Annotated in this window: 62 protein-coding genes (1 of these 62 running past the window's edge); 36 read left to right on the forward strand and 26 right to left on the reverse strand. The window is 58.5% G+C overall.

Features of this window, described 5'->3' with window-relative positions; genetic code table 11:
- On the reverse strand, nt 1–709 hold the 5' portion of the coding sequence (gene cbiB, locus ACR0B3_RS19575) for an adenosylcobinamide-phosphate synthase CbiB (protein ID WP_480810512.1). Its footprint begins 212 nt before the window's first position; 709 of the gene's 921 nt are visible here — the first part of the coding sequence; the start codon lies at nt 707–709; its stop codon lies off the left edge, out of view.
- On the reverse strand, nt 706–1,671 hold the full coding sequence (cobD, locus tag ACR0B3_RS19580) for a threonine-phosphate decarboxylase CobD (protein ID WP_480810513.1): 966 nt from the start codon (nt 1,669–1,671) through the stop codon (nt 706–708). Before cobD ends, cbiB begins: the two co-directional genes overlap by 4 nt.
- 181 nt (nt 1,672–1,852) lie before the next feature.
- Here cobD and ACR0B3_RS19585 point away from each other — a divergent pair, with 181 nt between their 5' ends.
- Entirely contained in the window at nt 1,853–2,215 is a 363-nt protein-coding gene (locus ACR0B3_RS19585; protein WP_170686650.1) for a response regulator, read from the forward strand.
- Here ACR0B3_RS19585 and ACR0B3_RS19590 read toward each other — a convergent pair.
- Nucleotides 2,197–3,186, reverse strand: a complete 990-nt coding sequence (locus tag ACR0B3_RS19590; RefSeq protein WP_480810514.1) for a glutathione S-transferase family protein — start codon at nt 3,184–3,186, stop codon at nt 2,197–2,199. The genes ACR0B3_RS19585 and ACR0B3_RS19590 overlap by 19 nt on opposite strands.
- A 212-nt stretch (nt 3,187–3,398) precedes the next feature.
- On the opposite strand from ACR0B3_RS19590, the gene ACR0B3_RS19595 reads away from it, so the two are divergent.
- Entirely contained in the window at nt 3,399–3,752 is a 354-nt protein-coding gene (locus tag ACR0B3_RS19595; RefSeq protein ID WP_170686652.1) for a hypothetical protein, read from the forward strand.
- A 99-nt stretch (nt 3,753–3,851) separates the two neighbouring features.
- On the opposite strand, the gene ACR0B3_RS19600 is transcribed toward ACR0B3_RS19595, so the two are convergent.
- Together ACR0B3_RS19600 and ACR0B3_RS19605 are read right to left on the reverse strand one after the other, a co-directional pair.
- Nucleotides 3,852–4,550, reverse strand: a complete 699-nt coding sequence (locus ACR0B3_RS19600; RefSeq protein ID WP_480810515.1) for a fumarylacetoacetate hydrolase family protein — start codon at nt 4,548–4,550, stop codon at nt 3,852–3,854.
- A gap of 29 nt (nt 4,551–4,579) precedes the next feature.
- On the reverse strand, nt 4,580–5,752 hold the full coding sequence (locus ACR0B3_RS19605; RefSeq protein WP_480810552.1) for a MalY/PatB family protein: 1,173 nt from the start codon (nt 5,750–5,752) through the stop codon (nt 4,580–4,582).
- A gap of 93 nt (nt 5,753–5,845) precedes the next feature.
- On the opposite strand from ACR0B3_RS19605, the gene def (ACR0B3_RS19610) reads away from it, so the two are divergent.
- The 6 genes from def (ACR0B3_RS19610) to speB all read left to right on the forward strand — a co-directional run bounded on the left by def (ACR0B3_RS19610) (nt 5,846) and on the right by speB (nt 9,155).
- Entirely contained in the window at nt 5,846–6,364 is a 519-nt protein-coding gene (def, locus tag ACR0B3_RS19610) for a peptide deformylase (RefSeq protein WP_480810516.1), read from the forward strand.
- Nucleotides 6,361–6,855: a peptide deformylase gene (gene def, locus ACR0B3_RS19615; RefSeq protein WP_480810517.1), complete on the forward strand. Its 495-nt coding sequence runs from the start codon at nt 6,361–6,363 to the stop codon at nt 6,853–6,855. Before def (ACR0B3_RS19610) ends, def (ACR0B3_RS19615) begins: the two co-directional genes overlap by 4 nt.
- Before the next feature lie 23 nt (nt 6,856–6,878).
- Nucleotides 6,879–7,793, forward strand: coding sequence for a methionyl-tRNA formyltransferase (gene fmt / locus ACR0B3_RS19620; protein ID WP_480810518.1), 915 nt, complete (start codon nt 6,879–6,881; stop codon nt 7,791–7,793).
- Between the two features lie 3 nt (nt 7,794–7,796).
- Nucleotides 7,797–8,033 (forward strand): hypothetical protein, encoded by a 237-nt coding sequence (locus tag ACR0B3_RS19625; protein ID WP_039541692.1) that lies wholly within the window; start codon nt 7,797–7,799, stop codon nt 8,031–8,033.
- Nucleotide 8,034: 1 nt separating this feature from the next.
- Nucleotides 8,035–8,271 (forward strand): GlsB/YeaQ/YmgE family stress response membrane protein, encoded by a 237-nt coding sequence (locus ACR0B3_RS19630; RefSeq protein WP_480810519.1) that lies wholly within the window; start codon nt 8,035–8,037, stop codon nt 8,269–8,271.
- Between the two features lie 62 nt (nt 8,272–8,333).
- A complete protein-coding gene (gene speB, locus ACR0B3_RS19635; protein ID WP_480810520.1) occupies nt 8,334–9,155 on the forward strand; it encodes an agmatinase in 822 nt (273 codons plus the stop codon).
- On the opposite strand, the gene ACR0B3_RS19640 is transcribed toward speB, so the two are convergent.
- The 7 genes from ACR0B3_RS19640 to ACR0B3_RS19670 all read right to left on the reverse strand — a co-directional run bounded on the left by ACR0B3_RS19640 (nt 9,152) and on the right by ACR0B3_RS19670 (nt 13,621).
- Nucleotides 9,152–9,751: a COG3904 family protein gene (locus ACR0B3_RS19640; protein ID WP_480810521.1), complete on the reverse strand. Its 600-nt coding sequence runs from the start codon at nt 9,749–9,751 to the stop codon at nt 9,152–9,154. The genes speB and ACR0B3_RS19640 overlap by 4 nt on opposite strands.
- 24 nt (nt 9,752–9,775) lie before the next feature.
- Nucleotides 9,776–10,399, reverse strand: a complete 624-nt coding sequence (locus ACR0B3_RS19645) for a trimeric intracellular cation channel family protein (protein WP_170724443.1) — start codon at nt 10,397–10,399, stop codon at nt 9,776–9,778.
- Complete coding sequence (rnhA, locus tag ACR0B3_RS19650; protein ID WP_480810522.1) at nt 10,396–10,863, reverse strand: ribonuclease HI; 468 nt, start codon at nt 10,861–10,863, stop codon at nt 10,396–10,398. The genes ACR0B3_RS19645 and rnhA overlap by 4 nt, the downstream gene beginning before the upstream one ends.
- Entirely contained in the window at nt 10,856–11,443 is a 588-nt protein-coding gene (locus ACR0B3_RS19655; RefSeq protein ID WP_480810523.1) for a class I SAM-dependent methyltransferase, read from the reverse strand. The genes rnhA and ACR0B3_RS19655 overlap by 8 nt, the downstream gene beginning before the upstream one ends.
- Nucleotides 11,440–11,892, reverse strand: coding sequence for a DUF3429 domain-containing protein (locus ACR0B3_RS19660; protein ID WP_170686663.1), 453 nt, complete (start codon nt 11,890–11,892; stop codon nt 11,440–11,442). Before ACR0B3_RS19660 ends, ACR0B3_RS19655 begins: the two co-directional genes overlap by 4 nt.
- Nucleotides 11,889–12,839, reverse strand: coding sequence for a 4-hydroxy-3-methylbut-2-enyl diphosphate reductase (ispH, locus tag ACR0B3_RS19665; RefSeq protein WP_480810524.1), 951 nt, complete (start codon nt 12,837–12,839; stop codon nt 11,889–11,891). Before ispH ends, ACR0B3_RS19660 begins: the two co-directional genes overlap by 4 nt.
- A 206-nt stretch (nt 12,840–13,045) precedes the next feature.
- A complete protein-coding gene (locus ACR0B3_RS19670; RefSeq protein WP_170686665.1) occupies nt 13,046–13,621 on the reverse strand; it encodes a LabA-like NYN domain-containing protein in 576 nt (191 codons plus the stop codon).
- A 127-nt stretch (nt 13,622–13,748) separates the two neighbouring features.
- Here ACR0B3_RS19670 and folK point away from each other — a divergent pair, with 127 nt between their 5' ends.
- From folK to ACR0B3_RS19745, 15 genes are all read left to right on the forward strand, one after another.
- Nucleotides 13,749–14,330: a 2-amino-4-hydroxy-6-hydroxymethyldihydropteridine diphosphokinase gene (gene folK / locus ACR0B3_RS19675; RefSeq protein ID WP_480810525.1), complete on the forward strand. Its 582-nt coding sequence runs from the start codon at nt 13,749–13,751 to the stop codon at nt 14,328–14,330.
- Nucleotides 14,331–14,424: 94 nt separating this feature from the next.
- Nucleotides 14,425–14,778: a DNA-directed RNA polymerase subunit omega gene (gene rpoZ, locus ACR0B3_RS19680; RefSeq protein WP_010437681.1), complete on the forward strand. Its 354-nt coding sequence runs from the start codon at nt 14,425–14,427 to the stop codon at nt 14,776–14,778.
- A 26-nt stretch (nt 14,779–14,804) separates the two neighbouring features.
- Entirely contained in the window at nt 14,805–16,937 is a 2,133-nt protein-coding gene (locus ACR0B3_RS19685; RefSeq protein WP_480810526.1) for a RelA/SpoT family protein, read from the forward strand.
- Nucleotides 16,938–16,953: 16 nt separating this feature from the next.
- On the forward strand, nt 16,954–17,652 hold the full coding sequence (locus ACR0B3_RS19690; protein WP_170724435.1) for a DUF2062 domain-containing protein: 699 nt from the start codon (nt 16,954–16,956) through the stop codon (nt 17,650–17,652).
- Nucleotides 17,645–18,391: a pyridoxine 5'-phosphate synthase gene (locus ACR0B3_RS19695; RefSeq protein WP_170761856.1), complete on the forward strand. Its 747-nt coding sequence runs from the start codon at nt 17,645–17,647 to the stop codon at nt 18,389–18,391. The genes ACR0B3_RS19690 and ACR0B3_RS19695 overlap by 8 nt, the downstream gene beginning before the upstream one ends.
- Nucleotides 18,388–19,008, forward strand: a complete 621-nt coding sequence (locus ACR0B3_RS19700) for a LysE family translocator (protein WP_480810527.1) — start codon at nt 18,388–18,390, stop codon at nt 19,006–19,008. The genes ACR0B3_RS19695 and ACR0B3_RS19700 overlap by 4 nt, the downstream gene beginning before the upstream one ends.
- Nucleotides 19,009–19,046: 38 nt before the next feature.
- On the forward strand, nt 19,047–19,628 hold the full coding sequence (locus ACR0B3_RS19705) for a LysE family translocator (protein WP_480810528.1): 582 nt from the start codon (nt 19,047–19,049) through the stop codon (nt 19,626–19,628).
- Complete coding sequence (locus tag ACR0B3_RS19710; RefSeq protein WP_480810529.1) at nt 19,625–20,602, forward strand: NADPH:quinone reductase; 978 nt, start codon at nt 19,625–19,627, stop codon at nt 20,600–20,602. The genes ACR0B3_RS19705 and ACR0B3_RS19710 overlap by 4 nt, the downstream gene beginning before the upstream one ends.
- 1 nt (nt 20,603) lies before the next feature.
- Entirely contained in the window at nt 20,604–21,023 is a 420-nt protein-coding gene (gene acpS / locus ACR0B3_RS19715) for a holo-ACP synthase (protein ID WP_480810530.1), read from the forward strand.
- Between the two features lie 59 nt (nt 21,024–21,082).
- Nucleotides 21,083–21,922 carry a signal peptidase I gene (gene lepB / locus ACR0B3_RS19720; protein ID WP_480810531.1) on the forward strand — a complete coding sequence of 280 codons (840 nt, stop codon included), beginning with the start codon at nt 21,083–21,085 and terminating at the stop codon, nt 21,920–21,922.
- Nucleotides 21,919–22,596, forward strand: a complete 678-nt coding sequence (gene rnc / locus ACR0B3_RS19725; RefSeq protein ID WP_170686674.1) for a ribonuclease III — start codon at nt 21,919–21,921, stop codon at nt 22,594–22,596. Before lepB ends, rnc begins: the two co-directional genes overlap by 4 nt.
- Before the next feature lie 19 nt (nt 22,597–22,615).
- Entirely contained in the window at nt 22,616–23,128 is a 513-nt protein-coding gene (locus tag ACR0B3_RS19730) for an N-acetyltransferase family protein (protein WP_480810532.1), read from the forward strand.
- Nucleotides 23,129–23,305: 177 nt separating this feature from the next.
- Nucleotides 23,306–24,214, forward strand: coding sequence for a GTPase Era (gene era / locus ACR0B3_RS19735; protein ID WP_480810533.1), 909 nt, complete (start codon nt 23,306–23,308; stop codon nt 24,212–24,214).
- 55 nt (nt 24,215–24,269) lie between these two features.
- A complete protein-coding gene (locus ACR0B3_RS19740) occupies nt 24,270–24,599 on the forward strand; it encodes a DUF1491 family protein (protein WP_480810534.1) in 330 nt (109 codons plus the stop codon).
- A 103-nt stretch (nt 24,600–24,702) separates the two neighbouring features.
- The gene (locus ACR0B3_RS19745; protein WP_170686678.1) at nt 24,703–25,026 is read left to right on the forward strand and encodes a SemiSWEET transporter; all 324 of its coding nucleotides are present in this window, start codon (nt 24,703–24,705) and stop codon (nt 25,024–25,026) included.
- Nucleotides 25,027–25,035: 9 nt separating this feature from the next.
- Here ACR0B3_RS19745 and ACR0B3_RS19750 read toward each other — a convergent pair whose 3' ends face one another.
- On the reverse strand, nt 25,036–25,425 hold the full coding sequence (locus ACR0B3_RS19750) for a VOC family protein (RefSeq protein WP_480810535.1): 390 nt from the start codon (nt 25,423–25,425) through the stop codon (nt 25,036–25,038).
- Between the two features lie 162 nt (nt 25,426–25,587).
- On the opposite strand from ACR0B3_RS19750, the gene recO reads away from it, so the two are divergent.
- A complete protein-coding gene (gene recO / locus ACR0B3_RS19755) occupies nt 25,588–26,313 on the forward strand; it encodes a DNA repair protein RecO (protein WP_480810536.1) in 726 nt (241 codons plus the stop codon).
- Here the strand turns inward: recO and ACR0B3_RS19760 are convergent.
- From ACR0B3_RS19760 to ACR0B3_RS19770, 3 genes are all read right to left on the reverse strand, one after another.
- Entirely contained in the window at nt 26,297–26,689 is a 393-nt protein-coding gene (locus tag ACR0B3_RS19760; RefSeq protein ID WP_480810537.1) for an META domain-containing protein, read from the reverse strand. The two genes, recO and ACR0B3_RS19760, sit on opposite strands and share 17 nt — an antisense overlap.
- 12 nt (nt 26,690–26,701) lie before the next feature.
- The gene (locus ACR0B3_RS19765; RefSeq protein WP_480810538.1) at nt 26,702–27,244 is read right to left on the reverse strand and encodes a hypothetical protein; all 543 of its coding nucleotides are present in this window, start codon (nt 27,242–27,244) and stop codon (nt 26,702–26,704) included.
- A gap of 213 nt (nt 27,245–27,457) precedes the next feature.
- On the reverse strand, nt 27,458–29,149 hold the full coding sequence (locus tag ACR0B3_RS19770) for an acyl-CoA dehydrogenase family protein (protein ID WP_480810539.1): 1,692 nt from the start codon (nt 29,147–29,149) through the stop codon (nt 27,458–27,460).
- A 144-nt stretch (nt 29,150–29,293) separates the two neighbouring features.
- Between ACR0B3_RS19770 and ACR0B3_RS19775 the strand changes: the two genes are divergently transcribed.
- Nucleotides 29,294–30,058 carry a sulfite exporter TauE/SafE family protein gene (locus ACR0B3_RS19775; RefSeq protein WP_480810540.1) on the forward strand — a complete coding sequence of 255 codons (765 nt, stop codon included), beginning with the start codon at nt 29,294–29,296 and terminating at the stop codon, nt 30,056–30,058.
- Here the strand turns inward: ACR0B3_RS19775 and ACR0B3_RS19780 are convergent.
- The 3 genes from ACR0B3_RS19780 to ACR0B3_RS19790 form a co-directional block, all read right to left on the reverse strand.
- Nucleotides 30,055–30,597 (reverse strand): hypothetical protein, encoded by a 543-nt coding sequence (locus tag ACR0B3_RS19780; RefSeq protein WP_480685324.1) that lies wholly within the window; start codon nt 30,595–30,597, stop codon nt 30,055–30,057. The two genes, ACR0B3_RS19775 and ACR0B3_RS19780, sit on opposite strands and share 4 nt — an antisense overlap.
- 33 nt (nt 30,598–30,630) lie before the next feature.
- Entirely contained in the window at nt 30,631–30,921 is a 291-nt protein-coding gene (locus ACR0B3_RS19785; RefSeq protein WP_170724391.1) for a hypothetical protein, read from the reverse strand.
- Between the two features lie 320 nt (nt 30,922–31,241).
- Nucleotides 31,242–32,840 (reverse strand): phosphoenolpyruvate carboxykinase, encoded by a 1,599-nt coding sequence (locus ACR0B3_RS19790; protein ID WP_480810541.1) that lies wholly within the window; start codon nt 32,838–32,840, stop codon nt 31,242–31,244.
- Between the two features lie 343 nt (nt 32,841–33,183).
- Between ACR0B3_RS19790 and ACR0B3_RS19795 the strand changes: the two genes are divergently transcribed.
- The 7 genes from ACR0B3_RS19795 to ACR0B3_RS19825 all read left to right on the forward strand — a co-directional run bounded on the left by ACR0B3_RS19795 (nt 33,184) and on the right by ACR0B3_RS19825 (nt 38,591).
- Entirely contained in the window at nt 33,184–33,888 is a 705-nt protein-coding gene (locus ACR0B3_RS19795; protein WP_170686687.1) for a response regulator transcription factor, read from the forward strand.
- Nucleotides 33,889–33,920: 32 nt separating this feature from the next.
- Nucleotides 33,921–35,630, forward strand: a complete 1,710-nt coding sequence (locus ACR0B3_RS19800; RefSeq protein ID WP_480810542.1) for an ATP-binding protein — start codon at nt 33,921–33,923, stop codon at nt 35,628–35,630.
- Nucleotides 35,631–35,711: 81 nt separating this feature from the next.
- The gene (locus ACR0B3_RS19805; RefSeq protein WP_480810543.1) at nt 35,712–36,104 is read left to right on the forward strand and encodes an HPr kinase/phosphorylase; all 393 of its coding nucleotides are present in this window, start codon (nt 35,712–35,714) and stop codon (nt 36,102–36,104) included.
- Nucleotides 36,101–36,982: an RNase adapter RapZ gene (gene rapZ / locus ACR0B3_RS19810; RefSeq protein ID WP_480810544.1), complete on the forward strand. Its 882-nt coding sequence runs from the start codon at nt 36,101–36,103 to the stop codon at nt 36,980–36,982. The genes ACR0B3_RS19805 and rapZ overlap by 4 nt, the downstream gene beginning before the upstream one ends.
- Nucleotides 36,979–37,371: a PTS sugar transporter subunit IIA domain-containing protein gene (locus ACR0B3_RS19815; RefSeq protein ID WP_170686691.1), complete on the forward strand. Its 393-nt coding sequence runs from the start codon at nt 36,979–36,981 to the stop codon at nt 37,369–37,371. The genes rapZ and ACR0B3_RS19815 overlap by 4 nt, the downstream gene beginning before the upstream one ends.
- A 16-nt stretch (nt 37,372–37,387) precedes the next feature.
- Nucleotides 37,388–37,657 carry an HPr family phosphocarrier protein gene (locus ACR0B3_RS19820; protein ID WP_039541855.1) on the forward strand — a complete coding sequence of 90 codons (270 nt, stop codon included), beginning with the start codon at nt 37,388–37,390 and terminating at the stop codon, nt 37,655–37,657.
- Nucleotides 37,658–37,691: 34 nt separating this feature from the next.
- Entirely contained in the window at nt 37,692–38,591 is a 900-nt protein-coding gene (locus ACR0B3_RS19825; protein WP_480810545.1) for a lysophospholipid acyltransferase family protein, read from the forward strand.
- Nucleotides 38,592–38,670: 79 nt separating this feature from the next.
- Here ACR0B3_RS19825 and ACR0B3_RS19830 read toward each other — a convergent pair whose 3' ends face one another.
- Nucleotides 38,671–39,546: a 3-hydroxybutyryl-CoA dehydrogenase gene (locus ACR0B3_RS19830; RefSeq protein ID WP_170686693.1), complete on the reverse strand. Its 876-nt coding sequence runs from the start codon at nt 39,544–39,546 to the stop codon at nt 38,671–38,673.
- 163 nt (nt 39,547–39,709) lie between these two features.
- Here ACR0B3_RS19830 and ACR0B3_RS19835 point away from each other — a divergent pair, with 163 nt between their 5' ends.
- The gene (locus ACR0B3_RS19835; RefSeq protein ID WP_480810546.1) at nt 39,710–40,528 is read left to right on the forward strand and encodes a DUF6473 family protein; all 819 of its coding nucleotides are present in this window, start codon (nt 39,710–39,712) and stop codon (nt 40,526–40,528) included.
- 66 nt (nt 40,529–40,594) lie between these two features.
- Here the strand turns inward: ACR0B3_RS19835 and ACR0B3_RS19840 are convergent, their stop codons facing one another.
- From ACR0B3_RS19840 to ACR0B3_RS19865, 6 genes are all read right to left on the reverse strand, one after another.
- Entirely contained in the window at nt 40,595–41,524 is a 930-nt protein-coding gene (locus ACR0B3_RS19840; protein ID WP_170724377.1) for an FAD-binding protein, read from the reverse strand.
- Complete coding sequence (locus ACR0B3_RS19845) at nt 41,524–42,282, reverse strand: electron transfer flavoprotein subunit beta/FixA family protein (protein ID WP_480810547.1); 759 nt, start codon at nt 42,280–42,282, stop codon at nt 41,524–41,526. The genes ACR0B3_RS19840 and ACR0B3_RS19845 overlap by 1 nt, the downstream gene beginning before the upstream one ends.
- Nucleotides 42,283–42,467: 185 nt before the next feature.
- Nucleotides 42,468–43,040, reverse strand: coding sequence for a cob(I)yrinic acid a,c-diamide adenosyltransferase (locus ACR0B3_RS19850; RefSeq protein WP_170686696.1), 573 nt, complete (start codon nt 43,038–43,040; stop codon nt 42,468–42,470).
- 3 nt (nt 43,041–43,043) lie between these two features.
- The gene (locus ACR0B3_RS19855) at nt 43,044–43,244 is read right to left on the reverse strand and encodes a twin transmembrane helix small protein (RefSeq protein WP_010437734.1); all 201 of its coding nucleotides are present in this window, start codon (nt 43,242–43,244) and stop codon (nt 43,044–43,046) included.
- Nucleotides 43,245–43,324: 80 nt separating this feature from the next.
- Nucleotides 43,325–44,152, reverse strand: a complete 828-nt coding sequence (locus ACR0B3_RS19860) for an SDR family NAD(P)-dependent oxidoreductase (protein WP_480810548.1) — start codon at nt 44,150–44,152, stop codon at nt 43,325–43,327.
- 69 nt (nt 44,153–44,221) lie between these two features.
- Nucleotides 44,222–44,839 (reverse strand): SH3 domain-containing protein, encoded by a 618-nt coding sequence (locus tag ACR0B3_RS19865; RefSeq protein WP_480810549.1) that lies wholly within the window; start codon nt 44,837–44,839, stop codon nt 44,222–44,224.
- A 200-nt stretch (nt 44,840–45,039) separates the two neighbouring features.
- Here ACR0B3_RS19865 and parC point away from each other — a divergent pair, with 200 nt between their 5' ends.
- From parC to ACR0B3_RS19880, 3 genes are all read left to right on the forward strand, one after another.
- The gene (gene parC, locus ACR0B3_RS19870) at nt 45,040–47,388 is read left to right on the forward strand and encodes a DNA topoisomerase IV subunit A (protein WP_480810550.1); all 2,349 of its coding nucleotides are present in this window, start codon (nt 45,040–45,042) and stop codon (nt 47,386–47,388) included.
- A 98-nt stretch (nt 47,389–47,486) separates the two neighbouring features.
- A complete protein-coding gene (locus ACR0B3_RS19875) occupies nt 47,487–48,077 on the forward strand; it encodes a hypothetical protein (protein WP_480810551.1) in 591 nt (196 codons plus the stop codon).
- Between the two features lie 113 nt (nt 48,078–48,190).
- On the forward strand, nt 48,191–48,281 hold a 91-nt coding region (locus ACR0B3_RS19880), incomplete at its 3' end, for a GTP-binding protein (RefSeq protein ID WP_215675807.1).

Genomic DNA, 48,281 nt, shown 5'->3' on the forward strand with positions numbered 1-48,281 from the left:
GCCAGCCTGCATTGGGTGAGATGTGGCGGCGGGCGTCCGCCACCATCTCGGCCCAGCGGGACCATTGCCCGGACAGCGCCACGATCATCACAAAGGTCAAACGCGCCGGGATCAGGTTCAACGCATCATCCAATCGTGCCGCAGCCCAGCCAAAGGCGCGATATTTCTCATTGCGATAACCGATCATGCTGTCAGCGGTGTTGACCGCCTTGTAGACCAGCAACCCCGGCAGACCTGCGATCAGAAACCAGAAGGCGGGGGCGATCACCCCGTCGCTCAGGTTCTCGGCGGCGCTTTCGATGGCGGATCGGGCGACCTGCGCCTCGGTCATGTCCCGCGTATCGCGCGAGACAATCATGGCGACCTGCGCGCGCCCTTCAGCAAGCGAGCACAGCAGTCCTTCACCCACCGCGCGAACATGGGTGACAAGGGACTTTTGCGCCAGATGGATGGCGCAGATCACGATCTCGGCGATCGGGCCCAGCAGGGCCAGCACGCGGCCCAGTACGAATGCGGCCAGTACCAGGACAATCACCGCCAAAACGCCTTTGAGACGACGATGCGCCCCATGGTTCAGTCGATTGTCCAGCCAACCAATCGCATTGCCCATCAGGACTGCAGGGTGGCGGACGCGCGACCACAGCCAATCCGGCTCACCCAATGCTGCGTCCAGACACAGGGCGCAGACCAACAGGAACGCCGTGCTCACAGCGCGGCCTCCAGTCGTGTCCAGCCTTCAGCAGGCGGTAATCCAAGGCGCAGGTAGGTTTTGGAATAGGGGAATATGCGGCTCCAGATATGTGCCTGTGCCAACCGGTTCTGCCAAACGGCGGCATCGTCTACGTCATAGAGGCGGAACAGGCTGGTGCCGCCGATCAACCGCGCACCTTTAGCCGTTATAAGCTGATCCAGCCGTGACGCTTCATCGGCCAGGCGCACCCGAGTCTCTTCGGCCCAACCCGTGTCGCGCAAGGCCCGCGCGCCGATCCGCAAAGCGGGGCCAGAGACCGCCCAGGGGCCGGTCAGATCATTCAGCCTTGCGATCAGGTTCGGATGGCCGATTGCAAAGCCCAGCCGCAGCCCAGCCAGCCCCCAAAACTTGCCAAAGCTTTTCAGGACGATCACCCCGGGCCGCTCCGCCAGATGGATCAATGAAGCGTTGGGGATCACGTCGCAAAAGCTTTCATCAATCACGGTCAGCTGGGCATTGGCATCCGCTTCGTGCCAGTTGCGCCCATCGGGATTGTTGGGGTGTACGATCACCCGCGCCTCAGTGGGTCCAGTGTCCTGCACCGTCCAGCCCTGCGCGGTGAATGCGGCGGCATGTTCGTTGTAGGTGGGCATCGTGATTTGCACTCGGCTCGTCGGCGCCAGCGCCGGAATGCGCGCGATCACGGCTGATGCGCCGGGGGCAGGCAGTATCTCGGCCCCGTCCGGTACGTTCCAAAACTTGCGCGCTGCCTTCGACAGGCGCTCGAACGCGCCATGATCCGGCAGTTCCATCCAGTCCGAGGGCTGCAGGCCAGAGACGTCATACGGGTGCGGGTTGATCCCGGTCGACAGGTCGATCCAATTCCTGCGCGCACCGCCGAACCGCGCCATCGCGCCATCCAGCCCGCCGCCATGATCGCGCGCTGCCCGTGGGTTCAATCTGTCATCTTGTCCAACCATCAGTCCCAGCCGGAATCGTTCATTTCAGCTGCTTCAAGCGGATTTTTGCCGTTCACACAAGCGAATCCGGGTGTTCACGGCCCTGTGCGGGCGCTGTTAACACTTTGTTAAGGAAATCGCGTGATCACGGACAACAGGGGTCGGCACCACTCACCCATATCACGTGCCGAGGTTGTTGCAAATGAAAGTACTGATTGTTGAGAGTAACCCCGATCTTGGTCGGGTCTGGCAACGGCATCTGCAAAGGCAGGACGCCGAAGTCACATTGGTCGAAACGCAAGAGGCCGCGATCCTCGCGCTCTACGGGACGGCCTTCGATATCATTGTGTTGGATCTGGTGCTGGAAACCGGCAGCGCGCTTGCCGTCGCCGATTTCGCCAGCTACCGCAGGCCGGATACGCGGGTGATCTTCGTCACCAACACCACGTTCTTCTCGGACGGGTCCATCTTTGCCCACAGCGCCAATGCCTGCGCCTATGTTCAAAGCTCGACCCCGCCCGAGGATCTGGCGGCGATGGTCGAACACTACGCCGCCGGGCGTTGATCCCTTCCATGCGGTTCTGAATAGTTCAACACCGGGTTCACCGGTACGATCCGGTGCGGATTGATGCTTTCGTGGCTGTAATGATAGTGGCGCACGATGTGGTTCATGTTCACCGTCTCGGCGACACCCGGCCATTGGTACAGCTCGCGCGTGTACGCCCATAGATTCGGGTAATCCACCAACCGGCGCTTATTGCACTTGAAATGCAGATGATAGACCGGGTCAAATCGGATCAGCGTGGTGAACAGCCGCCAATCGGCTTCGGTGATCCGGTCGCCCATCAGGTAACGGCTGTGGGACAGACGATCCTCCAGCCAGTCCAATGTGTCGAACAGCGGGCCAACGGCGGCGTCATACGCCTCTTGCGAGGTGGCGAAGCCGGATTTGTAGACCCCGTTATTGACGTCGGAATAGATGCGCGCGTTGACCTCTTCGATCTCGTCCCGCATCGCCTCGGGCCAGTAATCGTCGGTATTGCCGGTGACCCCGTTGAAGGCCGAGTTGAACATGCGGATGATTTCCGAGCTTTCATTCGACACGATGGTCTTTTCCACCTTGTCCCACAGGATCGGCACCGTCACGCGGCCCGAGTAATTGGGATCGGCGCGGGTATAGATCTGATGGGCAAAGTCATGCCCGAACAACTTGTCGCCCGTCGCGCCACAGTCGTCGGTTTCAAAGGTCCAACCTTTGTCGAGCATGTCTGGATGCACGACCGAGACCGAGATGTGGTCGCGCAGCCCTTTCAACTCACGAAAGATCAGCGTGCGATGCGCCCACGGGCAGGCATGAGAGACATAGAGGTGATAGCGCCCCGATTCAGCCTCGAACCCGCCGCGCCCCGAGGGACCGGGCGCGCCATCGGCGGTGATCCAGTTGCGAAACTGCGCGGCCGAGCGTTTGAACGCCCCGCCGGTGGATTTGGTGTCATACCAGGTGTCATGCCATTCGCCGTCGACAAGCAGGCCCATCATTATTCCTTTCGCATTGCGATTGGGTCTAAGATAGGCCGCTTTGCCTTGGGTGCCTATTTCATCGCGCGCGCATCTGGTCTGCGCGCGCGCACAGGTCTGGCGGGATGTCTGCGCAACAGATCAGATTTCCGGAAATCCAAGTGACGCAGTTCACTGGATTTTCACAAAAACCGGTCCAGAATAGAGTCAGTTAAGGGGGAAAGTTTATTATGAGTACTTATGTTTCAAAGGAAATTCGCGCCGAATTGGATGCGGCCCGAATCGCCACCCTCAAGAAATCCAGCCGTTTGCGGGTCGAATTTGGCGACAATAGCTTCAAAATTCTGACATTGTGGAAGGATGGCTTCACCGTCGAGGCCGAGACCACACCGCGTTTGCGCGGGTTGGTCGATATCTACGACGGGGCCAATCACCTGTACCAATGTCTGATCATCGCCGATGAAGAAGCGGTGGGTGAGATGCGTTATGAATTCAAGCGCAGCACTGTGGCAGCTGACAAGGCTCCACTGGATTTCTACCGCGCCCCGGATGCGCCGATTGCCTTGCTTGAAGCCCGCGACTGACGCGCACAGCTTTTAATCTCTGACCCTATTGCCTCGCCGCGCCACCGGCGCTCAAAAGGCATTGGTGCCACATGAATGCCGGGTGTTATCAGCGCCGTTTCATTCGGGGTCTGTCAGGGTCAGGTGCACCGGCGCCAGACCATCAATGCCCCCTTCGATGCGATCTCCGGCGACCACGGGTCCGACCCCGGCGGGCGTTCCGGTCAGAATCAGATCACCGAGTCGCAAGTGATAAAACCCCGAAAGATGGCAGATCAGCTCATCAATCTTCCAGACCAGTTCTGACAATGTGGCATCCTGCGCCAACCGCCCATTGACGGTCAGATAGATGCGCTTGTCATCCGATGGGCTCCACTGATCGGCGCGGGTCAGCGGGGCGAAGACCGCGCCGTTTTCCACGTCTTTGCCCAGATCCCAGGGGCGCTGTTTATTGCGCTCGCGGATCTGCAGGTCGCGGCGCGTCATGTCCAGCGCACACCCGTAGCCAAAGATCGCGGTCCGGGCCTGGTTCGCCGTTGCCTGAAAAACCGGCTTGCCGATGGCAACGGCCAATTCCATTTCGTGATGATAGTCCTCGGTACCCGCCGGATAAGGCACTTGTGCACCGGTCAAAACCGCGTTGGGTGCGGATTTCGTGAAATAGAACGGTGCCTGACGATCCACCTCATGCCCCATTTCGGCGGCGTGGGCGGCATAGTTGCGGCCTACGCAGAAAATCCGCCCGATCGGATAGGTTGCCTGTTCCCCTTGGACCGGGATGCCAGGAGTGTCCGGAATCGTAAAAAGGGGGGTGGGCATGATGTGCCTCCGTTTGTTTTAGACCGGGTTTATTGCAGATCGCCAAAGGCTGCCTTTAGCCGGGCGCAGGCCTCTTCCACCCGCGCACGTTGGGTGGCCAGATTGAACCGCTCAAACGTTTCACCGCCGGCGCCAAAACCGGGGCCCGAAGAGGTCGCGATTCGCGCATCCTCGCGCAGGCGACGGACAAACTCCTCGTGGCTCATCCCGGTACCCGAGAAATCGACCCATGCCAGATAGGTCGCCTGCAAGGGCATCGACCACAGGCCCGGTATCTCGGCAATGGCCGCATCGAACAGCTTCCGGTTGGCGTCCAGATGGGCGATCTGCTCATCAACCCATTTCGCGCCTTCCGGGGAGTAGGCGGCGGTGATCATCGCCACACCCAGCGCGCTGGGGTCGTAATCCAATGTGACAATCCGGTGCTTCATTTCGGCCCGCAGCTTGGCGTCGGGGATGATCATGTTTCCCGTGCGCTGGCCTGCGATGTTGAACGTTTTCGACGCGGCGGTCAGAGTCACGGTCCACGGGCGCGCTTCTGGCGCCGCCACATCCATCGGTACGAAAGTATTACCGGGATAGACCAGATCATGGTGGATTTCATCCGAGACAAGTATCAGCCCGTTGCGCTCCGCGAACGCCGCCACCGCACGCAGCTCATCCGGCGTCCACACCCGCCCCGAGGGGTTCTGCGGCGAACACCACAGCAGCAGCTTTTCAGACCCGTCCAGCCGCGACTGTGCATCGTCGAGATCCAGCGCATAACTGTCGCCATCCCGCACCAGCGGGCATTCCACGACGCGGCGGCCGGATTTGTTCACCTTATGGGCAAACTCATGGTAAACGGGCGAGAAGATGACCACCCCATCTCCGGGCTCGCTCCAGACATCCAGACACAGGGCGATCGCATTGCCCAGACCCTGCGAGGTCAGCACCCAATCGGTGTCGATCTCCCAATTGTGGCGGGTCTTCATCCACCACTGGACCGCGTTCAGATATTCCGGGTGCATCCAAGAATACCCAAATGCACCATGATCGGCGGCCTTGCGCACGGCCTCGATCACGCAAAGGGCGGTGGCATAGTCGGAATCAGCCGTCCACATGGCCAGCCCATCCTCGGGCGAGACGCCATAGAGCTGCTCCATCTTGTCCCATTTTGAAGAGTTGGTGCCCCGGCGGTCGATCAGGTCGTTGAAAGTCATGTCATCTCCATCTGTCGAGGCGAAGCTAACCTCAAATCCGTCATGTGCAAGGGGGCCGTTGCGGTGGCGGGCGCGATGGCCTAAATCAGCCTCATGAAACGCAATATCCTGATCCATCCCGATCCCCGCCTGAAAAAGGTCTGCGCGCCGGTGGCCGACATCACCGACGATCTGCGCAAACTGGCTGACGACATGCTGGAGACGATGTATGACGCGCCCGGCGTAGGTCTTGCCGCGCCCCAGATCGGTGTGCTGGACCGGTTGATCGTAGTGGATTGCGTCAAGGAAGAAGGCGAGGCCCCGCGCCCGCTGGTGATGTTCAACCCCGAGGTCATTGCCTCTTCGGACGAAACAAACGTCTACGAAGAAGGCTGCCTGTCGATCCCCGAGCAATATGCCGAGGTCACCCGCCCCAAGGTGGTGGACGTGACATGGATGGACCGTGATGGCAATTTTCAGCAGGAAACCTTTGATGACCTCTGGGCGACCTGCGTGCAGCATGAGATCGACCATCTGAACGGCAAGCTGTTCATCGACTATCTCAAACCGCTCAAGCGGCAGATGATCACCCGCAAAATGCAAAAGCTGAAACGCGAAAAGGCCCGCACATGACGGTGCGAACCTGCCTGCCATGGCCCGACAAACGCCTGCGCACCAAGGCTGAAGACGTCTCTGAAATCACCGACGACATCCGCGCCATTTGGGACGACATGATCGATACGATGGAGGCGATGCCGGGCGTCGGCCTCGCCGCGCCTCAGATCGGAGTGATGCTACGGCTGGCTGTCGTGGATGGCTCGACCGAGCGGGGCCGCGCCGTGCGCCTGGCCAATCCGGAAATCCTGCACAGTTCGATCGAGCTGCGCGAACATGACGAGGCCAGCCCGAACCTGCCCGGCGTGTCGGCCAAGGTAAAACGCCCGCGCGCGGTGACAGTGAAATTCCTCAACGAACAAGGCCAGATCGACCGCCGCGATTTCGTCGGCATTGAGGCCACCAGCGTGCAGCACCAGATCGACCACCTGAACGGGCGGATGTATTTCGATCGGCTCAGCAAGGTCAAACGCGACATGCTGTTGCGCAAGGCAAAGAAGATGGGGTGAAACCCCATCCTACGGAGGGACGGATGCGCATAATCTTCATGGGAACCCCTGATTTCTCGGTCCCGGTACTGGATGCGCTGGTCGATGCGGGGCACGACATCGCCGCCGTCTACTGCCAACCCCCACGCCCCGCGGGCCGGGGCAAAAAGGACCGTCCAACACCGGTCCACGCCCGCGCCGAGGCGCTGGGTCTGGAGGTCCGCCATCCCATCTCGCTGAAATCGCCAGAGGAACAGGCCAGTTTTGCCACGCTGAACGCCGATATCGCGGTCGTCGTGGCCTATGGCCTGATCCTGCCACAACCCGTTCTGGACGCGCCGATCCATGGCTGCCTGAACATCCACGCCAGCCTGCTGCCGCGCTGGCGGGGCGCCGCCCCGATCCACCGCGCGATCATGTCAGGTGACGCGCAAACCGGCATCTGCATCATGCAGATGGAGACCGGGCTCGACACCGGGCCTGTACTGCTGCGCGAAGCCACCGACATAGGTCCCGATGAAACCACCGCGCAACTCCATGATCGTCTGTCGGACATGGGCGCAGCGCTGATCGTTGAAGCACTGAACAAGCTGTCCACTCTTACGCCCAAGCCGCAGCCCGAAGAGGGCGTCACCTACGCCACCAAGATTGATAAATCCGAGGCGCGGATCGATTGGTCCGCCCCCGCCACCGAGGTTGACCAAAAAATCCGCGGCCTCTCGCCGTTCCCGGGCGCGTGGATCGAAGTTGACGACGACCGGATCAAACTGCTGGCCTCACGTCTGGCCGAAGGGCAGGGCACACCGGGCGAGGTGCTCGATAGCGACCTGACCGTGGCCTGTGGCGAAGGCGCGATCGAACTGCTGCGCTTGCAAAGGGCGGGCAAAGGCGCGCAGGATAGGGAAACCTTTCTGCGGGGCTGGCCCATCCCGGTCGGCACCCACCTGTCATCGGAGTAGACCATGTTCATGATCCTGATGGGCACCGTCGTGATCGCCGGGATCGTGGGCTATTTGTCTGAAAAGACCGGCTTTACCCATAACGGCTATCTGCAATCGATCATCATCTGCGTGGGCGGGGCCTTCCTGTTCTACTTCGTCCGCATCATGTTCGGCATCAGCTTTGGCCCGCCGGGGCTGGACGCGGTGCTGTCCTCCATCGGTGCGCTGATCATCGTGCCCACGCATTGGAGGAAATGAGATGCCCATCGTCGCCCTGATCATCATAGGTGCCGCCGCAGGGTTCCTCGCCACCCGCGTGATGCGGATCGAGGCTGACATTCCAACCACCATGCTGATCGGCATCGTCGGCGCTTTGGTGGGCGGTTTGATCCTGCGCACGCTGATCACCGTGATGGGGTGGCTCTCAGGGTTCATTGGGGCTGTTCTTGGGGCGCTTCTGGTGATCTGGATCTGGCAGACATATATCCGCCGCTGACCGCTTGACCCACACCCATAACTTCGACCAGTGTCCGGCTACGCTTTGTCGAAAGGTTCCTCATGTCCCATGATCTGACCACCGGTGACGTAGCCCTGATGGGTGTGCCGCTGGATCTGCATTCCTCGTTCCTGCAAGGCCCCGCCTTTGCCCCGGGCCGCATCCGCGAGGCGCTGCATTCCGGGGCTGCGAATCTAACGGCTGAGGATGGCACCGATCTGGGCGCAACCGACCGCTTCAAAGACACCGGCGATCTGGATGTGTTTGAGATGATGGGGCAGGAGCCTATCGACAGGATCGAAGCAGGCGCGGCTGCCCGGATCGAAACCGGCGCGCGGTTACTGTCGCTGGGTGGTGACCACTCGGTGGCCTATCCGCTGATCAAGGCCCACGCGGATCGGTATGAGGGGTTGAACATCCTGCATATCGACAGCCACCCCGACCTCTATGACAGCCAGCAGATCGGCCCACTGGGCCATGGCTGCCCCTTTGCCCGCGTGATGGAGACCGGCAAGATCAACCGCCTCGTACAGGTTGGCATCCGCACCATGAATGCGCATCAGCAGGAACAGGCCGACAAGTTCGGGGTCGAGGTGATCGACATGCGCAACTGGCGCACCGACCTGGAGATCAGCTTTGATGGCCCGGTTTATGTGTCTCTGGACCTTGATGCGCTGGACCCGGCCTTTGCCCCCGGTGTTTCGCATCACGAACCCGGTGGCCTCAGCACGCGTGAGGTGATCGACCTGATCCATCGCTTCAAGGGCCAGTTGATTGGCGCGGATATTGTTGAGTTGAACCCGCATCGCGATCCATACGGCATGACCGCCATGGTCGCCGCGAAGTTCGTCAAGGAAATCGGGGCGCGGCTGCTGACGCGCTAACGCTCGTCGCAGATCGCAGCAGTGCCAAGGCGGGGGGCGGAACGTGTCGTCATGTCATACCGGTTGGCCTCAGATGCCGTCATCCAGTGCATCTCGTCCTCGGACGCGGCATCCAGCGTGAACCAGTAGAAATCGGGATCGACACCGATATCGTCGAAATAGTCGAGGTATCGGTCATGTTCCGGGTGCCCTTCGGGCAACTCTGCCGCGATGTATCCTCCGCCACCCCAACTGTGGACGCCCACACAGGCGCCGGGTTCCAAAACGCGCCGATTGCCGGCGAGAAACAGATCAGTCCCACCTGACGCAACCAGCCCGTTTGACGGCACCACCGTATCAAACCCTTCCTCGCGCACCACGCGGCTGAACACCACATTTGCATCATCATCGACTGAGCCACCGATATTCTGCAGCACCAGCGTCTTAATCTCAGGGTTCTCGTCTATCACCTCTTCGAACGCACTGAGCGTTGTGTGGTCGATCGTGCCAGAGGCCACGATCTGATCCCCTTCGGCCCAGAAGCTGACCGGGGTGTAATCATCTGCACAGCCCGCCAGCAGCAGTATTGCAGCAAGATATGAAAGTCTAAGGGTCATTGTGATCTCGTGTCCGTTTATACCCTATTGCCGGGGCGGTCGGGCCTTGTAAACCGGCAACTGCCAGCCAAACAGCAGCGATCCCGCCCGCAGCGCCCAGCAGACCAAGGCGCATAGCCCCAGCGCAAGCAAGCCGTCCAGCCCAAGGCGGGTGGCAAAGACCGCAGTTATAGCCCCGGCAAAGGCGCAAGAGACATAGAGCTCGCCTTGTTTCAGCACCAGAGGCACCTCATTGCAGACCACATCGCGCATCAACCCGCCCAGACAGCCCGTGGTCACACCCATCAGCACCACGATGATGCCGGATTGGCCGAGCGACAGCGCCGCGCCAGTGCCTGCTGCCACCGCGATGGACAAGGCGAAACTGTCCAGCCAGACCAGCAGATTGTAGCGGCTCTCTACCAGATGCGCGGTGAAGAAGATCAGAACTGCAGCCCCGCAGGCGATCAGGATGTAGTCGGGTTGCCCAACCCAGAACACCGGATGCCGATCCAGCAGCACGTCGCGCACCGTGCCACCGCCCACGGCCGTCAAGCAGGCGATAAAGGCAAACCCCACCAGATCCAGCTGCGCCCGGCTGGCCACCAGCGCTCCGGTCAGTGCAAAAACCAGAACCGAGGCGTAATCCAGCAGGGCAAGACCGCTCACGCCTGCTCTTTCTTGGGCTTGAAGGGGGCCATGCCCGCGCGGGCCAATTCGTCGGCGCGTTCGTTCTCGGGATGGCCCGCATGGCCCTTGACCCATTCCCATGTCACGTCATGGCGCTGCGCGGCCTCGTCCAGCCGCTGCCACAGATCGACATTCTTGACCGGCTTCTTGTTCGAGGTCTTCCAGCCATTCCGCTTCCACCCGAATATCCAGCCCGTCACGCCGTTCTTCACGTAGGCGCTGTCGGTGACGATGGTGATCGTTGAAGCCCGCTCCAACGTCTGCAACGCGCTGATCGCGGCCAGCAGTTCCATCCGGTTGTTTGTTGTCTCGGCTTCGCCACCGCTCAACTCGCGCTCTTTCAGGACGGTCTCGCCCTCCATTGCGCGCAGCAGAACGCCCCAGCCGCCGGGGCCGGGATTTCCGGAACAGGCGCCATCGGTATAGGCAAACAAATCAGGCATGAGCAAACACCAGAATGAACCCGTCGTAAGACCCGGCCAACCCCTTGCCCATCCCCCGCACAGCGCGATCAATGGTGAAGCCAGCAGTGGTCAGGGCGTCCTCAATCTCGGGCTGAGTGTAATAGGTGTAATAACGATCAAGATCATCGCGATGTTCACCCGTACCCAGTTTCATTCCCAGAAATAACTGGCCACCGGGTTTTAGTGCGGTATGGATCGCGCTCAGGTGACGCGGGAAATCAGCGCGCGGGGCATGCAGCAGCGAGAAACTGGCATAAACCCCGTCATAGGCGGCGACTTCGGTGACATCATCGAACGTGCCCAGATGGGCATCGACACCATTACTGCGCGCGTGTTCGACAAAGGCAGGCGTGGCATCCAGTGCCCGGACCTTCAGCCCTTGTCGCATCAGAAACGCACTGTCCGATCCGGGGCCCGAGCCCAAATCCAACACATAGCCACCCTTACCAACCGCATCCGCAAAGGCCTGCCGTGCTTCAAGCTGTTCGGCGGGCAGGGGCATGCTCAGATAGTCTGAGACCCGAGTGGTATAGGCGTCGATTGTCCGTTTATCAGTCACAGGTAAACTCCCACCGCAAGACAGGCCAGCACGACCGCCGTCAAAAGCATGCGCAGCCGCATCCACCAGACCGGGGTCAGCCGCCAGTAGGCGAAGATTGCATCCAGCACAAGCAAGCCAGCAAAGCCCCACATCAGGTTCGTGCCAGCAGTCACCGGGCCGCCGCCGGTCTTAAAGAAGGCCCACAGTGCGGGCAGCACGGACAATGTGTAACACGTCGCCGCCTTGCTGCCCGAGGTCTTGGTGGCAAAGCCCCAAAGAACGCCAGACATAAAGCTCAGGATCACCGAGCCATAGAACAACTGAACATAGGGCCCCACGAACCGCGATCCCAGCGCCTGTCGGCCCCAGTCGTTCAGATCGCCGTTCAGATAGGTCAGCGCGCCCCAGATAAACGGTATCAGACCCGCCAGCCCAAGAACCAGCGGCGCGCGGGGGATACCGCTCATGCCGGTTCCCGCAACACGCGAGGGACTTTGAATTCGACGTTTTCAACGGCGGTTTCAACCATCTCGACGGTGACGTCATAGTGATCGCGGAACGCGTCGATCACCTCATTCACCAGCACCTCGGGGGCCGAGGCCCCGGCGGTGATGGCGACGGTTGAAATGCCTTCCAATGCGCGCCAGTCGATCTCGGTCGCGCGCTGCACCAATTGCGCATAGTCGCAGCCCGCGCGCGAGGCGACTTCGACCAGACGCCGTGAATTCGATGAATTTGGCGCGCCCACCACCAACAAAGCATCCGCTTTCGGGGCCACAGCCTTCACCGCCTCTTGCCGGTTGGTGGTGGCATAGCAGATGTCTTCTTTATGCGGCCCGACAATGGCGGGGAACCGCGCCTCAAGCGCAGCAATGATATCCTTGGTGTCATCCACCGACAGCGTGGTTTGCGTGACAAAGGCCAGCTTTTCGGGATTGCGAACGGCGACCTCGGCGACATCCTCAACCGTTTCCACGAGCAGCACTTCGCCCTCGGGCAGTTGCCCCATGGTGCCGACGGTTTCGGGGTGGCCCTTGTGGCCGATCATGATCATCTGCAGCCCCGCATCCGCATGGCGCTGCGCCTCCACATGCACCTTGGACACCAACGGGCAGGTGGCGTCGACATAGATCATCTCACGCCGGGCAGCGGTGGCGGGTACGGATTTGGGTACGCCATGGGCGGAAAAGATCACCGGGCGGTCATCGGGGCATTCGTCCAGTTCCTCGACAAACACCGCACCTTTGGCGCGCAAACCGTCGACCACGAACTTGTTGTGAACGATTTCATGGCGCACATAGACCGGCGCACCCCATTTCTGCAGGGCCATCTCAACGATCTTGATGGCCCGGTCCACTCCGGCGCAAAATCCGCGCGGTGCGGCGAGATATAGTGTCAGCGGCGGCTTGGTCATTGGGCGGTCTCCTTGCCCACGACAATTAGGTCTTTTCATTGCCATGGTCCAGACAGCAGCGCGTCATTTACCTGACATGAATCGCTGCTAACCAAAGGGTGTTTTTAGCACCTATCCCTTTAAAAGATGTGCGGCCAGGGCTTCTGGCCCTGGCCGCACTTAATTTCAACAAACCCCGGTTGGTGAGTGGCGGGGTTTGATATGGGTCAGTGCCCGCCGGCAGCCGCAACGCTGCGGGGTTCAGCGGGCATTTCACGCGGAGGGCGGCCGATCACGTCGCGCAGGTCCTCCAGCTCGATAAAGTTGTCGGCCTGACGGCGCAGCTCGTCCGAGATCATCGGCGGCTGGCTGCGAATGGTCGACACGACCGATACGCGCACGCCCTGACGCTGCAGGCTGGCAATCAGCGGGCGGAAATCCCCATCGCCCGAAAACAGCACGATATGATCAACACGCGGTGCCAGTTCCATGGCATCGACAGTCAGCTCGATATCCATGTTTCCTTTGACCTTGCGACGACCCATGCTGTCGGTGTATTCCTTGGCCGGTTTGGTGACCATGGTGAAGCCGTTGTAATGCAGCCAGTCCACCAGGGGCCGGATAGGGGAATACTCGTCATTTTCCAGTAGCGCTGTGTAGTAGAAAGCTCTAAGCAGTTTGCCTCTGCGCATGAATTCCTGACGCAGCAACTTGTAGTCGATGTCAAACCCCAGTGCTTTGGCGGCTGCATAAAGATTCGAGCCGTCGATGAACAGCGCTAGCCGTTCGTCTTTGTAAAACATAAAAATGGTCCTTCCGGTATAAGCCACCGCACCGTGGGTTCCGTGAGTGATAAAGTAATTGGTCAGCGCAATGGTGACCTTAAAATAGGCCTTTTGGCTTACATCGCAAGCATTCTCTGAGCGGAATATGGGGTTAAAAGTGGACAAATCATTGTCAAAAGCTGTCATCGCGCTGGGCGCAAATCTCAGTCTGAGAGGGAATGGACCCAAGGTGACACTTGAGCAGTCGCTCACGGCCATGGCCGATGCAGGTCTGGTGATTCGCGCTACAAGCCGGTATTTTGCCACCCCGTGCTTTCCCGCAGGTGCCGGGCCAGACTATGTGAATGCCGCAGTTTTGATCGAAACGGACCTGACCCCGCATGAGGTTCTGAACATACTCCACCGCATCGAACACGATTTCGAACGCGCCCGCGAACAGCGTTGGGGGATGCGGACGCTCGATCTTGATCTGGTCTGTTGGGACGACTTGGTGCTTCCGAATGACACCGCATATCACCGCTGGCTGACCCTTCCGCCCGAAGATCAGATCAAATCCGCGCCCGAACAATTAATCCTGCCCCATCCGCGCCTGCAGGACCGTGCCTTTGTGCTGGTTCCCATGGCCGATGTCGCGCCCGATTGGCACCATCCTGTGCTGGGTCAGACAGTGACACAGATGGTTGCCGCGCTGCCGCCCGGCGATGTGGCCGAAGTCACACCGCTGTGATCCTCGCATTTGCGGCATTTCCTGCTTGTCAAGGCGGGGATTCGCGCTTAGATAAACCCCTTCTTGCCACGGATTCATTTACGGAGAGCGCCTCATGGCCCGCGTTACGGTCGAAGATTGTGTAGACAAGGTCCCGAACCGGTTCGAACTGGTGATGCTTGCAGCCCACCGGGCGCGCGAGATTTCTGCCGGTGGCCCGATCACCGTTGACCGCGACAACGACAAGAACCCCGTTGTCTCGCTGCGCGAAATAGCCGACGAAACCCAAAGCGCCGATGAGCTGCGCGAGCGTTTGATCGAGGCCAACCAGACCCAGATCGAGGTTGATGAGCCCGAAGAAGATCAGATGGCCCTATTGATGGGCGCAGAGTCCGACAAACCTGCGGATGATGACATGTCCGAGGAAAAACTCCTGCGCGCTCTGATGGAGGCCCAGGGCCAGGGGTAAACCCCAGCGACAAAGGTGCGGACCGGATGATTTCAGAAGAAGACCTGATTGCGCTGGTCCGCAATTACAATCCCAAGACAAATGCCGACCGCATCTCACGGGCCTATGAATTTGGCCAGCAGATGCATGACGGGCAGTTCCGCCATTCCGGCGAGCCCTATTTCTCGCACCCCGTTGCCGTTGCCGCGATCCTGACTGAACAGCGTCTGGATGATGCGACCATCATAACGGCCCTGCTGCACGACACGATCGAAGACACCAAAGCCAGCTATGGCAAGGTGGCCGAACTGTTCGGGGACGAAGTTGCCAAGTTGGTCGATGGCGTCACCAAGCTGACTAATCTGCAGCTGTCCAGCCGTGAGACCAAACAAGCCGAAAACTTCCGCAAGCTGTTCATGGCCATGTCCAAGGACCTGCGGGTCATTCTGGTCAAGCTCGCCGACCGTCTGCACAACATGCGCACGATTAAGGCGATGCGCCCCGAAAAGCAGGTACAAAAAGCGCGCGAGACGATGGATATCTACGCGCCGCTTGCGGGTCGGATGGGGATGCAATGGATGCGCGAGGAGCTCGAAGACCTCGCCTTCCGTGTCCTGAATCCCGAAGGCCGCCAATCGATTATTCGGCGCTTTATCACTTTGCAGCGCGAAACCGGTGATGTGATCCACCGGATCACTGGCGACATGCGGCATGAGCTGGAAAAGGCCGGCATCGAGGCCGAGGTGTTTGGCCGCGCCAAGAAACCCTATTCGATCTGGCGCAAGATGCAGGAGAAGGATCAGGGTTTCTCGCGCCTGTCCGACATCTACGGCTTCCGAATCATCACCGGGTCCGAGGAAGACTGCTATCGCACCCTTGGCGCGATCCACCAGCGCTGGCGCGCGGTGCCGGGGCGGTTCAAGGACTATATCAGCCAGCCGAAATCCAACGGATACCGCTCAATCCACACCACAGTGTCAGGGCGCGATGGCAAACGGGTCGAGGTGCAGATCCGCACCCGCCAGATGCATGACGTGGCTGAAACTGGCGTGGCGGCGCACTGGTCCTATCGCGATGGTGTGCGTACCGAAAACCCCTTTGCGGTTGATCCGGCCAAGTGGATTTCGAACCTGACTGAGCAGTTCGACAACGAAGAGGATCACGAGGACTTCCTCGAAGCCGTCAAGCTTGAGATGTATTCGGATCAGGTGTTCTGCTTCACACCCAAGGGTGACGTGGTGAAACTGCCGCGCGGGGCGACGCCGATCGATTTCGCCTATGCGATCCACACCCGTATCGGCCATGCTTGCGTAGGGGCCAAGGTTGACGGCATTCGCGTTCCGCTTTGGACGCGGCTCAAGAACGGGCAATCGGTGGATATCATCACCGCTGATGGCCAGATGCCGCAGGTCACATGGCTTGAGATTGCGGTAACCGGCAAAGCCCGCACCTCAATCCGTCGTGCGCTGCGCGAGGTTGACCGCGAGCGTTTCATCAAGCTGGGCAAGGAACTGGCCCGTGCAGGCTTTGAAAACCTTGGCCGCAAGGCCACCGACAAGGCGCTCGACACCGCCGCCAAGCACCTGCGCCTGAAAGATCGCCAAGAATTGCTGGCCCGTCTGGGCAGTGCCGAACTGACCGCCCATGAGGTGGTCGAGGCCGTGTATCCCGAGCTGACCAAGGATGATGGCGATGCCATCTCGCCTCGACGCGCGGTGATCGGGCTTGAACCGGGCCAGAAGTTTGACCGTGCGCCCTGCTGTCAGCCGCTGCCGGGCGAACGCATCGTTGGCATCACCTATCGCGGCAAGGGCGTTGAGGTGCACGCCATCGACTGCGACCGCCTGTCCGAGTTTGAAGACGAACCCGAACGCTGGGTCGACTTGCACTGGCATGCAGGCACGCACCCCGCCGTCTATGGCGCGACGCTTGATCTGACCATCGGCAATGATGCCGGGGTACTGGGGCGTATTTGCACATTGATTGGCGAGAAAAAGGCCAATATCTCGAACCTCGAATTCATTGACCGCAAACCGGATTTTTACCGCCTGATGATCAATGTCGAGCTGCGCGATCTTGAACAGCTGCATTCGCTGATGCTGATGCTTGAGGCCGAGAGCGATGTGGCCGCGGTCGAACGGTACCGGGAAAGCAAGAAACCCGCCGTCGCGGTTGGCTGAGAAGGGGTGATCACGAGTGGTTTTCAAGCGCCGAGATCGCCGCTCAGCTGTCCAAGTCGCGTCCGAATTCGTTTATCCGCGCGGCGGCTGGACCCGCGCCTTTCATTACGTCAAGCACCGGGTCCGTCGCCTGCCTGACAGCCCCGAACGGATCGCGCGGGGCATCGGGGCAGGGGTGTTCGCAGCCTTCACCCCGTTTTATGGCCTGCATTTCGTGGTCGCCGCCGTGCTGGCCCGCCTGATCAACGGCAATATCCTGGCCGCGCTCAGCGGCACTTTCTTTGGCAACCCATTGACCTATGTGCCGATTGGCGTGGTCAGCCTGCAAACCGGGCATTTCCTGCTGGGCAGCAAGTACCGCAAGCATGACACCGACGGTCTGATGGGGAAATTTGCCGATGCGATGGGAGATCTCAAGGACAATTGCATTGCAATCTTTACGGATCGCACGGCCGACTGGCACGGGCTCAGCCGGTTCTATGATGATGTGTTCTTTCCTTACATGGTGGGCGGGATCATTCCCGGTATCGTGGCCGGAGCGATATGCGGCTATCTCAGCCTGCCGCTTATTCGCACCTATCAACAGCGCCGCCGTGCCCGGATCAAAGCGAAATTTGAACAAATCAAACGCCTTGCGCAGGCAGAGGCTGACGTTCCCCCAACAAAACCACTAGGCTCGGCCTCAGGGACAATGAAGGATTCGAAAGATGTCTGACAACCATTTGCGTCTGGGTGTGAATATCGACCATGTGGCCACGATCCGCAACGCGCGCGGCGGGGCCTATCCTGACCCGATCCGCGCCGCGAAACTGGCCGAAGAGGCCGGGGCTGATGGCATCACCGCCCATCTGCGCGAAGACCGTCGCCATATCCTGGACGCCGATATCGAAGGGCTGATGGAGGCGCTGACCGTACCGCTGAACTTTGAGATGGCCGCGACGGACGAGATGCAGAAAATTGCCCTGCGTCACAAGCCGCACGCCGTCTGTATCGTCCCCGAAAAGCGCGAGGAACGCACCACCGAAGGCGGGCTCGAAGTCGCACGCGAGGAAAACAAGCTGGCCCATTATATCGCGCCCTTGCGCGAGGCGGGCTGCCGTGTGTCGATCTTCATCGCTGCTGATCAGCGCCAGATCGATGCCGCCCACCGCATCGGGGCCGAGGTGATCGAGCTGCACACTGGCGCCTATTGCGACTTCCACGCTGAAGGCAAACTGGACGAAGCCGCGCGCGAGCTGGACGCCCTGCGCGAAATGTCCGCCTATGCCCATTCGCTTGGGTTGGAAGTCCACGCAGGCCACGGGCTGACCTATGACACCGTGCAGCCTGTCGCCGCCTTCCCCGAAGTGCGAGAGCTGAATATCGGCCATTTCCTGATCGGAGAATCCATCTTTCGCGGCCTCACCCCAGCCGTCCATGAAATGCGCCGCCTGATGGATGAGGCGCGGGGATGATCGACCTTACTTCGCTTGCTGTCACGGCGCTGGCTTTCTTTGTGGTCGCGGTCTCGCCCGGTCCCGCGAATATCTCCAACGCCGCCATTGCAATGAGCTTCGGGCGCAAGACCAGCCTCATCTACGGAGTGGGTTTGTCCTGCGGTCTGGTCTTCTGGGGTCTGGTCGCCGCCAGCGGCATGGGCGCGGTGCTGCAAAGCTCGCTTTATGTCCTGATGGTGCTCAAGGTGCTGGGTGGGCTCTACCTGCTGTGGCTGGCATGGCAATCGGGCCGGTCCGCCATGCAACCCGACGCGGCCAATGTGGCGGTGCCGGCCAATGGAAAATGGTTCTGGCGCGGGCTGGTCCTTAACCTCTCGAACCCGAAATCGGTGATCGCATGGATGGCGGCCCTGTCGGTTGGCCTCGGCCCGGATGACGGGTTGCTGTCGGTCGCCGCCGCCACCCTGATCTGCATCGCTGCAGGTTTTCTCAACAATTTCCTCTATTCGATGCTGTTCTCGGTCAGCGGCATGATGGCAGGATACCGCCGCTTCCGACGCTGGATCGACGGGGTTGTCGCTGGGTTGTTTGCAGTTGCAGGCCTCGGCCTTATCAAATCGGCCGTCTCGCGATGATCACCACCGGTTTCATAGCAATCTGGATCGCTTGGCTCATGGCAGGGGGCTCCCCGGGGCCCGCTACGATGGGTATCGCAGGCACTGCGATTAACGAAGGCCGTACCGCCGGGCTCGCGTTTGCGCTGGGCATCTGCGCGGGCTCCGCTGCGTGGGGCATCGCTGCTGCGTTGGGGTTGTCTGCCATCATGCTCGCCAATGTCTGGGTGTTCGAGGTGATCCGATATATCGGCGTCGCCTATCTGGGCTGGCTGGCGTTCAAGGCGCTGCGCCGGGCGCTGTCCTCGGATGAGGTCGCGCTGGGCAATCCGGTCACCGGCTCGCTTGGGACTATCTTTGCCAAGGGTGCTGCGATCCACCTGACCAACCCCAAGGCGATCCTCAGCTGGGGCTCGATCTACGCCATCGTCGCCCCCAACGATGCCAGCCTTGCCATGCTGCTGGGCTATTTCGCCATGCTCTACGCGGGTTCGCTGCTGATCTTCATCGGATACGCTTTCCTGTTTTCGTCCGCCCGCATGGTCAACGCCTATCGCCGCGCCCGCCGCTGGTTTGATTTTGCCTTCGCCGGTTTCTTCGGCGTGGCCAGCTACAAAATTTTCACGGTGAGGTTGTCATGAAGGCAATTACATATCGCGGTTTTGGTCCCGCATCCGACGTTCTCGAACTAACCGACATGCCCACGCCCGATCCCGCACCGGGCGAGGTGCTGGTGCGCGTCCATGCCAGCGGTATCAACCCCTCCGACGTCAAGCTGCGCGGCGGCGCGCGTCCGGGCGCGGTGATGCAATTCCCGGTGATCACCCCCCACTCGGACGGGGCAGGGGTAATCGAGGCGGTTGGCGACGGTATCGATCCGGCCCGCGTGGGTGAGCGTGTGTGGATCTGGAACGGCCAATGGCAACGCGCGTTTGGCACCGGGGCCGAATACATCGCGCTGCCCGCTGATCAGGCGGTACACCTGCCCGACACGACCAGCTTCGCCGAAGGGGCCTGTTTCGGCATCCCCGCCATGACGGCGTGGTATGCGCTCTATGCCGATGGCCCGATCTCTGACCAGACCGTTCTGGTCACTGGCGGTGCGGGTACGGTCGGACGCTATGCCTGCCAGATGGCAGCCCTGGGCGGCACGCGCGTGATAACCACCGTCAGTTCCGAGGAGAAGGCCACCCATTCCGGCGCGGATGAATGGATCAACTACCGCGCGCAAGACGTGACCGACGCCGTCATGGATATGACAGATGGCGCAGGCGTCGATCGCATTGTCGAGGTCGATTTTGCCGCCAATCAAGCCGCTTCGCTTGCACTGATCCGCCCCGGCGGCACCATCGCCAGTTACGCCTCGGCCTCACAAATGACGCCTCAGCTGGATTTCTATGGTTTCATGTTCAAGAACATCCGCTTGCACATGCTGATCGTCTACCAGCTCGACTCCGCCGCCCGCCGTCGCGGCGAGGCGCAGTTGGGTGAGTGGCTGGAACAAGGCGCACTGTCTCACGCCGTTGTCCCCGGCGGAAACCTCAGCGACGCGGCCACCGCCCACCAGATGGTTGAGACTGGACAAAAACTGGGCACCGTGGTGTTGGAGGTTTGATGTGATCCTCGGCATAGGCACCGACCTCGCCAATATCGAACGCATTCAAGGCACGCTCGACCGGTTCGGCGACCGGTTCCGCAACCGCGTCTTTACCGAGACCGAGCAAAGCAAGGCCGAACGCCGCCACGATACCGCAGGCACCTATGCCAAACGCTGGGCCGCGAAAGAGGCTTGTTCAAAAGCCCTAGGCACCGGTCTGCGCATGGGCATCGCGTGGAAGGATATGGCGGTGACCAACTTGCGCACGGGCCAGCCCGTCATGCATGTCACCGGCTGGGCCGCCGAGCGTCTGAAGGAAATGACCCCAGAAGGTCATGAGGCGATCATCCACGTCACCCTGACCGATGATCACCCCTGGGCGCAGGCCTTTGTGGTGATCGAGGCCCGCCCGCTCCAAGAAGCGCCCGCGCAGCCTTGACTTGCCCCCAACTGACCCGCATGTAGCACCCCAACCACGCAGAGACTGGAGAGAGCAGTATGGCCGAGGAAGCCAAATCCGGAAACGCCATTTGGGAGACGATCAAAACCATCGTCTATGCCCTGCTGATCGCGGGCATTTTCCGCACCCTGTTCTTTCAGCCGTTCTGGATTCCTTCCGGCTCTATGAAGCAAACCCTGCTGATCGGGGATTTCCTCTTCGTCAACAAGATGGCCTATGGCTATTCCTATGCCTCGTGCCCCAGCCTCATTATCCCCAGCGTTGGCCTCAACATCGATGCCGAAGACATCTGCGGCTGGATGCAAAGCGATGATAACTCGCGTCTGATCGGCGGCGACCCTGAACGCGGCGATGTCATCGTCTTCCGCCATCCGGTCACAGGCCGCGACTATATCAAGCGCCTGATCGGACTACCGGGTGATCGTATCCAGATCCGTGAAGGCCAAATCATCCTGAACGACACTCCTGTGCCGCAGCAACCCGACGGTGTGTTCACCGAAGTTGCCGAACCGCAGGGCCCGCAAGGCCTGCGACCGCGCTGTTCCAATGGCCCGGTCGGGATCGGTGGCGTTTGCGAAAAGAACCGCCTGATCGAGACCCTGCCAAATGGCGTGTCCTACGACGTGTTGAACATCGGCAATCAGGGGTCCGACAATACCGGGGTCTATACCGTACCCGAGGGCCACTATTTCTTCATGGGCGATAACCGTGACAACTCGGCCGACAGCCGCTTGCCGCAATCCGCCGGTGGCGTGGGCTATGTACCCTACGAAAACCTGATCGGTCGTGCCGACCGGATCATGTTCTCGTCTGCTGGCCGCTCGATGCTGTTCTTCTGGACTTGGCGCAGTGATCGCTTCTTCAAGGCGGTCAATTGAAGCTATCGGCTGAGATAAAAGCGTTCCAGCAACGTCTGGGATATGAATTTTCGGACCCTGAGTTGCTGGTGCGTGCACTGACCCATGGGTCCGTCTCTTCCGCCACACGCCCCGACAACCAGCGCCTCGAATTTCTGGGCGACCGGGTGCTGGGCCTTGTTATGGCCACCGCACTGCTGGAGGCAGACAAAAAAGCCTCCGAAGGGCAACTGGCCCCCCGGTTCAACGCGCTGGTCCGCAAAGAGGCCTGCGCCGACGTCGCCCGCCAGATCGATCTGGGCGCGGTGCTGAAATTGGGCCGGTCCGAGATGCTGTCAGGTGGCCGCCGCAAACAGGCCCTGTTGGGTGATGCAATGGAGGCGGTCATCGCCGCCATCTACCGCGACGCAGGGTTCGAGGCCGCCCGCGATGTCATCCTCGCCCTCTGGGGCGACCGTATCCACAAGGTCGAGGCTGACGCGCGCGATGCCAAAACCTCGCTTCAGGAATGGGCGCAGGCCCGCGGTCAGAAACCCCCTGCATATGTCGAGGTCAAACGCACCGGCCCCGACCACGCTCCGATCTTCACCATCGCCGCGCGCCTGCAGGACGGGACCGAGGCGCAGGCCACCGCAGGGTCCAAGCGACAAGCCGAGCAAGCTGCGGCAAAGGCGTTGTTGGAACAGTTGTCTTGATCCGTTTTGCGGCCAGATCATGAAGATCAGACCCGCCCAGAAATCCGATGCCGCCAGCCTCGCAGCCTTGTCGATTGAGGTCTGGATCGGAACCTACCTAAAGCGTGGTGTGAATTCCTTCTTTGCCGAATTTGCACTGTCCGAGTTCACCACTGCCCGGTTCGAAGCCATATTGGAGGAAGGCCAAGATCTCCTGATGGTCTCTGAAAACGAAGGCGGGATCGACGGCTATATTCGGCTTGCGGAAAATCGCATCGCACCTGTGGACGGGCTTTCTGACCTGGAGATCGTGACGTTCTACGTCCAGCCCCGCCATCATGGTAAAGGCATCGGCTCAGCGCTGCTCGACATCGCAATTGACTACATGCGTGAAAAACGGCGCCCGTCGATTTGGCTGACAACCAATTCTGAAAACACGCCCGCAATCGAATTCTATCTAGCTAAAGGGTTCCGGCAGGTTGGTGTCACGGATTTTCGCATCGGAGATCAAGCCTATCCGAACCATATACTTGCGCTGCACCCTTCGACTTAGCCGCGCGATCAAACCCGACCAGCCCGGCCGTCGCCCGCGCTGGCTAAGTTGGCAGCTACGCCCTAAAGCTCACGGACTGGTCTTTGCCCACCGGCATCCGCTATGCGACAAATGCCTCTGGCCCGTCCGTGCATTCTGCTATAGGGGTGCGCACTTGCAAACAGGATCGCAGGACACATGAGCACACGCGCCGGATTTATCGCCCTGATCGGAGAGCCCAACGCAGGCAAATCCACCCTTTTGAACCGCATGGTCGGGGCCAAGGTCTCGATCGTGACGCACAAGGTGCAGACCACCCGTGCCCGCATCCGCGGCGTCGCGATGGAGGGCGATGCGCAACTGGTCTTCGTTGACACGCCGGGCCTGTTCAAACCCCGCCGTCGCCTGGACCGCGCTATGGTCGCCGCCGCATGGGGCGGAGCCGCCGACGCGGATGTGGTCGTCCTGATGGTCGAGGCGCATCGTGGCATCACCGAAGGGGTCGAACGCATCCTCGAAGGCCTGGAAGAGATCGGGCAGGGCCGCACTATCGCTCTCGCGATCAACAAGATCGACAAGGTGCCCTCCGAGAAGCTACTGGCGCTCACCAGCGACCTGAACGGGCGTTATCCCTTTGCCGAGACCTTCATGATCTCGGCCGAAAAAGGCCACGGCGTCGATGATCTGCGCAAGTGGCTGGCTTCGGAACTGCCCGAAGGACCGTGGCTTTACCCCGAAGATCAGATCGCCGATCTGCCCCTGCGCATGATCGCCGCCGAGATGACGCGCGAGAAACTGACACTGCGACTGCATCAGGAACTGCCCTATCAGCTGACCGTCGAGACCGAGAACTGGGAAGAGCGCAAGGACGGCTCCGCCAAAATCGATCAGGTCATCTATGTCATGCGCGATGGCCACAAAGGCATCGTGCTGGGCAAACGCGGAGAAACCATCAAAGCCGTCAGCCAGGCCGCGCGGGCGGAGCTGGAAGAGTTCCTTGACCGAAAGATTCACCTGTTCCTGCAGGTGAAAGTCCGGCCCAACTGGCTGGAGGAATCCGAGCGCTACTCGGAAATGGGTCTGGATTTCAAAGACGGCAACGCATGACCCGGGCCAAGAATTTTCGTCGAAAATTCTCAACCCCTGCGGCTAGGTCAGTGCCATGACCCGGCTGACCGCAGAATTCTGGGTGCATGCCTATCTTGCGCGGCTCCGGTTTCAGGAAATACCTGCCTTTGTGGTGGCTCATGGTGATGACACTGCAGGCGCGGTGTTGATCAAACTCAACACGCTCGATGGGCGGGCCATGGCCTTTCAGCGCAGCTTTGATCTGATGAGTGGTGAACGTAAGTGGGTTGAACTTTCATCCGGCGATGAGCCCGATGTCGATGCCGCCATCCAACGCCAGCGCAGCTTTGATCCAGACCTCTGGGTGATCGAGGTGGAAGACCGGCAGGGCCGGCATCTACTGGGTGAAGAGGGGCTTGAATAGCAGAGAGGTCTTGGACCCTCGGGCCAAAGCGACTATTTTGTCGGCGATCCGGCCAGTAAGAACCGGCCATTCTACCAAGACCCTAAGACCCAGAGGTGATGTCGTGGCTGAAACGCTTGCTGAGAAACTGGAAAAGTCGGAACTTGGCCATTGGATGCAGCGCTTCGAAGGCTTCATGGTCTTCATCGGCGTTGTTGGCCCCTTCGCAACGCTGCCACAACTGATCAAGCTCTACTTCACCCATTCCGAACATGCGACCGGCCAGTCGCTGTTGTCCTGGTCGCTTTACGCGGCACTGTCGCTTCTATGGTTCGCCTATGGGTTGGTGGTCGGCAAGTTGCCCATCTATGTGGGCAACGGTATCTCGATGGTGCTGAACCTACTGATGGTTATCGGCATTCTGATCCACGCCGGGGTCACGTTCTGAAAGGAGCGATTATTCCGCCTCGCCGAAATAGACAAAGCTCATCTTGTTTCCATCAGGGTCGCGCGCATAAGCGCCATAGAAGTTCGGACCATATTGCGGTCGGTCACCCGGATCGCCCTCATTGGTGCCACCATTGGCAAGCGCAGCCGCATGTACATCGCGCACTTCCGCTTCGCTTTCACATAGCAGACCGACCATATTGCCATTTCCGACCGTCGCCGTTTCCTTGTCAAAAGGCGTTGCAACCCACATGGTGCCGCCCCCACGTAGCTCATAGCAGACAGCATGGGGCATGTATTCGGCGATGACCTTGCCGCCGATTTGGGGCACAACCGCGTCGTAATAGCTGCGTGCTTTGGTGACGTCATTCGAGCCGATCATGACATAGTTAAGAGACATATCTGAAATCCCAGCAATAAGAACATAAAGAGAACATTAGCCGCTGAATACGTTTCGCGCAACTGGATTCTTCCCTAGGCCTAACCGGTCCAAATTGTAGCTTGAACCCGCAACAGCCATAAGATTTGCTGCATGTATATCTGATGACTAACGGGGCCAAACTTGGACTGGCGCGATCACGGCATACTTCTGACCTCTCGCCGCCATGGGGAAACGGCAGCGATTATCGAGGTCTTTACCGAAGCCCATGGCCGTCATGCCGGCATCGTGCGGGGGGGGACCAGCCGCAAGATCGCCCCGATCCTGCAACCGGGCGCACAACTCGATGTGCTCTGGCGCGCGCGGCTTGAGGAACATCTGGGCAGCTTTCAGGTCGAACCGCTGCGATCCCGTGCGGCGGCTGCGTTTTCCGGACGGCTGGCGCTGGCCGGGCTGAACGCTGTTGTGGCCCTGCTGTCCTTCTGCCTGCCCGAACGCGAACCGCATCCTTCGATCTATAAGCAGACTGAACAGTTGATGGACCTATTGGGGCAGGATGAGGTCTGGCCACTTGCCTATCTGCGCTGGGAACTGGCCCTGCTGGAAGAGCTGGGATTTGGCCTCGATCTCTCGGCCTGCGCCGTAACGGGCGCGACCGAGGGGTTGATCTATGTCTCCCCCAAAACAGGCCGCGCGGTCAGTGCAACCGGGGCAGGAGAGTGGGCCGACAAGGTGCTGCCCCTGCCGCCTTGCCTGCGTGGCGAAGGCGCAGCCCCGGATGCCGAAATCGCCGATGCACTGCGGACAACTGGATATTTTCTGGAAAACCATCTGGCCCCTTCGCTGGGCCACACGCCGCTGCCCGATGCGCGGGCGCGGTTTGTAGCGCAGTTTATTCGACGGCTTTGAACACCATCTCGTGCCCGTCCTCATTGCGCAGGATCAGCACATCGCCCGAAACCTCGGACTGGGTCATCGCCATCAGCGCGGCGAAATAAAACCCCTCGGCTTCAAGCCCGGCGCAGGCAGCGCGGGTTGCGGTAAGGTCGGCAATCTCGAACCACGGATAGGGCGCGTTCAGTTTGCCAGAATAGGTGTTGCAGGGCGCGTTGCCTTCGATCCGACCCTCCTCAGGAAAGCGTAGCAGGGCACTGGCTTCAAAGGGTTGCCCGTCAATTTCTTGCAGTGCCCATGTCTGATCCGCGGCGCCATAGGCGGCGACGGTTTCATCCTTGTCACATTGGAACAGCGCCACAAGGGGCAGGATCAGGGCCAGACGTAACATCGCAATATCCTGTCAGTAAGGGTTCACGCCGGTGATCAGTTCTTCACGCACCTCAAGGCGCGGTCGCCAGTTGTATTTTGTATCTTCGCGCACGGGTGCCCAATACAACATCCCGCTGTTGCGCCACGGGTCAAGGATGATCCCGTCATACATCGAATCCCCTTTGGCGCTGATCAGGGCTGAGTGATGGATGATCCGAAACGCGGTGGGCGGCGAGGTGACCCAATGCAGGTCCAGCGTGCGAAAGTTTTCCTGCTTCAGCCGCGTGGTCATCGCTTGCGCCCAGTCATTGCACAGGCCTTTTTCGCGAAAGCCGTTGATGACCTTTGCGTTGTGAATGATCGCCGGGTCGGTGACGTTCCACTCCTGCTTGAGCTGGCTGGAATAGGCATATGAAATCTCGGCCGCTCGCCGTGCCTCGGCCGGATCGACCTTTGGGTCGAGCTGTTGGATCGCCTGCGCCAGCTGGTCCACATCGTCAGGGCCTGTGACCGGGGCCATGGCACATCCGGCAAGGACCAGACAGGTCGCCAGGATTGAGAAAATGATCTTCACGCGATTCTCCTTTGACCAGCACGAGGGGCTGGTTTCGGTTGAGGCCGTTTAACCGATTTCCTCCCCCGATCCGAGGGGGAAGTTTCGCCCATTGCACCGCAAAAAATGTTGTACAACTCGGAAGATCCGCGTCCAAAGTCAGTACAACACGGAAGAAAAAGAAAACCCGGCGCGAGGCCGGGTTCAGTTGGGGAAGTTGCTTCGGTCCGGACGTCAACCCAGCAAGCGACGCGCGATAACCTGTGCCTGAATCTCAGCCGCACCTTCAAAGATGTTCAGAATACGCGCATCACACAGCACGCGGCTGATCTTGTATTCCAAGGCAAACCCGTTGCCGCCATGAATCTGCAACCCGTTATCCGCAGCGGCCCAAGCGACCCGCGCACCCAAAAGTTTGGCCATTCCGGCCTCAAGGTCACAGCGCTGGCCATGGTCTTTTTCCCATGCAGAATAATAGGTTAGCTGTCGCGCGATCATAATTTCAACCGTCATCATCGCCAGTTTGCCTGACACGCGTGGGAAGTTGATTATCGCTTTGCCAAACTGCTTACGGTCCTGCGCATATTGCAAGGCGATGTCCAAAGCGCTCTGTGCCACTCCGATGGCGCGAGCCGCCGTCTGGATGCGCGCAGACTCGAAGGTTTCCATTAACTGCTTGAAACCTTTACCTTCTTCGCCACCCAGCAGGTTTTCACCCTTCACCTCAAAACCGTCAAACCCCAGCTCATATTCCTTCATCCCGCGATAGCCCAACACCTCAATCTCACCGCCGGTCATGCCCGGAGTAGGAAAGGGTTTCTCATCGGTGCCGGGTGTCTTCTCGGCCAGGAACATCGACAATCCACGGTGATCGGTACTGTCGGGGTTGGTGCGCGCCAACAAGGTCATGACATGGGTTCGTGCGGCATGCGTAATCCATGTTTTATTGCCTGTTATCTTATAGTTACCGTCCTCATCCTTGACGGCACGTGTGCGCAGGCTGCCCAGATCAGAGCCCGTGTTTGGTTCGGTGAAAACTGCGGTGGGCAGAATTTCTCCTGATGCGATCTTGGGCAGCCAATGCGCTTTTTGTGCGTCAGTGCCGCCAGCAATGATCAGTTCAGCGGCGATCTCCGGTCGCGTACCCAAGCTCCCCACACCAATATAACCCCGTGACAGCTCTTCCGACACAACAACCATCGAGGCTTTGGACAGACCATATCCGCCGAACTCCTCGGGGATAGTCAGGCCAAAAACGCCCATTTCTGCAAGATCTTCAATGACTTCCATCGGGATTAGCTCGTCCTTCAGGTGCCACTCGTGCGCATTGGGCTCGACCTTTTCCTGCGCATAACGCCGGAACTGATCGCGGATCATCTCAAGCTCATCGTCCAGACCTGAGGCGCCGAACATGGTGGCGCCGGGCTGCTCCTGCATCAGCTCAACCAGACGGGTCCGTGCCGTCTGTGAATTGGCCTGCGCCATCAGCGTCTGAACCTCGCTGCAGTGGAATCCGGACAGGGCATCCCAACCAAGCCCAAGGTCCTGCAAACGCACAACTTCTCCTTGGTTCATGGGGATGCCGCCAGCGATCTGATGCAGGTATTCACCAAAGGCTATTTGGTGCAGCAACTGCTCCATCTCACCGAATTTACCATCGGCCTGCAGCGCCTCGGCCCAGCGTTGCATCTGTTGCAGCGACTGTTGGTAGGTTGCCAGCCACGCCAACCCATGCGCCGCCGTCTGGTGCGCTTCGATCAACGCGCCCGAGATGCGATCTTCGCTTGTTACCATGGCACGCACGGATGCGAGCGCTTTGTCGAACACCGTTTCCACAGCAGGCAAGGCAGCCGCGCTGAGTCTTAGAAGGTCGGGCAAAACCGTTTGCTGCGTCATGTTCGTCACATCCTGTCCGTCATGGGCCATGAATCACGTCCTCTGCTGGGTTGTCTGGTCATATCATGCTGCACGTGCAGCGCAACAAAAATACGAATAATGCTTCAAAATAGTTCAATAATTACCCATCCACTTTTGCAATGCAGAAAAATTTTGAAGTGATATGAAGGGCCAATGGGACTGTTTTCACTGATATCGCCACAAGAATTGTACATGGCAATGGTCGTGGCATTCGTCGCTGGCTGGGTCAAAGGCATGGTCGGGTTTGCCATGCCAATGGTGCTGGTATCGGGCCTCAGCATGATGCTGCCACCCGATCTGGCGCTGGCAGGCCTGATCCTGCCCACGCTGGTGACCAACGGTGTGCAGGCCCTGCGCGAAGGGGCACCTGCGGCGGTGGCTTCAATCCGCAAGTTCCGTGTGTTTCTGGGGGTTGGGTTGGTCTGCCTGTTGGCGAGTGCTCAGTTGATCAACATATTGTCTCCAAAGGCTTTTCTGTTGATCTTAGGTGCGCCGGTCTCGTTCTTTGCATTGGTGCAGCTGCTTGGGTTGAAGCTTACGTTGCAGGCACCGTCAATGCGGGTTGAGGCGATGGTTGGCGCGGTGGCCGGGGCGGTCGGAGGGATCTCAGGCGTGTGGGGTCCGCCCACTGTTGCATATCTGACAGCGCTGAATACGCCGAAGAAGGATCAGATGCGGGTGCAGGGTGTGATCTATGGTCTGGGGGCCGTGGCGCTTGTTGTCGCGCATACAGGATCGGGTATTTTTCGATCCGAGACGGCACTGTTTTCGGCGCTGCTGATCGTCCCGGCGGTTGCGGGGATGCGGGGTGGGCAGTTTCTGCAGGACCGCATCGATCAGGCGCAGTTCCGCAAGCTTACTTTGCTTGTGTTGCTGATTGCCGGGCTGAATCTGCTGAGACGGGGCCTTATGGGTTAACTACGCCGCTCGATGATGCGGAATGCAAAATACAGTCCCAGCATCAGAAAAAACAGCCCTGAGATGTCTCCGATCAGGAAGGCAATATACTCGACTGTCGCGCTGCCAAAAGCCAAGTTGGTCAAGGCAGATACCAGCACCGAGGTTATGACACCCACGCCCATCACGCACAGCCAGCATGGTTTTCGGTCAGCGCGTGGGAACAGGTCCCATCCCAGCGCTTTGCAAGCATAAAACACGGCTGGAACGGTGGTGACTGCGATTGCGATTGCCAGCAGACGGCTGGGCAGCAGCGCATCCCAGCCACCGATAGCGGCAAAGACGATAAAGACACCCGGCAGCAGAGCAAATATTGCGCGCCATCCCAACAACCACGCCGACAGAACCCGTACCCCATGTGGCAGGAACAGAAGGCTGGCATGGCTGGCATATTCGGGAAAAAACACGTTCTGTAGCGGCATCAGAACCTCGAATGTGAGGAATGATGCAGCGACATAGGCCAAAGAGGCATAAAATGTGTCAGAGGCCCATCTGCGCACGGGATTCAGCCGATTGCAGACTTCAGGCAGCGATCACCTAGGTGCATGAACCAGATACCGCCCACGATTTGCACTACCGCTTTGCGAAAGATACCCTTTCTGAACCAGCGATTTGAGGGCCCGGAAAAAGGTTGGGCGCGAAACGCTTTTGACCAACGTGTGCTCGATCAAACCGAAGGTGCGGACCTCGGTATCGTTTTTCGACAGCTCTTCGGCCGCATAATAGATGTCGCGCTCGACAGGAGAGAGTTCCTCGAGGCCCAGAGTGCGCTCCATGCTTTGCATCAGTTTGCGAAGTTCGGTGAGTTTTGAGATTTCAGTCATTACCTGCCTATAGTTTCCATGTCAGATCAACGCAGTTCGAAAGGCTAAAACCTTTGGAACAAATCAATCCAACACCCATCCCCTAGTAATATATTCCATACCTTATCAGACATCCCCAAGCATAGTGTGAGCATATTCGCTTGGTTCGCCTATGATCAATTTACCAGAAAGCTGCCGTGAATGAAGGCCGCGATCCGGTGCTTTGTTGGTGGATTTGCTTAGCGCAAGTTGATCCTTGCCGCAATGAACTTGTCGTGAACTCTGTGTTGCCGCAACGTAACTTGGCAAGAAAAAAGGGGCCATTGCGGCCCCTAATCAAATCACCCAATCGCGACAGCTTTGATATCTTCGTCGATGAAGGGCAAGTATTGTTCGAAGTTCTCAGCGAACATATGCACCAGTTTCTCGGCCTGCTTGTCAAACGCGGCCTGATCATCCCAGGTACGGCGCGGGTCCAGCAAGACCTCGGGCACACCAGGAACCGAAACGGGGACGTCAAAGCCGAAATTGGCGTCCTTGCGGAATTCTGCATCAGTCAGCGAGCCTTCCAGCGCTGCAGTCAGCAGGGCGCGTGTGGCTTTGATCGGCATCCGACTACCAACTCCGTAAGCTCCTCCGGTCCAGCCAGTATTCACCAGCCAGCACGTCGCACCGTGTTGGGCGATCTTGTCCCGCAGCAGGTTGCCGTAAGCTTCGGGACGGCGCGGCATGAATGGTGCGCCGAAGCAGGTCGAGAATGTGGGCTGTGGCTCGGTCACGCCACGCTCGGTTCCGGCCACTTTCGAAGTAAAGCCCGACAGGAAGTGATACATTGCCTGCGCCGGGGTCAGCCGCGCGATCGGAGGCAGAACACCGAATGCATCACATGTCAGCATGATGATGTTTTTCGGATGCCCGCCCAATGCTGATTTCGACGCGTTCGAGATGTACTCCAGCGGATATGCGCAGCGCATATTCGCAGTCAGCGAGTCGTCATTGAAATCCAGCTCTTTTGTTTCAGGATCGAAAACCATGTTCTCAATCACGGTGCCGAATTTCGAGGTGGTCGCGTAGATTTCCGGTTCAGCCTCGGCATTCAGGTTGATGGTCTTGGCATAGCAGCCACCTTCGAAGTTAAAGGTACCGCGATCCGACCAGCCGTGTTCGTCATCCCCGATCAGAATGCGCGAGGGATCAGCCGACAAGGTGGTTTTGCCGGTGCCGGACAAGCCGAAGAATACGGCGGTATCGACCGGGTTCCCGACCGCGTGGTTCGCTGAGCAGTGCATCGGCATCACGCCTTTTTCGGGCAGCATGTAGTTCAGCAGGGTAAAGACGGACTTTTTGTTCTCGCCTGCATATTCCGTACCACCGATCAGGATCAGCTTACGGTCGAAGTTCAGCGCGATCACCGTTTCGCTGCGGCAGTTATGCTTCGCCGGGTCGGCCTTAAAGCTGGGGCAGTTGATAATGGTGAAGTCCGCAGTGAACTCATCCAGATCCTCGCGATCCGGGCGACGCAGCAGGTGACGGATGAACAGGTTGTGCCAGGCCAATTCGGTGATCATCCGTACATTGATCGAATAGCTCGGGTCAGCCCCGCCCACGAGGTCTTGCACGAAATAGTCGCGGCCTTTCATATGGGCCAGCATATCCTTATACAGCGCATCAAAACCTTCCGGGCTCATCGCGGCGTTGTTTTCCCACCAGATGCTGTCGGCGACGCTGTCGGTTTTGACAACGTGTTTGTCTTTGGGGGAACGGCCGGTGAATTTGCCGGTGGTCACTAGAAAGGCACCACCATTTCCAAGGGTACCTTCGCCGCGCTTCAGCGCTTCTTCGATCAGCGCCGGTTCCATGAAGTTGTAATAGACATTGCCCAGACCCTCGATGCCCTGATCTTCGAGGCGGAATTGCGGGTTAACCCGTCCAGATGTCATGTGTGTCTTCTCCTGTGGCGGCGCGGTGGCCCAAAGCCGGTGCGCCAATTGGGCAGATACCGGAAACTACCGGCGGTCAAGCGCCTCTTATCACGGTACTTTAGGGCATGAACAGGAGGGTTGGGTGGAGTTAGCGCAACCAAGTTCAGGTTTAGCGCCACCACTAAATGTCCGCTGCAAAACAAGGCAGCTATTTGCGTGCAGCAAGGCAAATTTGCCGCATACCTGCCGCAAGAATGGCATGATTCGAGGTTACGAGTTGATTCGGCGGATCAAAACCGCCAACAATGCCTTACAAAAAAGCGTATTATTGCGCGAGTGAGCAGGAATAGGGGTGAACCCGATGTCAAAGATTGCACTTGTGGACGACGACAGAAACATCCTGACGTCCGTATCCATGACTCTCGAAGCCGAAGGTTTTGAGGTCGAAACATATAATGATGGCCAGGCCGCGCTGGACGCTTTCAACAAGAAGTTGCCTGATATGGCGGTGCTGGATATCAAAATGCCGCGCATGGACGGCATGGATCTGCTGCAAAGACTGCGGCAGAAAACCCAGATGCCGGTCATTTTCCTAACCTCCAAGGACGATGAAATCGACGAGGTTCTGGGTCTGCGTATGGGCGCAGATGACTACGTCAAAAAACCGTTCTCGCAGCGGCTGCTGGTCGAACGCATTCGCGCTTTGCTACGCCGACAAGAAGCTGTTGAGGGTGATGTCACCAATGCAGCCACTGGCGATACCAAAGTGATGGAGCGGGGCGAGCTGCGGATGGATCCGTTGCGCCACGCGGTCAGCTGGAAGGGCAATGATGTCTCTCTGACCGTCACTGAGTTCCTGTTGCTACAGGCACTTGCGCAACGCCCTGGCTTTGTCAAAAGTCGTGACCAGTTGATGGATGTTGCTTATGATGATCAGGTCTATGTAGATGACCGGACCATCGACAGCCATATCAAACGGCTGCGCAAGAAGATGCGCGCTGCAGATCCCGAATTTTCGGCGATCGAAACGCTGTACGGTATCGGATATCGTTATAACGAAGAATAGGCGCGGCCGTTTTACAAAGGCGAAGGGGTCTCGTGCGCGATACTGAACAAGCCAACCAAGTGCGCGACGCGGATGTCGTTCTTGGGGATGACTGGGTCATTCCCCAAGACCCTGATGCGGCCGAGTTACAGGCCAAGCGATCGCGACGAAACCTGTTTTCGATGCGCTATTCGCCTTTGGCGCGCAGGATCATTACTTTCAACCTCATTGCTTTGGTCATCTTGGTGGCCGGACTGCTGTATCTGGACGACTCGCGAAAGGAGCGGGTTCAACAAACCGCGCGAAATCTGGTCGGCGACGCTCAGCTCGTCAGCAACGTTTTTGAAACCCAGCTGCGTCAGCCTTCGGCAAATGGGACAGGCACACTGGATGTCCGCGATACGCTGGCGGGCCTGAGTTTGCCTGACGGCGGTGAGGTCTTTGTCTACGATAGGACCGGCACGCTGATTGGCTGGACGCGGGGTGCATCTACGGCTTCTGATCTGCCGAGCCTGTTGCATCAAGACGCCGACTCGGCGACTGGCAGCACTTTGATCAGCGATGCGCTCAATGCCGTGTGGAACGGTGTCTCGGCTGTTTTTAGTGGTTCTTCACAAAGCGAAGCCCCGACGCTGGCGCAGCGGGTGCAGGAAATGATCCCACAGGCGTTGAACGGTGGGATGCAGGTGCAGGCCGTTCAGGATGACATGGGTAAGACGGTGATCGTGGCTGTCGCCCCAATCCTCTTGGACAATACACCCGTCGGAGCTGTTGCCATGGCAGGCCCGGCCGGTGAGATTGATGCGCTGGCGCGCAAGGAACAAGAGCGTATCCTTCAGATGTTTGTTGTCGCGCTTTTAGTTTCCATCGGTCTGAGCCTGGTTTTGGCCTCGACGATTGCGAACCCCCTTGCGGATTTGGCTGCCGCTGCCGAGATGGGCAAAGATCGTGGCGCGGGCGTGAACCCTGGGCGCATCCGTATCCCTGACCTCAGTGCGCGCCCGGATGAAATCGGTCGCCTCAGCCAGGCTTTGCGCGGGATGGTCACGGCGCTTTACAACCGAATTGATGCGAACGAACAGTTTGCTGCGGATGTGGCGCATGAAATCAAGAACCCGCTCGCCAGTCTGCAATCGGCGGTTGGTACCATGCGGATGGTCAAACGGGACGACCAGCGCGAAAAGCTGTTGGGTGTGATCGAGCATGATGTTCGGCGATTGGATCGTCTGGTCAGCGATATCTCGAATGCGTCTCGTCTGGATGCGGAGCTGGTGAAAGAAGAAGAACAGCCCTTTGATCTGCTCAATCTGCTGGCCAATATCAGTCAGTTTCTGGGAGAGGACGCCCGGTCGAAAGGGATTGAATACATTACGGATCTGCCGGCAGATCCTATTGTGGTCAACGGGCTCGAAGCGCGTCTTGCACAGGTCTTTGTCAACCTGATCACCAATGCGATTTCCTTCTGTGAAGACAAAGACGCCATTCGGGTCTGGGTGCGTCGCCGCGACAACCGTGTGCTCGTGGTCGTCGAAGACACTGGCCCCGGCATTCCGGATCAGGCACTGACCAAGATTTTCAAACGCTTCTATTCGGAACGCCCCGAAGAGCATTTCGGCAATAACTCAGGCCTCGGGCTGGCGATTTCGAAACAGATTGTCGAAGCGCATGGCGGCGTGATCTGGGCCGAAAACATCCGCCCGACCGAGGCCGACATCACCTCGGACCCGCTGGGCGCGCGGTTCGTCGTCGGGCTTCCAGTCTAAACCATGGGTCATGCCCCTCTTTCTGAAATTGCGGATAAAAATTCGGCCTGCATTCATGCGACCTGCGTAGCGGTGCAGGGCATGGGCGTCCTGATTGTTGGTGCCTCGGGTACGGGTAAATCATCTCTGGCGTTACAGATGATGGCGCTTGGGGCACAGCTTGTCGCGGACGATAGGGTCGATCTGACCGGGCAGGGGGATCACATAATGGCGACTGAAGTCCTGCAAATCCGCGGCCTCATCGAAGCACGTGGAATTGGCTTGCTACGGGCCGATGTCGTTGGCCCTGTTCCTCTGACATATATCGTGGATATGGACCAACCTGAACCCGCTCGGCTACCCGAACCCACGCATATTCGTGTGCTGAGGCAAACTGTTCCCTTGCTTCGCGGTGCAGGTGTCCCCAATTTGGCTGCAGCACTGATACAACTTGTGAAAATGGGGCGCGTCGCCCCGGAGTGGCCGAATAAATGACAGCACAACAGCGCGTCGTTCTGGTGACGGGCCCCTCGGGTGCCGGGCGCTCAACCGCGATCCATGTACTTGAGGACCTGGGGTTCGAGGCAATCGACAACCTTCCGATGGGGTTGTTGGTTCGTCTCGTGAACAGCTCTGAACCCACGCGCCCGATGGCTTTGGGCATCGATACACGCAATCGCGACTTTTCAACCATTGGATTTATCGAGCTTGCAGCCAAATTGGGCCGGATGGAAGATGTCGATCTGGCCATCCTCTATCTGGATTGCGGAGACGAAGTTCTGTTGCGGAGGTTCTCGGAAACCCGCCGCCGTCACCCGGTCGCAACTGATGCCAGCCCGGAAACCGGCATTTGTCAGGAAAAAGAACTGCTGACCCCAATTCGCGAAATTGCCGACACGCTGATCGACACCAGCGCGTTGAACGTGCATCAACTGCGGGAAGAGGTTGAGCGTTGGTTTGCACCAAAGGGCGGGCGGCATCTGGCAGTGTCGATTGAATCCTTCTCGTATAAGCGGGGTTTGCCGCGTGGCCTGGACATGGTGTTTGATTGCCGGTTTCTGGCCAACCCATACTGGCGGCCGGAATTGCGGGATGCAGATGGTCGAAACCCGGATGTGGCGGCCTATGTTCAATCAGATGCGAACTATCACACCTTCTTTGATCGGGTCGTCGATTTGTTGATCGAACTGCTTCCAGCCTTCCGCGAAGAGGGCAAGGCGCATCTTTCGGTCGCCTTCGGGTGCACCGGCGGTCAGCATCGTTCGGTCGCGGTGGCCGAAGCGGTTGCAAAGGCCCTTGCAGAAGGGGGGCAGCAGGTGGCAATTAGGCATCGCGAAATGGAACGTCGCGCGTTGAATGTGAGGCCGGAGTGATCGGGATCGTAATTGTTGCACATGGTGGGTTGGCGCAGGAATATCTGGCCGCCACACAGCATGTGGTTGGAAAGCAACCCGGGCTGGTGGCCATTCCAATCGAAGCCGACCACGATCGCGAGGAAAAGCAAGCCGAGATATGCCGTGCGGCTGATGACGTAGACATGGGCGACGGCGTTGTTGTGGTCACCGATCTATTTGGGGGCAGCCCCTCGAATCTCAGCTTAAGGGCCTGCGCGCCTCAGGATCGGCGAATCCTTTATGGGGCAAACCTGCCTATGCTCATCAAACTGGCCAAAAGCCGCCACCTGCCGCTGGCCGAGGCCGTCCGTTTGGCTTTGGAAGCTGGACGAAAATACATCAATGCGCAAAATGTGACGTTGGATTGACACCGGATAGATTCGTATGACGAACAAGAGTTTGAAAATTATCAATGAAAAGGGCCTGCATGCCCGCGCGTCGGCCAAACTGGTCGAAGTGGTCGAGGGATTTGATGCGCGCGCAGAAGTATCACGTGACGGACTTTCTGCTTCGGGCGATAGTATCATGGGCCTTTTGATGTTGGCAGCGTCGCGCGGAACCACTATTGACGTCGAGACGTCCGGCCCGGATGCTGAGGCGTTGGCAGAAGCTTTGGAAACTCTGGTAAACGACAAGTTCGGCGAGGGGTTCTGACAGCCACGACACCAAGGACGGAAAGACAAGGCAATTGGCGGAAACCACGCACGATACCAAAACAGGTCCTGTAGTGGATCACGACACCGATCAGGGTGAGATTTACGACCGCAGAACCCTGACCTACGCCAACTCGTTTGACGATGCCTGGACGTCTACAGCCATTCGCGCCATCGAATGGTGCACGGGCAAACTGACCATCTTGCGTATGGTCAACAAATTCGAAAAGCAGAACGAACACTATCGGGGCCAGAAATTCTGGGGCGGCGCGCTCAAGATAATGGGCATCGACCTAACGACCCCCGCCGAACAAATCGCGCGTATCCCCAAGGAAGGCCCCGTTGTGGTTGTTGCGAACCATCCGCATGGCATGGTCGATGGCATGATTTTTGCCGAACTGATTGGCCAGGTCCGCAGCGACTATCGCATCCTGACCCGCTCGGTCCTGACTGGGCTGGACGAAGCCGCGACCTCTTTCATGATCCCAGTGCCGTTCCCGCATGATCCCGAAGCACAGGCCAAAATGCTCGAAATGCGCAGCAAAACGATGAAACACCTGGCCGACGGCGGCGTTGTCGCGCTGTTTCCGTCGGGTGTTGTTATGTCGTCGGACGACTGGTTCGGCCCGGCGATTGAGCGGGAATGGAATGTTTTTACGGCCAAAATGATCCGCCGCTCGGGCGCCAAAGTTGTTCCGATTTTTTTCCCCGGCAGCAATTCCCGCTGGTATCAGATCGCCAACCGAATCTCGCCCATTCTGCGTCAGGGCTTGCTGCTGCATGAAATCGTCCGCTCGTGCAACAAGCCGCAGTCTCCGGTCATCGGTGATCCGATTTCAGACGAAGATATGGCGCTGCTTGAGCGCGACCCCCGCGGTTTCATGGCCTGGCTCCGAGATCACACCATGGCGCTGGGCAAGACACTCAAGCGCTGATCCGCTCTTCATCTGGCCAAAAATATCCCGGGAGTGAATTGAGCCGCGGGCTCAAGAGAGGGCTGGCCCTCTCTTTGTCCTAGCGTGTGGGCACCGGTACCTCGCCTCGGTAATCATAAAACCCGCGCTCGGTCTTGCGCCCTAACCATCCAGCCTCGACATATTTTGTCAGCAACGGGCAAGGACGGTATTTGGTATCTGCCAGACCTTCATGCAGAACGTTCATGATGGCCAGACAAGTATCCAAACCAATGAAATCCGCCAGTTCCAGTGGACCCATTGGATGGTTTGCACCCAGCTTCATCGATTGATCAATCGACTCAACACTACCGACGCCTTCATACAGGGTATAAACCGCCTCGTTGATCATCGGCATCAGAATACGGTTGACGATAAAGGCGGGAAAATCCTCGGCGCTAGCCGAGGTTTTGCCAAGGCGGTCAACCACAGCCTTACACGCGTTAAAAGTTGGTTCATCTGTTGCGATACCGCGAATCAGTTCGACCAATTGCATGACGGGCACAGGGTTCATGAAGTGGAACCCCATAAAGCGCTCGGGCCGATCGGTTCGGCTGGCCAGTCGGGTGATCGAGATAGATGACGTGTTCGACGTCAGAATCGTATGAGGCTGCAAATGCGGTATCAGATCTTCAAAGATCGCCTGTTTTACCGTTTCACGCTCGGTTGCGGCTTCGATGACAAGATCGGTCTGCCCCAGATCGGACAGGTTCAAAGTGGTCGTTATCCGCCCCAACGCGGCTTTCACCGCATCATCCGAGATTTTGCCACGCGAGGCCTGACGCACCAGGTTGGTTTCAATCGTCGAGATCGCTCCATCCAGCGCTTCCTGGCTGATATCGTTTAGCAGAACATCGTAGTCCGCCAATGCCATGACATGGGCAATCCCATTGCCCATTTGTCCAGCGCCGATCACTCCGACTGATTTTACATCCATGCTTTGGTGCCCTTGTTTGCAGGTTGCGGCGACATTAGCGGCAGTTCCGCACGCGCGGCAAGGGGATCAGGCCGGTCAAATTCGCTTCAAATGCGCGCATTAGGAATTTCGCAAGACCTAGGGCGGCAAAATGGCAACCGGGTGATAATATTGGGTGAGTGTGATGAGCTATCAATCGATCAATGCGGGTCATTCCGCGGAAGAAACTTGCATGTACGAATCCTCGAAACTGCATTTTCGGGGCCCGCAGAGGGCGTTGAACAGCCCCTATATCGCGTGCGTCGGCGGCGAGGAAACTTTTGGCCGCTTTGTAGATGCGCCTTTTCCCTGCGTGATAGAGCAGCAACTTGACCGCCGCTGCATCAATCTGGGCAGCCTGTTTTGCGGAGTTGAGGCGTTGACCCGGGATAATGGGCTGCTGGAGATCGTTAATAGGTCCGAGATCTGCATCCTTCAAATGCCCGGCTTGCTTGGTCAATCAAACCGCTTCTATCGCGTGCACCAGCGCCGCAACGACCGTTTTGTCGCGCCGACGCCAGAGTTGGTAACGCTATATCCTGAGGAAGACTTCACGGATATTCACTTCGTGCGCCATCTGCTCGCGCGTCTCAGGGTGCATTCGGATGTTCGAATAGAGCTTGTGAGACAGGAGCTGCAAAAAACGTGGATTGAGAGAATTGGCAGTTTTCTTGCAAAATCAGCGCCTCCCGTCGTGCTGCTGCGATTGGACGTGGAAAATGGCGAGGGGGGCGCACCCACGTACGATCCCTTTGCAATCACGTCATCGATGATGGAGGCCCTGAGGCCTCGATGTGCGCAGATTGTCGAGCTTCAGGTTCAGGCGTCCGGTGTATCGGACGAGCTTGAGGACATGTTGTTTGGAACTCTGCAACAACCAATTGCAGAACACATGATTGGCCCGGCCACGCATCGAAGGATCGCTGCATCTCTGACCTCGGTGATTGAAGACGTGAGTGCATGAATTAATTAAGGCCCGCCTATTGGCGGGCCCCTTAAGATTTTTCGACGAAAAATCTCCGCTCGGTGATCAGCCGAGTTTCTCAGTCAGTTCTGGCACGGCCTGGAACAGGTCGGCGACCAGTCCGAAATCGGCGACCTGGAAGATCGGCGCTTCTTCGTCCTTGTTGATTGCAACGATGACCTTGCTGTCCTTCATCCCTGCCAAGTGCTGGATCGCACCCGAGATGCCGACTGCAACGTACAGGTCGGGGGCAACAACCTTACCGGTCTGACCCACCTGCCAGTCGTTCGGAGCATAGCCCGAGTCAACAGCCGCACGCGAAGCGCCAACAGCGGCACCCAGCTTGTCGGCCAGAGTTTCGATCAGTTTGAAGTCTTCTTCCGAGCCGACACCGCGGCCACCTGAGACAACGACACCAGCCGAGGTCAGTTCGGGACGGTCGCTTTCGGCAACCTTGTCCTCAACCCATTCTGACAGGCCTGGGTTATCGCCGACCGCGATCGTCTCGACAGCAGCCGAGCCGCCTTCGCCCGCTGCGTCGAAAGATGCAGTCCGGATGGTGACAACTTTCTTGGCGTCGTTCGATTTCACGGTCTGGATCGCGTTGCCTGCGTAGATCGGACGCTCGAACGTCGATCCATCGACCACACCCGAAGCATCCGAGATCACCATAACGTCCAGCAGGGCTGCAACGCGTGGCATCACGTTCTTCGCGTCGGTGGTGGCAGGGGCAACAATGTGCTCATACCCATCAGCCAGACCCACGATCAGAGCGGCAGTGGATTCCGCAAGGCGGTGGCCCAGCGAGGCGTCTTCGGCAACCAGAACCTTGGAAACACCGTCGATCTTGGCGGCGGCTTCACCGGCTGCGGCGGCGGAACCACCAGCGGCCAGAACGGTGATGTCGCCCAGCGATTTGGCGGCTGCGACGGTTTTGGCGGTCGCATCAAAGCTCAGTTCGCCGTTGTTGACTTCGGCAAGCAGAAGTACAGCCATTACACAGCCCCCGCTTCTTTGAGTTTCTCAACCAGCTCGTCGACCGAGCCCACGACGATACCAGCGGCGCGTGCCGGAGGCTCATCTGTCTTGACGACTTCCAGACGAGGAGTGACGTCGACGCCGTAATCGGCGGCGGTTTTCTCATCCAGCGGCTTTTTCTTCGCCTTCATGATGTTCGGTAGCGAGGCATAGCGCGGCTCGTTCAGGCGCAGGTCAACGGTCACGATGGTTGGCATCTTGACGCTGATGGTCTGCAGACCGCCATCCACCTCGCGGGTGATCTTGGCGGTGTCGCCTTCGATGTCCAGCTCAGACGCGAACGTGCCTTGCGACCAACCCAGAAGGGCCGACAGCATTTGGCCGGTGGCGTTCATGTCGTTGTCGATCGCCTGCTTGCCTGCCAGAACGATGCCCGGCTGCTCTTCCTCGACCACTTTGGCCAGGATCTTGGCAACGGCCAGAGGCTCGATATCGGTGTGCACGTCGTCGGCAGCCACAACCAGGATCGCGCGGTCCGCACCCATGGCCAGCGCTGTCCGCAGGGTTTCCTGCGCCTGCTTGACGCCAATCGAAACGGCAATAACTTCGTCAGCCTTGCCAGCCTCTTTCAGACGGATCGCCTCTTCCACCGCGATCTCGTCGAACGGGTTCATCGACATTTTGACATTGGCGAGATCAACTCCGCTGCCATCCGCCTTCACGCGAACTTTCACGTTGTAGTCAATCACGCGCTTGACAGGCACAAGTACCTTCATTTTTGCGTAAGCTCCTTACAAAAACGGCAAGCCGCGCAGCGACTCCACCAATGCTCTCGTGGGCCTAGATAGCGACTCGTGATGCCCGGCAACAGAGCAAAATCGTCACGTCATGGTTTCGAGACGTCGCGTTTCGTCATTTTTTCGACATGAAATGAATTTTTGTTTCCGTGCCGATGGAACAGTCAGCGATTTGCGCCCGGAATCCAAAGCACATCATCACGTCCACCGTTATTTGCGCAGCGCGCCGCGACGAAGAACCAATCGCTTAGGCGATTGAGATACTTAACGGCTGTCTCGTTCACGGGTTCCATATTGGTTAGCTCGACCGCCAGCCGTTCTGCCCGGCGTGAAACTGTGCGGCATACATGGAGATGCGCGGCCAGACGCGAGCCGCCGGGAAGGATGAAACTGCGCAAAGGTTCCAGCGTTTCATTCATCGCGTCAATCTCGGCCTCAAGCCGATCGATCTGTGCGGATACAATGCGCAAAGGTGGGTAATCGGCCTCGGCATCCTTGTCCATGTCGGGGCGGCAGAAATCGGCGCCCAAATCGAACAGATCATTCTGGATGCGGGATAGGGCGGCCTCAACCTCTCCGTCAGCTTCGGTTCGTGCCACGCCAACAAAGGAGTTCAGTTCATCCACAGTGCCATATGCCGCAACACGTCCGGAATATTTCGCAACACGTTCGCCGTTTCCAAGCGCGGTTTTACCGTCGTCGCCTGTGCGCGTGTAAATTTTGTTTAGAACAACCATACCTTAAACTCCCTGTCCGCGCAGATAGACGTAGAGTACGATCAGCACTACGGCAATGAATTGAAACAGGATGCGCAGGCGCATCATCTTGTTGCTTTTCATCGCGGCGTCTTTGCCGGGTTTTCCAAAGTTGGCAATGCCCATCACCAGCACGGCGACCACCGCCGCCATGGCCAAAAGCAGTACGACCATCAACAGGTCCATTAGATCACCGTCCGTGTTTGTTCTCGTGTTGACCCCTCATCTAGCGTTGATGGGGGCAAAAGCGAACGGGTAATTTCGCCTCAGATGTCCGAAAGGATGCGGTCGATGGCGCGGGTTGGCAGAATGCGGCGCAGATATCCGGCGATATAGGTGGGTGTCGTCACATAGTAGCGTGCGCGTGGGCGTTTGGATTCGACTGCATGCGCAAGTTTGGCAGTAACGGCAGAAGCAGGCAGCTCGAACCTATCGTTCCCAGATGATTCATAGAGGCGTTTCAGCAATGAATTCTCATATCTCTGGCGCAGGGCAGAGTTTTCCCAATCGATAAAGCGCTCAAATACCGGGATCGAATTCACGCGAATTTTCGACGTCACCGGGCCCGGTTCAATCAAGACAACCTTGATATCGGTATCCCGTAGTTCCAGTCGCAATGTGTCTGTCAGGCCTTCGATGGCGTATTTTGTGGCAACATAGGCCCCGCGCCAGGGAAATGCGACCAGCCCCAGAACCGATGAATTCTGCACGATGCGCCCATGACCTTGGGCCCGCATCACGGGAATCACCTGTCGGGTCAGTTCGTGCCAGCCAAAGACATTGGTCTCGAAGATCAGGCGCATCCCTTCGATTGGGACATCTTCGACTGCACCGGGGAGGCCGTGGGCTCCGTTGTTGAACAACGCATCCAGCGTGCCTCCGGTCGCGTCCAGAACCTGATTTAGGCCGGATTTGATGCTTTCGGTATCGGTATAATCGATCCGGGGGCTGTCAAATCCCTGTGCCCTTAACCGATCACAATCACGCTGTTGACGACACGAGGCAAAGACGCGCCAACCGCGCGCGCGCATTCCATGCGCCGCGTCCAGACCTATCCCTGATGAGCAGCCCGTGATCAGAATCGATTTCCGCATATCGCCCTCGCCTGTCTATCTGGCCCATAGCTATGGCGAGGTTTTGGTCAGGACAATGACGCAGTTACGTCAGTTCGTTGGTTTCCGCACCAGTGAGGCAGAAATCCAACCCACGCTTTGATTCGGTAGCAAGCGCAGGCGCAGCCAGCCGGTTCCGGACTCGCTGAGTACCTCGACACGTTGGCCAAGCCTGGCTTTGGCGATGACGGGGTAAATTGTTCCCGGTCCGTCGCGCATATTAACGCGCGTGCCCGATATTTCGCGAATGTCTTTCTCGGGCTCGACGACTTGCGAGACCGGTGTAACATCATCCCGTACCTCGGCTTCAACTTGCAACAACCCAGCGGCGCCATCCTCAAGCGACGCAAGCGTAAAGCTGGCGCCATTCTCGTCAAAGGCTGAGAATTGAGACAGCGGATCTGTCGCGGCTTGTGCAAGGACGACAGCCGCGTTCTCTTCGACCTTGGGTTGGGGTTGAACCCGTTCGGAAACCGTGCGCGTGGCGACATTGGTCACAAGTTCTTCTGTGCGAGAGGTCGGGGCAGGGATCGGTTTAGGTTCAGGTGTCGAGGCGATGCGCACAGGTTGTTCAGCGCGGGTGCCACGCGGTTCGAAATCCGGCCCTCCGCTCATGACGTAGAAGCTCCAGCCGAGCATGGCGAAAGTAACAATGATAACGCGCATCATGGCGCACCCCCTGGCAATCGTAATATCAATAAAAGGCAGCAGTCTTAATGATTGAAAGATTACCATAGATCCGGCTGTGAGTCGAAAAATGGGGGAAATCCGACACTTGCCTCCCCCTGTTGCAAAAAGCGCGACTTGTCCCCAGCAAAATATGTGGCGATTGCTTTACCCGCGCGCGCTTGCGTCGTATCACATCATATATGAACGATACGATCGACGACCCCAACATGGAGGCCCCCGAAGGCGGGGGCGAAGTGGCTGAACCGCTACGCCGTGCAATAGGTGAGCGCTATCTGACCTATGCGCTGTCTACCATCATGCACCGCGCTTTGCCGGATGCGCGCGACGGGCTGAAGCCGGTTCACCGGCGAATCCTTTATGCGATGCGCGAGTTGCGACTCAGCGCGACGGGGGGATTCCGCAAGTCTGCCAAGATTTCCGGCGACGTGATGGGGAACTACCACCCGCATGGGGATGCGGCGATTTACGACGCAATGGCGCGTCTGGCGCAGGATTTCAACGTGCGCTACCCGCTGGTCGACGGGCAGGGGAATTTCGGCAATATTGACGGCGATAACCCGGCGGCTTCGCGTTACACTGAGGCGCGGATGACTATCGTGGCTGAAGCGCTGCTTGAGGGTCTGAACGAAGACGCCGTTGATTTTCGCGACAACTATGATGGCACGCTGACCGAACCGGTCGTGCTGCCCGCGCAATTCCCGAACCTGCTGGCCAACGGTGCAAGCGGTATCGCCGTGGGGATGGCGACGAATATTCCGCCGCACAATATCTCGGAACTCTGCGACGCTTGCCTGCACCTGATCAAAACGCCGGATGCGCGCGACGATACTTTGCTAAATTACGTTCCAGGCCCGGATTTCCCAACCGGCGGTGTTATTGTCGAGCCGCCCGAGAACATCGCGCAAGCCTATCGCACTGGGCGCGGGTCCTTCCGTCTGCGCTGTAAGTTCGAGGTCGAAGACCTGGGCCGTGGCCAATGGCAGATCGTGGTTACCGAGATTCCATACCAGGTTCAGAAATCCAAGCTGATCGAAAAGATCGCGGAACTGATCCAGACCAAGAAAATACCGATCCTCGCCGATGTACGTGACGAATCCGCCGATGATATCCGCCTGATCCTTGAGCCGCGCTCCAAGAACGTGGACCCTGAGGTGCTGATGGGCATGCTCTATCGGAACTCGGACCTTGAGGTGCGGTTCAGTCTGAACATGAACGTGCTGATCGACGGCGTGACGCCCAAGGTCTGCTCGATGAAGGAAGTGCTGCGCGCTTTCCTTGATCACCGGCAAGAGGTGCTGCTGCGTCGTTCGCGCCATCGAATGGCCAAGATCGATCACCGTTTGGAGGTCTTGGAAGGCTTTATCGTCGCCTTCCTGAACCTCGACCGCGTTATCGATATCATCCGTTACGATGACGACCCCAAAGCCGCCCTGATGCGCGAGGATTGGGGCATCGATCACGTCCGCGCCACCGACGAATCCGACTACGTCTCGCCCAAACCGGGTGAGGGCGAGTTGTCCGAAGTTCAGGTCGATGCAATCCTCAACATGCGTCTGCGCAGCTTGCGCCGTCTTGAAGAGATGGAGCTGGTCCGCGAGCGCGACGAATTGATGCTGGAACGCGCCAACCTCGAAGACTTGCTGGCCGATCCCGCCTTGCAATGGGCCAAGATCGCGGAGCAGCTCAAAGAGACCAAAAAGACCTTCGGCAAAGACTACGAAGGTGGTGCGCGCCGGACTCAATTTGCCGAGGCTGGGCAGGTCGAGGAAGTGCCGCTTGAGGCGATGATCGACAAGGAACCGATCACGGTTGTCTGCTCTCAGATGGGCTGGATTCGCGCCATGACCGGGCACATTGACCTGAAGCGTGAGTTGAAGTTCAAGGACGGTGACGGCCCGCGCTTCATCTTCCACGCAGAGACGACAGACCGATTGTTGGTGTTTGCATCGAATGGGCGTTTCTACACCGTCAGCGCTTCCAATCTGCCCGGCGGGCGCGGCATGGGTGAACCGCTGCGCCTGATGGTTGATCTGCCAAACGAGGCTCAGATCATCGATATCCTGATCCACAAGCCGGGGCGCAAGCTGTTGGTGGCCTCGGATGCGGGTAACGGCTTTATGGTGCCCGAAGATGAGGTGCTGGCACAGACCCGCAACGGCAAGCAGGTGCTGAACGTCAAAGGCGACGAGACGGCGATGATCTGTAAACCGGTCGATGGTGATCACGTGGCCGTCGTTTCGCAAAACGGCAAATTCCTGGTCTTCCCGACCTCAGAACTGCCGGAAATGACCCGCGGCAAGGGGGTTCGACTTCAGAAATACAACATGGCGCGTGGGCGTCAGGGTACGCTGGAGCTGGATGGTGGTCTGTCTGACATCACTACCTTCAACTGGGAAGAGGGCCTGAAATGGTCCATGGGCGGTGACAAGACCCGGCACGAGGCTGACATGTCCCAATGGCTTGCCAAGCGCGCGGGTGTTGGAAAAAAGGCCCCTTACGGCTTTCCGCGGGACTATAAGTTCTCGTGATCCGAGCGCTCGTTTGGTGAAATTCTGCCGATACGGCTTGGCACAACCCGTATCGGTGCGCTACATCCAATAAAAACAGGCCTATCGAGATAAGAGACATGCTTCGCATTCTGACACTGATCACCGGATTAGCCCTGATGGGGGCGTGTACCCAAACGCAAGTCTATGAAGAACCCGAGTCACTGGGGGAATTTAAACTGCGCGTGAACTACGCCTTTGCAGAGAAAGCCAAGCAAGGGCCGGTTTCGCGGGATGCAACGCCCAAAGAATGGGAAGATGCGATCCAGAATGCAGTAGACATTCGTTTGGGCCGATATGAAGGCGCGCAGGAATATGACATCGGCATCAGCCTGGAAGGTTATATGCTGGCGCCTCCGGGCATTCCGGTGATCTACAATCCTAAAAGCACCGCGATTGTTCTGGTCAATGTCTACGACGTTGGAAAAAAGGAATTTGTCGCCAAGAAAAAGCAGTTTCAGGTTCTGGAAGATACGACCGGCGAAAGTGCCCTGGCCGGGTCTGGACATTCGCGCACCCGGGAAGAACAGATGAACGGCCTTGCGTTGAAAGTTGCAGACCGCGTTGAAGAGTGGCTGGCCGAAGAACACAAAGACAATGGCTGGTTCGACAGACGCCCTGACCTGATCCAATCGCTTGAAACCGAAGTGGTCACACAAAATCCGGCATGAAGGTCGCATTTCCCTCAGGATGTGCTTGATTTTCCCCCCTGAACCAAATATCTCGCGCGCGCAGAGGAAACCGGGACCAAGGGTCCCCCAAATCGCAAAAGGGCGCCTGAGGAATGGCAAAGGAAAAGTTTGAGCGTACAAAACCGCACGTCAACATCGGCACGATTGGCCACGTTGACCATGGTAAGACCACGCTGACCGCAG

It is taken from the genome of Ruegeria sp. CE9, assembly GCF_056537425.1.

What these genes read in the sequence shown, in the direction of transcription:
- cobD (WP_480810513.1), bottom strand. Translation starts at nt 1,671, where the DNA reads ATGGTTGGACAAGATGACAGATTGAACCCACGGGCAGCGCGCGATCAT.
- ACR0B3_RS19585 (WP_170686650.1), top strand. Translation starts at nt 1,853, where the DNA reads ATGAAAGTACTGATTGTTGAGAGTAACCCCGATCTTGGTCGGGTCTGG.
- ACR0B3_RS19590 (WP_480810514.1), bottom strand. Translation starts at nt 3,186, where the DNA reads ATGGGCCTGCTTGTCGACGGCGAATGGCATGACACCTGGTATGACACC.
- ACR0B3_RS19595 (WP_170686652.1), top strand. Translation starts at nt 3,399, where the DNA reads ATGAGTACTTATGTTTCAAAGGAAATTCGCGCCGAATTGGATGCGGCC.
- ACR0B3_RS19600 (WP_480810515.1), bottom strand. Translation starts at nt 4,550, where the DNA reads ATGCCCACCCCCCTTTTTACGATTCCGGACACTCCTGGCATCCCGGTC.
- ACR0B3_RS19605 (WP_480810552.1), bottom strand. Translation starts at nt 5,752, where the DNA reads ATGACTTTCAACGACCTGATCGACCGCCGGGGCACCAACTCTTCAAAA.
- def (WP_480810516.1), top strand. Translation starts at nt 5,846, where the DNA reads ATGAAACGCAATATCCTGATCCATCCCGATCCCCGCCTGAAAAAGGTC.
- def (WP_480810517.1), top strand. Translation starts at nt 6,361, where the DNA reads ATGACGGTGCGAACCTGCCTGCCATGGCCCGACAAACGCCTGCGCACC.
- fmt (WP_480810518.1), top strand. Translation starts at nt 6,879, where the DNA reads ATGCGCATAATCTTCATGGGAACCCCTGATTTCTCGGTCCCGGTACTG.
- ACR0B3_RS19625 (WP_039541692.1), top strand. Translation starts at nt 7,797, where the DNA reads ATGTTCATGATCCTGATGGGCACCGTCGTGATCGCCGGGATCGTGGGC.
- ACR0B3_RS19630 (WP_480810519.1), top strand. Translation starts at nt 8,035, where the DNA reads ATGCCCATCGTCGCCCTGATCATCATAGGTGCCGCCGCAGGGTTCCTC.
- speB (WP_480810520.1), top strand. Translation starts at nt 8,334, where the DNA reads ATGTCCCATGATCTGACCACCGGTGACGTAGCCCTGATGGGTGTGCCG.
- ACR0B3_RS19640 (WP_480810521.1), bottom strand. Translation starts at nt 9,751, where the DNA reads ATGACCCTTAGACTTTCATATCTTGCTGCAATACTGCTGCTGGCGGGC.
- rnhA (WP_480810522.1), bottom strand. Translation starts at nt 10,863, where the DNA reads ATGCCTGATTTGTTTGCCTATACCGATGGCGCCTGTTCCGGAAATCCC.
- ACR0B3_RS19660 (WP_170686663.1), bottom strand. Translation starts at nt 11,892, where the DNA reads ATGAGCGGTATCCCCCGCGCGCCGCTGGTTCTTGGGCTGGCGGGTCTG.
- ispH (WP_480810524.1), bottom strand. Translation starts at nt 12,839, where the DNA reads ATGACCAAGCCGCCGCTGACACTATATCTCGCCGCACCGCGCGGATTT.
- ACR0B3_RS19670 (WP_170686665.1), bottom strand. Translation starts at nt 13,621, where the DNA reads ATGTTTTACAAAGACGAACGGCTAGCGCTGTTCATCGACGGCTCGAAT.
- folK (WP_480810525.1), top strand. Translation starts at nt 13,749, where the DNA reads ATGGGGTTAAAAGTGGACAAATCATTGTCAAAAGCTGTCATCGCGCTG.
- rpoZ (WP_010437681.1), top strand. Translation starts at nt 14,425, where the DNA reads ATGGCCCGCGTTACGGTCGAAGATTGTGTAGACAAGGTCCCGAACCGG.
- ACR0B3_RS19685 (WP_480810526.1), top strand. Translation starts at nt 14,805, where the DNA reads ATGATTTCAGAAGAAGACCTGATTGCGCTGGTCCGCAATTACAATCCC.
- ACR0B3_RS19695 (WP_170761856.1), top strand. Translation starts at nt 17,645, where the DNA reads ATGTCTGACAACCATTTGCGTCTGGGTGTGAATATCGACCATGTGGCC.
- ACR0B3_RS19700 (WP_480810527.1), top strand. Translation starts at nt 18,388, where the DNA reads ATGATCGACCTTACTTCGCTTGCTGTCACGGCGCTGGCTTTCTTTGTG.
- ACR0B3_RS19705 (WP_480810528.1), top strand. Translation starts at nt 19,047, where the DNA reads ATGGCAGGGGGCTCCCCGGGGCCCGCTACGATGGGTATCGCAGGCACT.
- ACR0B3_RS19710 (WP_480810529.1), top strand. Translation starts at nt 19,625, where the DNA reads ATGAAGGCAATTACATATCGCGGTTTTGGTCCCGCATCCGACGTTCTC.
- lepB (WP_480810531.1), top strand. Translation starts at nt 21,083, where the DNA reads ATGGCCGAGGAAGCCAAATCCGGAAACGCCATTTGGGAGACGATCAAA.
- ACR0B3_RS19730 (WP_480810532.1), top strand. Translation starts at nt 22,616, where the DNA reads ATGAAGATCAGACCCGCCCAGAAATCCGATGCCGCCAGCCTCGCAGCC.
- era (WP_480810533.1), top strand. Translation starts at nt 23,306, where the DNA reads ATGAGCACACGCGCCGGATTTATCGCCCTGATCGGAGAGCCCAACGCA.
- ACR0B3_RS19740 (WP_480810534.1), top strand. Translation starts at nt 24,270, where the DNA reads ATGACCCGGCTGACCGCAGAATTCTGGGTGCATGCCTATCTTGCGCGG.
- ACR0B3_RS19750 (WP_480810535.1), bottom strand. Translation starts at nt 25,425, where the DNA reads ATGTCTCTTAACTATGTCATGATCGGCTCGAATGACGTCACCAAAGCA.
- ACR0B3_RS19760 (WP_480810537.1), bottom strand. Translation starts at nt 26,689, where the DNA reads ATGTTACGTCTGGCCCTGATCCTGCCCCTTGTGGCGCTGTTCCAATGT.
- ACR0B3_RS19770 (WP_480810539.1), bottom strand. Translation starts at nt 29,149, where the DNA reads ATGGCCCATGACGGACAGGATGTGACGAACATGACGCAGCAAACGGTT.
- ACR0B3_RS19775 (WP_480810540.1), top strand. Translation starts at nt 29,294, where the DNA reads ATGGGACTGTTTTCACTGATATCGCCACAAGAATTGTACATGGCAATG.
- ACR0B3_RS19785 (WP_170724391.1), bottom strand. Translation starts at nt 30,921, where the DNA reads ATGACTGAAATCTCAAAACTCACCGAACTTCGCAAACTGATGCAAAGC.
- ACR0B3_RS19790 (WP_480810541.1), bottom strand. Translation starts at nt 32,840, where the DNA reads ATGACATCTGGACGGGTTAACCCGCAATTCCGCCTCGAAGATCAGGGC.
- ACR0B3_RS19795 (WP_170686687.1), top strand. Translation starts at nt 33,184, where the DNA reads ATGTCAAAGATTGCACTTGTGGACGACGACAGAAACATCCTGACGTCC.
- ACR0B3_RS19805 (WP_480810543.1), top strand. Translation starts at nt 35,712, where the DNA reads ATGGGCGTCCTGATTGTTGGTGCCTCGGGTACGGGTAAATCATCTCTG.
- rapZ (WP_480810544.1), top strand. Translation starts at nt 36,101, where the DNA reads ATGACAGCACAACAGCGCGTCGTTCTGGTGACGGGCCCCTCGGGTGCC.
- ACR0B3_RS19820 (WP_039541855.1), top strand. Translation starts at nt 37,388, where the DNA reads ATGACGAACAAGAGTTTGAAAATTATCAATGAAAAGGGCCTGCATGCC.
- ACR0B3_RS19830 (WP_170686693.1), bottom strand. Translation starts at nt 39,546, where the DNA reads ATGGATGTAAAATCAGTCGGAGTGATCGGCGCTGGACAAATGGGCAAT.
- ACR0B3_RS19835 (WP_480810546.1), top strand. Translation starts at nt 39,710, where the DNA reads ATGAGCTATCAATCGATCAATGCGGGTCATTCCGCGGAAGAAACTTGC.
- ACR0B3_RS19840 (WP_170724377.1), bottom strand. Translation starts at nt 41,524, where the DNA reads ATGGCTGTACTTCTGCTTGCCGAAGTCAACAACGGCGAACTGAGCTTT.
- ACR0B3_RS19845 (WP_480810547.1), bottom strand. Translation starts at nt 42,282, where the DNA reads ATGAAGGTACTTGTGCCTGTCAAGCGCGTGATTGACTACAACGTGAAA.
- ACR0B3_RS19850 (WP_170686696.1), bottom strand. Translation starts at nt 43,040, where the DNA reads ATGGTTGTTCTAAACAAAATTTACACGCGCACAGGCGACGACGGTAAA.
- ACR0B3_RS19855 (WP_010437734.1), bottom strand. Translation starts at nt 43,244, where the DNA reads ATGGACCTGTTGATGGTCGTACTGCTTTTGGCCATGGCGGCGGTGGTC.
- ACR0B3_RS19860 (WP_480810548.1), bottom strand. Translation starts at nt 44,152, where the DNA reads ATGCGGAAATCGATTCTGATCACGGGCTGCTCATCAGGGATAGGTCTG.
- ACR0B3_RS19865 (WP_480810549.1), bottom strand. Translation starts at nt 44,839, where the DNA reads ATGATGCGCGTTATCATTGTTACTTTCGCCATGCTCGGCTGGAGCTTC.
- parC (WP_480810550.1), top strand. Translation starts at nt 45,040, where the DNA reads ATGAACGATACGATCGACGACCCCAACATGGAGGCCCCCGAAGGCGGG.
- ACR0B3_RS19875 (WP_480810551.1), top strand. Translation starts at nt 47,487, where the DNA reads ATGCTTCGCATTCTGACACTGATCACCGGATTAGCCCTGATGGGGGCG.